General features: G+C 71.0%; 49 protein-coding genes and 1 pseudogene (1 of these 50 cut by a window edge). 26 read left to right on the forward strand and 24 right to left on the reverse strand.

All coding sequences use genetic code 11. The features are described from left to right. On the reverse strand, positions 1–1,000 hold the 5' portion of the coding sequence (locus tag RIN75_RS04100) for a substrate-binding and VWA domain-containing protein (protein WP_309110364.1). Its footprint begins 701 nt before the window's first position; 1,000 of the gene's 1,701 nt are visible here — the first part of the coding sequence; it begins with the start codon at positions 998–1,000; its stop codon lies beyond the left edge, outside the window. Between the two features lie 421 nt (positions 1,001–1,421). Between RIN75_RS04100 and ftsH the strand changes: the two genes are divergently transcribed. The 8 genes from ftsH to RIN75_RS04140 all read left to right on the forward strand — a co-directional run bounded on the left by ftsH (position 1,422) and on the right by RIN75_RS04140 (position 9,195). Continuing rightward, positions 1,422–3,626 (forward strand): ATP-dependent zinc metalloprotease FtsH, encoded by a 2,205-nt coding sequence (gene ftsH / locus RIN75_RS04105; RefSeq protein ID WP_309110365.1) that lies wholly within the window; start codon positions 1,422–1,424, stop codon positions 3,624–3,626. Between the two features lie 5 nt (positions 3,627–3,631). Next, positions 3,632–4,255: a GTP cyclohydrolase I FolE gene (gene folE, locus RIN75_RS04110; protein WP_309110443.1), complete on the forward strand. Its 624-nt coding sequence runs from the start codon at positions 3,632–3,634 to the stop codon at positions 4,253–4,255. Positions 4,256–4,284: 29 nt separating this feature from the next. Continuing rightward, positions 4,285–5,070, forward strand: a complete 786-nt coding sequence (gene folP, locus RIN75_RS04115; protein WP_309110444.1) for a dihydropteroate synthase — start codon at positions 4,285–4,287, stop codon at positions 5,068–5,070. After that, entirely contained in the window at positions 5,063–5,425 is a 363-nt protein-coding gene (folB, locus tag RIN75_RS04120; RefSeq protein ID WP_309110366.1) for a dihydroneopterin aldolase, read from the forward strand. The genes folP and folB overlap by 8 nt, the downstream gene beginning before the upstream one ends. After that, positions 5,418–5,900, forward strand: a complete 483-nt coding sequence (folK, locus tag RIN75_RS04125; RefSeq protein WP_309110367.1) for a 2-amino-4-hydroxy-6-hydroxymethyldihydropteridine diphosphokinase — start codon at positions 5,418–5,420, stop codon at positions 5,898–5,900. The genes folB and folK overlap by 8 nt, the downstream gene beginning before the upstream one ends. A gap of 220 nt (positions 5,901–6,120) precedes the next feature. Then, on the forward strand, positions 6,121–6,777 hold the full coding sequence (locus RIN75_RS04130; RefSeq protein ID WP_309110368.1) for a maleylpyruvate isomerase family mycothiol-dependent enzyme: 657 nt from the start codon (positions 6,121–6,123) through the stop codon (positions 6,775–6,777). Positions 6,778–6,799: 22 nt separating this feature from the next. Then, positions 6,800–7,252, forward strand: a complete 453-nt coding sequence (locus tag RIN75_RS04135) for a DUF3180 domain-containing protein (protein ID WP_309110369.1) — start codon at positions 6,800–6,802, stop codon at positions 7,250–7,252. 50 nt (positions 7,253–7,302) lie between these two features. After that, the gene (locus RIN75_RS04140) at positions 7,303–9,195 is read left to right on the forward strand and encodes a DUF6779 domain-containing protein (RefSeq protein ID WP_309110370.1); all 1,893 of its coding nucleotides are present in this window, start codon (positions 7,303–7,305) and stop codon (positions 9,193–9,195) included. A gap of 11 nt (positions 9,196–9,206) precedes the next feature. Here the strand turns inward: RIN75_RS04140 and RIN75_RS04145 are convergent, their stop codons facing one another. Together RIN75_RS04145 and RIN75_RS04150 are read right to left on the reverse strand one after the other, a co-directional pair. After that, positions 9,207–10,280: an NADH-quinone oxidoreductase subunit D gene (locus RIN75_RS04145; RefSeq protein WP_309110371.1), complete on the reverse strand. Its 1,074-nt coding sequence runs from the start codon at positions 10,278–10,280 to the stop codon at positions 9,207–9,209. 164 nt (positions 10,281–10,444) lie between these two features. Next, the gene (locus RIN75_RS04150; protein ID WP_309110372.1) at positions 10,445–11,353 is read right to left on the reverse strand and encodes an SAM-dependent methyltransferase; all 909 of its coding nucleotides are present in this window, start codon (positions 11,351–11,353) and stop codon (positions 10,445–10,447) included. Positions 11,354–11,383: 30 nt separating this feature from the next. Here RIN75_RS04150 and RIN75_RS04155 point away from each other — a divergent pair, with 30 nt between their 5' ends. The 5 genes from RIN75_RS04155 to RIN75_RS04175 all read left to right on the forward strand — a co-directional run bounded on the left by RIN75_RS04155 (position 11,384) and on the right by RIN75_RS04175 (position 15,751). Further along, a complete protein-coding gene (locus RIN75_RS04155) occupies positions 11,384–12,559 on the forward strand; it encodes a PrsW family intramembrane metalloprotease (protein ID WP_309110373.1) in 1,176 nt (391 codons plus the stop codon). A gap of 89 nt (positions 12,560–12,648) precedes the next feature. After that, the gene (locus RIN75_RS04160) at positions 12,649–13,539 is read left to right on the forward strand and encodes a DUF2520 domain-containing protein (RefSeq protein WP_309110374.1); all 891 of its coding nucleotides are present in this window, start codon (positions 12,649–12,651) and stop codon (positions 13,537–13,539) included. 6 nt (positions 13,540–13,545) lie between these two features. Further along, entirely contained in the window at positions 13,546–14,436 is an 891-nt protein-coding gene (gene panC / locus RIN75_RS04165) for a pantoate--beta-alanine ligase (RefSeq protein WP_309110375.1), read from the forward strand. An 11-nt stretch (positions 14,437–14,447) separates the two neighbouring features. After that, positions 14,448–14,954 (forward strand): aspartate 1-decarboxylase, encoded by a 507-nt coding sequence (panD, locus tag RIN75_RS04170; RefSeq protein WP_309110376.1) that lies wholly within the window; start codon positions 14,448–14,450, stop codon positions 14,952–14,954. 11 nt (positions 14,955–14,965) lie between these two features. Continuing rightward, positions 14,966–15,751, forward strand: coding sequence for a type III pantothenate kinase (locus RIN75_RS04175; protein WP_309110377.1), 786 nt, complete (start codon positions 14,966–14,968; stop codon positions 15,749–15,751). A 6-nt stretch (positions 15,752–15,757) separates the two neighbouring features. On the opposite strand, the gene RIN75_RS04180 is transcribed toward RIN75_RS04175, so the two are convergent. Continuing rightward, positions 15,758–16,510 (reverse strand): class I SAM-dependent methyltransferase, encoded by a 753-nt coding sequence (locus tag RIN75_RS04180; protein ID WP_309110378.1) that lies wholly within the window; start codon positions 16,508–16,510, stop codon positions 15,758–15,760. 62 nt (positions 16,511–16,572) lie between these two features. Here RIN75_RS04180 and lysS point away from each other — a divergent pair, with 62 nt between their 5' ends. Both lysS and RIN75_RS04190 read left to right on the forward strand, forming a co-directional pair. After that, the gene (lysS, locus tag RIN75_RS04185; protein WP_309110379.1) at positions 16,573–18,081 is read left to right on the forward strand and encodes a lysine--tRNA ligase; all 1,509 of its coding nucleotides are present in this window, start codon (positions 16,573–16,575) and stop codon (positions 18,079–18,081) included. A 113-nt stretch (positions 18,082–18,194) separates the two neighbouring features. Next, positions 18,195–18,542, forward strand: coding sequence for an Lsr2 family protein (locus tag RIN75_RS04190; RefSeq protein ID WP_073886911.1), 348 nt, complete (start codon positions 18,195–18,197; stop codon positions 18,540–18,542). Positions 18,543–18,713: 171 nt separating this feature from the next. Here the strand turns inward: RIN75_RS04190 and RIN75_RS04195 are convergent, their stop codons facing one another. Then, complete coding sequence (locus RIN75_RS04195) at positions 18,714–19,523, reverse strand: (2Fe-2S)-binding protein (protein ID WP_309110380.1); 810 nt, start codon at positions 19,521–19,523, stop codon at positions 18,714–18,716. A 325-nt stretch (positions 19,524–19,848) separates the two neighbouring features. Between RIN75_RS04195 and RIN75_RS04200 the strand changes: the two genes are divergently transcribed. Beyond that, positions 19,849–22,407, forward strand: a complete 2,559-nt coding sequence (locus RIN75_RS04200) for an ATP-dependent Clp protease ATP-binding subunit (protein ID WP_309110381.1) — start codon at positions 19,849–19,851, stop codon at positions 22,405–22,407. A gap of 805 nt (positions 22,408–23,212) precedes the next feature. On the opposite strand, the gene pcp is transcribed toward RIN75_RS04200, so the two are convergent. After that, entirely contained in the window at positions 23,213–23,842 is a 630-nt protein-coding gene (pcp, locus tag RIN75_RS04205) for a pyroglutamyl-peptidase I (RefSeq protein ID WP_309110382.1), read from the reverse strand. A gap of 163 nt (positions 23,843–24,005) precedes the next feature. Between pcp and RIN75_RS04210 the strand changes: the two genes are divergently transcribed. Then, complete coding sequence (locus RIN75_RS04210) at positions 24,006–25,013, forward strand: endonuclease/exonuclease/phosphatase family protein (RefSeq protein ID WP_309110383.1); 1,008 nt, start codon at positions 24,006–24,008, stop codon at positions 25,011–25,013. A 3-nt stretch (positions 25,014–25,016) separates the two neighbouring features. On the opposite strand, the gene RIN75_RS04215 is transcribed toward RIN75_RS04210, so the two are convergent. Genes RIN75_RS04215 through RIN75_RS04225 form a run of 3 tightly spaced genes read right to left on the reverse strand, consistent with a single transcriptional unit; the run spans position 25,017 to position 27,615 of the window. Further along, the gene (locus tag RIN75_RS04215) at positions 25,017–25,808 is read right to left on the reverse strand and encodes a Sir2 family NAD-dependent protein deacetylase (protein ID WP_309110384.1); all 792 of its coding nucleotides are present in this window, start codon (positions 25,806–25,808) and stop codon (positions 25,017–25,019) included. Between the two features lie 6 nt (positions 25,809–25,814). Continuing rightward, the gene (locus tag RIN75_RS04220; protein ID WP_309110385.1) at positions 25,815–26,126 is read right to left on the reverse strand and encodes an antibiotic biosynthesis monooxygenase; all 312 of its coding nucleotides are present in this window, start codon (positions 26,124–26,126) and stop codon (positions 25,815–25,817) included. A 16-nt stretch (positions 26,127–26,142) separates the two neighbouring features. Next, on the reverse strand, positions 26,143–27,615 hold the full coding sequence (locus RIN75_RS04225; RefSeq protein ID WP_309110386.1) for a M1 family metallopeptidase: 1,473 nt from the start codon (positions 27,613–27,615) through the stop codon (positions 26,143–26,145). A gap of 17 nt (positions 27,616–27,632) precedes the next feature. On the opposite strand from RIN75_RS04225, the gene RIN75_RS04230 reads away from it, so the two are divergent. After that, a complete protein-coding gene (locus RIN75_RS04230) occupies positions 27,633–28,376 on the forward strand; it encodes an alpha/beta hydrolase (protein ID WP_309110387.1) in 744 nt (247 codons plus the stop codon). Here RIN75_RS04230 and RIN75_RS04235 read toward each other — a convergent pair. Further along, positions 28,325–28,834: a 2'-5' RNA ligase family protein gene (locus RIN75_RS04235; RefSeq protein ID WP_309110388.1), complete on the reverse strand. Its 510-nt coding sequence runs from the start codon at positions 28,832–28,834 to the stop codon at positions 28,325–28,327. The genes RIN75_RS04230 and RIN75_RS04235 overlap by 52 nt on opposite strands. A gap of 1 nt (position 28,835) precedes the next feature. After that, positions 28,836–29,705: an A/G-specific adenine glycosylase gene (locus RIN75_RS04240; protein ID WP_309110389.1), complete on the reverse strand. Its 870-nt coding sequence runs from the start codon at positions 29,703–29,705 to the stop codon at positions 28,836–28,838. Between the two features lie 170 nt (positions 29,706–29,875). On the opposite strand from RIN75_RS04240, the gene RIN75_RS04245 reads away from it, so the two are divergent. Further along, positions 29,876–30,547, forward strand: coding sequence for a hypothetical protein (locus RIN75_RS04245; RefSeq protein ID WP_309110390.1), 672 nt, complete (start codon positions 29,876–29,878; stop codon positions 30,545–30,547). A gap of 19 nt (positions 30,548–30,566) precedes the next feature. Here RIN75_RS04245 and RIN75_RS04250 read toward each other — a convergent pair whose 3' ends face one another. Together RIN75_RS04250 and RIN75_RS04255 are read right to left on the reverse strand one after the other, a co-directional pair. After that, positions 30,567–31,670, reverse strand: a complete 1,104-nt coding sequence (locus RIN75_RS04250) for a LacI family DNA-binding transcriptional regulator (protein ID WP_309110391.1) — start codon at positions 31,668–31,670, stop codon at positions 30,567–30,569. Between the two features lie 107 nt (positions 31,671–31,777). Next, positions 31,778–32,827, reverse strand: a complete 1,050-nt coding sequence (locus RIN75_RS04255; RefSeq protein WP_309110392.1) for a LacI family DNA-binding transcriptional regulator — start codon at positions 32,825–32,827, stop codon at positions 31,778–31,780. Positions 32,828–33,050: 223 nt separating this feature from the next. On the opposite strand from RIN75_RS04255, the gene RIN75_RS04260 reads away from it, so the two are divergent. From RIN75_RS04260 to RIN75_RS04290, 7 genes are all read left to right on the forward strand, one after another. After that, positions 33,051–34,310 carry an extracellular solute-binding protein gene (locus RIN75_RS04260; RefSeq protein WP_309110393.1) on the forward strand — a complete coding sequence of 420 codons (1,260 nt, stop codon included), beginning with the start codon at positions 33,051–33,053 and terminating at the stop codon, positions 34,308–34,310. An 81-nt stretch (positions 34,311–34,391) separates the two neighbouring features. Further along, the gene (locus RIN75_RS04265) at positions 34,392–35,309 is read left to right on the forward strand and encodes a carbohydrate ABC transporter permease (RefSeq protein ID WP_375295901.1); all 918 of its coding nucleotides are present in this window, start codon (positions 34,392–34,394) and stop codon (positions 35,307–35,309) included. Continuing rightward, the gene (locus RIN75_RS04270; RefSeq protein ID WP_309110394.1) at positions 35,309–36,202 is read left to right on the forward strand and encodes a carbohydrate ABC transporter permease; all 894 of its coding nucleotides are present in this window, start codon (positions 35,309–35,311) and stop codon (positions 36,200–36,202) included. Before RIN75_RS04265 ends, RIN75_RS04270 begins: the two co-directional genes overlap by 1 nt. Positions 36,203–36,533: 331 nt before the next feature. Continuing rightward, complete coding sequence (locus tag RIN75_RS04275; protein WP_309110395.1) at positions 36,534–37,634, forward strand: sn-glycerol-3-phosphate ABC transporter ATP-binding protein UgpC; 1,101 nt, start codon at positions 36,534–36,536, stop codon at positions 37,632–37,634. A gap of 169 nt (positions 37,635–37,803) precedes the next feature. After that, the gene (locus RIN75_RS04280) at positions 37,804–38,802 is read left to right on the forward strand and encodes a metal ABC transporter solute-binding protein, Zn/Mn family (protein ID WP_309110396.1); all 999 of its coding nucleotides are present in this window, start codon (positions 37,804–37,806) and stop codon (positions 38,800–38,802) included. Continuing rightward, positions 38,799–39,617, forward strand: coding sequence for a metal ABC transporter ATP-binding protein (locus RIN75_RS04285; RefSeq protein ID WP_309110397.1), 819 nt, complete (start codon positions 38,799–38,801; stop codon positions 39,615–39,617). Before RIN75_RS04280 ends, RIN75_RS04285 begins: the two co-directional genes overlap by 4 nt. Continuing rightward, positions 39,617–40,462 carry a metal ABC transporter permease gene (locus RIN75_RS04290; protein ID WP_309110398.1) on the forward strand — a complete coding sequence of 282 codons (846 nt, stop codon included), beginning with the start codon at positions 39,617–39,619 and terminating at the stop codon, positions 40,460–40,462. Before RIN75_RS04285 ends, RIN75_RS04290 begins: the two co-directional genes overlap by 1 nt. A 746-nt stretch (positions 40,463–41,208) precedes the next feature. Here RIN75_RS04290 and RIN75_RS04295 read toward each other — a convergent pair. The 11 genes and pseudogenes from RIN75_RS04295 to RIN75_RS04345 form a co-directional block, all read right to left on the reverse strand. After that, positions 41,209–42,612: a GGDEF domain-containing protein gene (locus tag RIN75_RS04295; RefSeq protein WP_309110399.1), complete on the reverse strand. Its 1,404-nt coding sequence runs from the start codon at positions 42,610–42,612 to the stop codon at positions 41,209–41,211. A 290-nt stretch (positions 42,613–42,902) separates the two neighbouring features. Then, complete coding sequence (locus tag RIN75_RS04300) at positions 42,903–44,129, reverse strand: MFS transporter (RefSeq protein ID WP_309110400.1); 1,227 nt, start codon at positions 44,127–44,129, stop codon at positions 42,903–42,905. 312 nt (positions 44,130–44,441) lie between these two features. Then, positions 44,442–45,863 (reverse strand): MBOAT family protein, encoded by a 1,422-nt coding sequence (locus RIN75_RS04305; protein WP_309110401.1) that lies wholly within the window; start codon positions 45,861–45,863, stop codon positions 44,442–44,444. Between the two features lie 63 nt (positions 45,864–45,926). Continuing rightward, positions 45,927–46,889 carry a 23S rRNA (guanosine(2251)-2'-O)-methyltransferase RlmB gene (gene rlmB / locus RIN75_RS04310; RefSeq protein ID WP_309110402.1) on the reverse strand — a complete coding sequence of 321 codons (963 nt, stop codon included), beginning with the start codon at positions 46,887–46,889 and terminating at the stop codon, positions 45,927–45,929. A 4-nt stretch (positions 46,890–46,893) separates the two neighbouring features. Continuing rightward, positions 46,894–48,279 (reverse strand): cysteine--tRNA ligase, encoded by a 1,386-nt coding sequence (gene cysS / locus RIN75_RS04315; protein WP_309110403.1) that lies wholly within the window; start codon positions 48,277–48,279, stop codon positions 46,894–46,896. A gap of 69 nt (positions 48,280–48,348) precedes the next feature. Next, positions 48,349–48,963, reverse strand: coding sequence for an HAD family hydrolase (locus RIN75_RS04320; protein ID WP_309110404.1), 615 nt, complete (start codon positions 48,961–48,963; stop codon positions 48,349–48,351). Then, positions 48,960–50,204 (reverse strand): MFS transporter, encoded by a 1,245-nt coding sequence (locus RIN75_RS04325; protein ID WP_309110405.1) that lies wholly within the window; start codon positions 50,202–50,204, stop codon positions 48,960–48,962. Before RIN75_RS04325 ends, RIN75_RS04320 begins: the two co-directional genes overlap by 4 nt. Then, positions 50,201–50,596: a PPOX class F420-dependent oxidoreductase gene (locus tag RIN75_RS04330; RefSeq protein ID WP_309110406.1), complete on the reverse strand. Its 396-nt coding sequence runs from the start codon at positions 50,594–50,596 to the stop codon at positions 50,201–50,203. The genes RIN75_RS04325 and RIN75_RS04330 overlap by 4 nt, the downstream gene beginning before the upstream one ends. Before the next feature lie 5 nt (positions 50,597–50,601). Further along, positions 50,602–51,069 carry a 2-C-methyl-D-erythritol 2,4-cyclodiphosphate synthase gene (gene ispF, locus RIN75_RS04335; protein WP_309110407.1) on the reverse strand — a complete coding sequence of 156 codons (468 nt, stop codon included), beginning with the start codon at positions 51,067–51,069 and terminating at the stop codon, positions 50,602–50,604. Further along, entirely contained in the window at positions 51,066–51,758 is a 693-nt protein-coding gene (gene ispD / locus RIN75_RS04340; RefSeq protein ID WP_309110408.1) for a 2-C-methyl-D-erythritol 4-phosphate cytidylyltransferase, read from the reverse strand. The genes ispF and ispD overlap by 4 nt, the downstream gene beginning before the upstream one ends. Before the next feature lie 28 nt (positions 51,759–51,786). Next, positions 51,787–51,988: pseudogene (locus tag RIN75_RS04345) on the reverse strand (CarD family transcriptional regulator); the annotation flags it as partial.

The raw sequence follows: 51,988 nt of genomic DNA on the forward strand, positions 1-51,988 counted from the left end.
CGTCGCCGCGCACGCCGTCCTTCTCGTTGGTCCAGCCCTGCGGGGCCTTGCCGTCCGGGGTGCGGAACCCGGCCTCGGCGAAGCGCTGGGCGGTCCGGCCGTTGCGCAGGGCCTTCTCGAAGCCCTCGGCGGCCTCGGCGGTGCCCGCCTGCTCGCCCGCGCGGCTCACCCGGACCACCGGGTAGTCGAAGCTGACCGTGCCCTCCTTGGGGTAGGAGGCGACGACCCGGCGCGACCCGGCCGCCCGGTTCGCCGACAGCACGTTCTGCTCGGCGGCGGTGAACACCGGGGCCTTGTCCGCGCCCTGCACGACCTTGCCGAACGCGTCCCGCACGGACGGCAGCGCGTTGCGGCCGACCCGCAGCAGCGCGCCGATCAGCTCGGGCTTGGGCGTGCCGTCCGGGTTGCCCAGCTGGGCGCGGATGACGGCGAGCGTGGCCAGGCCCTCGGTCGAGGTCGTCGGGTCGCTCAGCGACACCGACACCCGCGGGTCGACGACCTTCGCCCAGGTCACGGGCTGGATCGGCCACCCCAGGTCGCCCATGGCCTTCTCGGAGCCCGCGATCACCAGGGGTGACGAGGCGAGCGAGTCCTTGATGTCCAGGCGGGGTGCTTCGGCGCCCTGGTCACCGGCCTGGCGCTGGGTCTCGGCGGCCCACATGGACGAGTCCGGGATCCACAGCGACGGCGGGTTGATCTGGGCCGTGGGCAGCTCGTGGGACACGTCGGCCGCGCCGCGCGCCTCGATCTGCACCTGGACGCACTTGCCCTCGACGACGGGCTGTCCGGCCTGGTAGTCGTCGGCGGCGCCGCGCACGACCTCCTCGGCCGCCGGGGTCACGGCGACCTTCAGCGGGAGGGTGCCCTTGCACTCCGGCCCGCTGGTGGCCTGGATGGCGACGACGGTGACCCCGCCCGCCGCGATGACGCCCAGGAGGGCGCCGAGGGGCAGGGCTATCCGGCGCACCCGGCTGGGGGAACGCTCGTTGCGAGCTGACATACCGTTAGTACCTTCAGTTGGTGTTCACCCTTTCGGGTGGGCGTTGAACACTCAGTAACTGCCGAGGATGACACGGGCCGCTCACGTGACAAACTCTCGTGTTCTATGTCACTCGAATGACCCTCACTTCGTTGCTACCTGCTAGTAACGCAATACCCCCGGTCAGTGTTACGGCCCGGTAGGCGGGAAAGTTCATGATCGTTTACCCGGCCGGGTGAACCGCGCTGACCTGCGCGCCGTGTTCGCGGTCACCACGGGGAACACTTGACGCGTCCCAGCCGTTGGTCCGGCGAGACGTGACTGCCCCACACGCGGAGCACTCCGCCCCTGCTCGGGGCGGTAGGCTGGTCGGACGGGTCGTGCCCGTCCGCGCCCGTCACCAAGTCAGGGAGGGTCGAGGCCGCCCGCCGGCCGTAAGTGAATGGACCGCAAGCGCCTGCTTCGCAACCCGCTGCTCTGGATCGTGGCGGTGTTGCTGCTCTACTACGCCTTCACCGTGCTCTTCGACGACGCCCGGGGTTACCACCCGGTCAAGACGTCCCAGGCACTGCAGCAGATCCGGGACGGCAAGGTCAAGGAAGCCACGATCGAGGACAAGGAGCAGCGTCTCCGCCTGACCATGGTCGACGGGCAGAACTTCGAGGGCCACGACCGGCTGATCACGCAGTTCCCGGCCAGCTCCACGGACGAGGTGTTCACCATCCTCGACCAGGCCGGCAACAAGCCGACCGTCGAGACCAAGGTGAGCCAGGACTCGTTCCTGGTCCAGCTGCTGCTCTACCTGGTGCCGCTCGGCCTGCTGTTGCTGCTGCTGATGTGGATGATGAACAACGCCCAGGGTGGCGGGAACCGCGTCCTCAACTTCGGCAAGTCCAAGGCCAAGCAGCTGTCCAAGGACATGCCCAAGACGACGTTCGCCGACGTCGCGGGCGCCGAGGAGGCCGTCGAGGAGCTCCAGGAGATCAAGGACTTCCTGCAGAACCCCGGCCGCTACCAGGCACTGGGCGCCAAGATCCCCAAGGGCGTGCTGCTCTACGGCCCGCCCGGCACCGGCAAGACGCTGCTCGCGCGCGCCGTCGCCGGTGAGGCAGGCGTGCCGTTCTACTCGATCTCCGGCTCGGACTTCGTCGAGATGTTCGTCGGCGTCGGCGCCTCGCGCGTCCGGGACCTGTTCGAGCAGGCCAAGCAGAACGCGCCGTGCATCATCTTCGTCGACGAGATCGACGCGGTCGGCCGCCACCGCGGCGCCGGCCTCGGCGGTGGCCACGACGAGCGCGAGCAGACGCTGAACCAGCTGCTGGTCGAGATGGACGGCTTCGACTCGCGCGGCGGGATCATCCTGATCGCGGCGACCAACCGGCCCGACATCCTGGACCCGGCGCTGCTGCGCCCCGGCCGGTTCGACCGGCAGATCCCGGTGTCCGCGCCGGACCTGAAGGGGCGCAAGCAGATCCTGCGCGTGCACGCCAAGGGCAAGCCGTTGGGCCAGGACGTGGACCTGGACGGCCTGGCCAAGCGCACCGTGGGCTTCTCCGGCGCCGACCTGGCCAACGTGATCAACGAGGCCGCCCTGCTCACCGCCCGCCAGAACGGCACCGTCATCACCGGCGGCGCGCTGGAGGAGTCGGTGGACCGGGTGATCGGCGGTCCGGCCCGCAAGAGCCGGATCATCTCCGAGAAGGAGAAGAAGATCACCGCCTACCACGAGGCCGGGCACGCCCTGGCCGCGTGGGCGATGCCGGACATCGACCCGGTCTACAAGGTCACCATCCTCGCCCGCGGCCGGACCGGCGGTCACACGCTGTCCGTGCCCGAGGAGGACAAGGACCTGATGACCAGGTCCGAGATGATCGCCCGGCTGGTGTTCGCGCTGGGCGGCCGGTCCGCCGAGGAGCTGGTGTTCCACGAGCCGACCACGGGCGCCTCCAACGACATCGAGCAGGCGACCAAGATCGCCCGCGCGATGGTCACCGAGTACGGCATGTCCGCCCGCCTGGGCGCGGTCAAGTACGGCCAGGAGCAGGGCGAGCCGTTCCTGGGCCGCACGGCTGGCCGGCAGGCCGACTACTCGCTGGAGGTCGCGCACGAGATCGACGAGGAGGTGCGCGAACTCATCGAGGCCGCGCACACCGAGGCGTACGAGGTGCTCAACACCTACCGGGACGTGCTCGACGCGCTCACGCTGGAGCTGATCGAGAAGGAGACCCTGCACCAGAAGGACCTGGAGCGGATCTTCGCCAGCGTCGAGAAGCGCCCGCGGATCACGAAGTTCAACGACTTCGGCAACCGGACGCCGTCGAACATCCCGCCGGTCAAGACCCCGGCCGAGCTGGCCAAGGAGCGCGGCGAGCCGTGGCCCCCGGCCATCGAGGACACCATCGACCAGGAGCTGCCGCCCGTGCAGGACCCGGTGCCGACGCCGCCCGCGCCGGCCCCGAACGGCAGCAACGGCGCCCCGTACCAGCCGCAGCCGGTGCACCCGTCCTCGGGCCCGCCGAACTACGGCGCGCCCCCCGGCTGGACCCCGGCCACCGTGCCGGGCGGGCAGTCCCCCCAGTGGCAGCCCGAGCCGACCGAGGCGTCGGACCAGCGGAACATCGAGACAGACCCGGACAACCGCAAGTGACCGACATCGACCAGGCCGGCCTCTCCGTCGACGGAGGGGCCGGCCTCGCGCGGCGGCCCTTCGACCACAAGCGGGCCGAGGCGGCCGTGCGGGAGCTGCTGCTCGCGTGCGGCGAGGACCCGGACCGCGAGGGGCTCCGGGAGACGCCCGCCCGGGTGGCGCGCGCGTACCGGGAGCTGTTCGCCGGGCTCTACACCGACCCGGACTCGGTGCTGGCCAAGACCTTCGACGAGAGCCACGAGGAACTCGTCCTGGTCACCGACATCCCGATGTTCTCGTTCTGCGAGCACCACCTGCTGCCCTTCCACGGGGTGGCGCACGTCGGGTACATCCCGAACGAGCAGGGGCGGGTCACCGGCCTGTCCAAGCTCGCCCGGCTGGTGGACCTGTACGCCAAGCGGCCCCAGGTGCAGGAGCGGCTGACGTCGCAGGTCGCCGACGCCCTGGTGCGGCGGCTGGAGCCGCGTGGTGTGATCGTGGTCGTGGAAGCCGAGCACCTGTGCATGGGCATGCGCGGCGTCCGCAAGCCCGGGTCGCGGACCACCACGTCCGCCGTGCGCGGGCTGCTGCGGACGTCGGCGTCCTCGCGCGCCGAGGCCATCGAGCTGATCAAGGGACGTACCAGGTGAGCGTGCCTCGACCGGGGCACTGCGTGGTCATGGGCGTCCTGAACGTCACCCCGGACTCGTTCTCCGACGGCGGCCGGTACCTGGACCTGGCCGACGCGGTGGCGCACGGGGTGGCGATGCACGAACGGGGCGCGGACATCGTGGACGTGGGCGGCGAGTCCACCCGTCCGGGTGCTTCGCGCGTCGAGCCGTCGGTGGAGGCGGCGCGGGTGGCCCCGGTGATCCGCGAGCTGGTGGCGGCCGGGGTGCCGGTGTCGGTGGACACCATGCGCGCCGAGGTCGCTTCGGCAGCCCTGGAAGCGGGCGCGTCGATCGTGAACGACGTGTCCGGCGGTTTGGCTGACCCTGCGATGGCATCTGTCGTGGCGTCCGCTCGGGTGCCTTACGTGCTCATGCACTGGCGTGGGCACTCGCGGCAGATGGACCAGCTGGCCGTGTACGACGACGTTGTGCGTGATGTGCGCGACGAGCTGTGCGCGCAGGTGGACGCGGCGCTGGCGGCGGGCGTGTCGTCGGACGACATCGTCCTTGACCCCGGCTTGGGCTTCGCGAAGAACGCCACCCACAACTGGCAGCTGCTGCACCGGTTGGACGAGTTGCTGGCGCTGGGTTTTCCGGTGCTGGTGGGGGCGTCCCGGAAGCGCTTCCTGGGTTCCCTGCTGGGCGACCGGCCGCCGGGCGGTCGCGAGGACGCGACCGCGGCTGTGTCGGCACTTGCTGCTTTCCTCGGCGCCTGGGGCGTGCGCGTGCACGACGTGGACAAGTCCCTGGACGCCGTCGCGGTGGCCAGGGCGTGGAGGCAGGGCCATGGGTGACCGGATTTCGCTGCGCGGCCTGCGGGTGCGCGGGTTCCACGGGGTGTTCGAGCACGAGAAGCGCGACGGCCAGGACTTCCTGGTCGACGTCACGGCGTGGCTGGACCTGTCGCGGGCGGCGGCGACGGACGACCTGAGGGAGACGCTGCACTACGGCGAACTGGCCGAGCGCGCCGCGGCGATCGTGGCGGGGGAGCCGTACGACCTGATCGAGACGGTGGCGGGCAAGATCGCGGACGAGGTGATGACGGATTTGCGGGTGCGGGCCACCGAGGTGACCGTCCACAAACCGTCCGCTCCCATCCCGTTGACCTTCGCGGACGTCGCGGTGACCGTGCGGCGCACCCGTGACTAGGGCGGTTCTTTCGATCGGCTCCAACATGGGCGACCGGTTGGGGTACTTGCGCTCGGCGGTGGCCGGGTTCGCCGCTGAGCTGGTGGCGGTGTCCCCGGTTTACGAGACTGCGCCGTGGGGCGTGACGGACCAGGACGACTTTCTGAACGCCGTGTTGATCGTGTCGGGCTCTTTCGGGCCTTGGGACTTGCTGCGCCGTGGCCAGGCTTTGGAGAACGCTTCGGGGCGCGTGCGGACTTTGCGGTGGGGGCCGCGCACGTTGGACGTGGACGTGGTGACCGTCGACGGCGTGACGTCCGACGACCCTTCCTTGTTGTTGCCGCATCCGGGGGCTCACGAGCGAGCCACCGTTTTGGTGCCGTGGCTGGACATCGACCCGGATGCCGTGCTGCCTGGGCACGGCCGCGTGGCCGACTTGGTTGCGACGCTCGACCTGACCGGCGTCGAACGCCGCGACGACCTCACTTTGCGGTGAACCTCCTCGCCCCGCCCCTGGCCTCGCCGGCAATGTGGAGGTGTGGCGAAGCCGGTTGAACTGCCGTTCTCAGACCTGGTCGACATGCCCGACGAGACGATCGCCAAGCTCGAGCGGGCTCCAGGTGGACGGATCCGCCTCCGTTGCCCGGACGCCACCGGGTAGTTCTGCGCTGCGGGTTGGGCGGTGCGGGGTTAGCGTCGGCCGGAGGAGGTCGGCGATGAGCAACGCGGTCACGTACGACGCCGCGCGGCGGCGGATCATCAGTCTGGTCACCAACGGTGACCCGTCGGCCGAAGTGGCCGCGTGTCCCGGCTGGACGGTCAAGGACGTCGTCGCGCACCTCGCCGGCGGCCTCGGGGACTTCGTCAACCGGCGGTTCGAGGGGCACGAGAGCGGTGAGTGGGGGGAGAAGCAGGTCGAGGAGCGGCGGGACAAGGCGCTGGGTGAGCTGCTGGTCGAGTGGGAGCGGAACTTCGAGATCTCCGAGGGGTTGTTCGACTCTCCGGTCGGCGCGGTGCTGGTGGCGGAGATCGTGCAGCACGAGCACGACATCCGGGCCGCCCTCGACCAGCCGGGGGAGCGGGACAACGTCGCCGTCCGGGCCGCGCTCACCCGGCCCATGCAGGAGCTGGACAAGCGTTTGCGCGAACAGCACCTGCCCGCCCTGCGGATCACGCTGGAGCACGGCGACCGCATCCTCGGCGAGGGCGAGCCGTCGGCGACCCTGCGGACCTCGTCGTTCGAGCTGATGCGGGTCATCGGCGGGCGGCGCAGCGAGAGCCAGATCCGCTCGATGGACTGGGACGCCGACCCGACCCGCTGGCTGCCCGCCCTGCGGCTGTTCGGCGGCCGGGAGACCGCGCTCGTCGAATGAGCGTTGATGACACGATGGAACGGTGAGGTTCACCAAGCCCCGTGACCTGCTCGCCGTCGGCCTGATCGCGGGCCTGCTCGTCCACCTGCTGCTCCGCCTGTCCTACGACACGCTGCCGGAGCTGCCGACGTTCGCCGGGTTCACCCTGCTGGTGATCGCGGCCGTGGACCTCGTGCTCGCCTTCTCGCTCCGGGCCCGCATCCAGCGCAAGCCCGGGGCCGCGCCGGTGCAGCCGTTGACCGCCGCACGCGCCGTGGCGCTGGCGAAGGCGTCGTCACTCCTTGGGGCGATCATGGCGGGCGCCTGGGCGGGTGTGTTGATCTACGTAATGCCTGTTCAGGACGAATTCGACGCCGCGCGGCACGACCTGGTCAGCGCGGTCGTCGGCCTCATCAGCGCGGCCGTTTTGATCTCTGCGGGGCTCTGGTTGGAGCACTGCTGCAAGACTCCGAAAGATCCGAACTCCGATGAGTGAATACGGACGTGGAGATCTCAATCGGGTAACTGACCGGTACGGTAGGAGCCATGACCGGGCGAGGCGCGTCGCAGGACGGCGAGCAGCAAGATCACGGTCGTGGCATCGGGCGACTACTGCTGGTAGCAGCGTTGGCGCTCGCACTCGGTGCCGCGGCGGTGCTGGTCCTCAGCGACAACGCCCGTTGGTTGAGACTGGCCGTGGTCGCCGCCCTGTGGGCTGCGCTGACCGGGGCGTTCCTCGCCGCCCGCTACCGCCGGCAGGTAGCGGACCGTGACGACGAGGTGGCCGACCTCCAGTCCGTGTACGAGCTGGAACTGGAGCGCGAGGTCGCCGCCCGGCGCGAGTACGAGCTGGAGCTGGAGGCGGAGACCCGGCGTCGGGTGCGCGAGGAGTCCCGCGAGGACCTGGAGGCGCTGCGCAACGAGCTGCGCGTGCTGCGGGAGAACCTGGAGGCGCTGCTCGGCGGCGAGGTGCTGGTCGAACGGGTGGCGCTGCGCGCGGAGTCGACCCGGATGCGCGCGCTGTCCGACCAGTCCCGGCTGATGGCCGTCGGCGACCAGCGGATCATCTCGGCGGCGCCCGCGAAGGCCGTTGCGGCTGCGAAAGCCGTGGAGAAGCCCGCGCCGGACCGCACCGAGCTGATCGAACGGGTCGCGCACGACGGTTCCCGCAAGGACCAGGTGCGGCGTCCCGAACCCACCCGCCCGGATCCGGGACGCCCAGACCCCGCCCGTCGCGACCAGCCCCAGCCGGCCCGCCGCGAACCCCTCCGCACCACCCCGCAACGCCCCGCCGCGGCCCGTGCGGAGTCGACGGAACGCGTGAACCGCGCCGACCTCGCCGGCCGCCTGACTCCCGGCACCCCCGCCCAACCGACCCGCCGCCCGGAACCGGCCCGCCCGGCTCGTCCGGCCGCGGAGCACGGTGAGGGGGTGCGGTCCGCGGAGGTGCGCCGGCAGGGCGAGGGCGTCGCGCTGGACGCCGGCCGCCTGGGCATCGGACTCGACGCCGAGCCCGCCCAGGGTGAGCGGCGCAGCCGGGTCGCCGAGCGGACCGAGATGATCAGCCGCGACGCGGTGGCAGCCGACCAGGCCGCCCGCCGCGCCTCGGCCGACCTCCGCTCCACCGAGTCCCGCTCCGCCGATGCCCGCCCGGCCGTCTCCCGCTCCGCCGACTCCCGAATTTCCGACTCCCGTTCCGCCGAGTCCCGCCTGTCCGAGTCGCGAGTCACCGAGTCCCGTCCTCCGATCGAGTCTCGTCAGGTCGAGTCGCGCCCGGCCGAGTCCGCGGGCCGGCGTGTGGAGCAGACCGGCGGTTTCCGCACCGTGGCAGCGAGTTCGGTCCGCCAGACCGGCGGCTTCCCGGCCGTGACGCCGTCCCGCACCGAGTCCGGTCGTCGTGCCGAACAAACCGGCGGCTTCCCGGCCGTGACCCCGTCCCGCACCGAGTCCGGTCGTCGCGCGGAGCAGACCGGTGGCTTCCCCGCGGTGACGCCGTCGCACAGCGCCGAGTCCGGTGGGCGTCGAGCGGCCGCCGAGACCGCTGGTTTCGGTGCGCACGAGTCCACTGTGGACGCCGGGCTGGCCAGGCCGACCGCCGTGCGCCGCGCCGCCGAGATGACCGGCGGGTTCCGTCCCGTCGAGAACGCCGGCCAAGCCGAGTCCAAGGGGCGGCGGGCTGCGGCGACCGGGGCCGGCTTCCGTCCCGTCACCCCCGCCACCACGCGTCGGGCCGCCGAGCACACCGGGTCGTACGAGCCGGTGTCCGCGGAACCCGCCGCGCGGTCGTCCACCGAGGTCTCCGGGCGCAGGCGCGCCCCCGAGCACACCGCGCCCGAAGCGGCCGGCGCGCACGCGGACGGCAAGTCGGTCAGCGAGTTGCTCGCCGCGTTCGGCGGGACGGACTCCCCGCGGCGCAGGCGTCGGCGCGGCGAGGACTGAGCCGGTCGACCCTACTTGTCGATGTCCCCGACCACGACCGCGAACGACCCGAGCACGGCCGGCAGGTCGTCCACCCGGGTGCCCGGCAGCAGCGCGGACAGGGCCTGGACGTTGTTGAACGACGGCGTCCGCAGCTTGAGCCGCCACGGCGTCTTCTCGCCCCGCGACGCCAGCAGCACGCCGGACGTCCCCAGCGGCGCTTCGACCCGCGTGTAGACCGCGCCCTCGGGTGCCTTGATCGCTTTGGGCAGGCGTAGGTTGACCGGTCCGCTCGGCAGCCGGTCCAGGCACCGGTGCACCAGTCGAACGGACTGCCGGACCTCGTCCACCAGGCACTGGACGCGGGCGAGGGCGTCCCCTTCGGTCCGCACGACCGGCTGGACGTCCAGGTCGCGGTAGCCCGGCGAGGGGTCGTCGCGGCGCAGGTCGAGGTCCACCCCGGACGCCCGTCCGATCGGCCCGGTGACGCCGTGCGCCAGGGCCGCCTCCCGGCTCAGCACGCCTTTTCCTCGCAGCCCTTCGGGAATCCCGCCAGTGTCCACTGCGGACACCGCTGCCCGGGCCCGCTCGACCCACCCGGCCGGGACGTCCTCGCGCAACCCGCCGATCCGGTTGAACATGAAGTGGATCCGCCCGCCGGACGCCTCCTCCAGCACGGTCTGGACCGCTTCCCGTCCGTCCGCGGCGACCTGGCCGGTGAGCGGGGTGAGGAAGACCAGGTGCGCCATGATCCGGTTCAGCTCGCACAGCAGTGCGCGGAGGACCTGGGCGCGGGGCGGGACGTCCATGCCGGTCATGCGCTCGACGGCGAGGGCGACGGCGAGTTCGTTGCAGAAGGCGGCGAGCCAGTCGTGGCGGTTGGCGAGGGTGAGGACCTGCCGGTAGTCGCGGACCTCGAACAGCTTCTCGGCGCCCCGGTGGAGGTGGCCGACGAGGGGTTCGGCGGCGGTGATGGTCTCGTCGTCGCGGACGGTCAGGCGGAGGCGGTACGCGCCGTGCGCGGACGGGTGCAACGGACCGAGGTCGACCACCCGGTCCACGCCCAGGTGACGCGCCCCGGCCCCGACGCCAACGGTGATCTCCACCGCTCCATGCTCGCACGCCGCCCGCTCGCGCTCCGGCTGTGGCCTCCGGCCCCCGACTCCATGATCCCACGAGCCACCGACAATCCCGCTCGACCCGGGCCGCGAGTCGGTCGGTTGCCGCGGGCTACGAGGCGGTCGGCTCGGCTCGGGCTGGAGGAGTCGGCTCAGGGCCGCCACGGAGGCAGCGGCGGCAGGAGATCACCGACCGGCACGCCGACCCCGTGCAAAAGCCACCCGAACGCCCCCAACCCCGCCGGGTCCCGCAGCTCCGCCACCCGCCCCGACCGCGCCAACGACTCCAGCCACGCCATCCCCGACCCGCCGGCCACAGCAGTCAGCCCCAAAGCCGCCAGAGCATCGCGCTGGGACACCAAAACCCGGTCGCCCCCGGCCGCGGCACCGCAAGCGTCCAAAGCCACGTGCGCGGTCAAGTCGCAAGAACCGTCGAACGCGGGCTCGACCTGCCGCCCCCCGCGATAAGCGGCGAAAGTCCCCGACGGGTACCGGCCGGCAGCACGGTCCGCACGAACGTGCCCGTAGTCGATGGCCAGCGCCGCCCCCCGCACCCGGGACACCGCGTCCGCCCACGCCGCATCCCGCGGCGCGCCGATCTCCGCCCGCCACCCCGGCCGCAACGGCCACCACCGCGCCAGCCAAGGGTCGTCGCACGGCCACTCCACCACCGGGCACGGGATCGCGTCCAGCCACTCGTGACCCACCAGCAACCCGACGACAGAACCCGGCAGCGACCGCTCCCACGCCACCCCGGGCAGGTCCCGCACCGGCCCGACGTCCACCGCCGTCACGCGCAACCGCCGCCCCAACGACCCGCTCGCCAACCCCCGCACCGCCGCCGACAGCTCGCCGCCACCCGCCCCGACGTCGACGAAATCCACCCGCGCCGGCCGGCCCAACGCGAAATCCACCCGATCGAGGAGCACCAACAACGCTTCGGCCAGCTCAGAGCCGATCAAGGGCGCGGTCCGGAAGTGGTCGGCGGGCACCGAACCGCGGGTGAAGAAGCCGTCCGGCCCGTACAGCGCCGCGCGCCACGCCCCTTCCGAATCCCGCATCGGTCAAGTGTCCCTTTAAGGTTGCGCACTGTGTCCGCCTCCCCTGCCCGCAAGCGCGCGAACCAGCGCCGCTGGACCGTCCTGCTGCCGGTGGTCGGCCTGATCGCCCTGGGTGTGTGCGGCCTGGTGCTGCTCGGCCTGGGCACCAGCAAGATCGGCCTCACCCCGATCCTGGTCGGCGCGGTCGCCGCGCTGCTGCCCGTGGTCGCGGTGCTCGGCGCGTTCCTGTGGGTCGACCGGTGGGAGCCGGAGCCGGCGAAGATCCTGCTGCTGGCCTTCGCGTGGGGCGCGTGCGGCGCGACGATCACCTCGCTGGTGTTCAACCAGACCGCGCACGTGCTCGGCGACCTGCTCAACGATGGTGACGGGTCGACGTTCGCCGCCGTGATCGGGGCGCCGATCGTCGAGGAGGCGACCAAGGCCGCGTTCGTGATCGCCTTGTTCCTGCGCCGCCGCGAGGAGTTCGACGGCGTGGTGGACGGCATCGTCTACGCGGGCGTCACCGCCGCCGGGTTCGCCTACACCGAGAACATCTACTACTTCGCCCGCGTCTTCGTGGACTCCGGGTTCGGCGACCTGTCCAGCGGTGTGATCGCCCTGTTCATCCTGCGCGGGGTGCTCTCGCCGTTCGCGCACCCGCTGTTCACGTCCATGACCGGCATCGGCATCGGCATCGCGGCCATGACGACGAACAAGCGGGTCCGGGTGATCGTCCCGATCCTCGGTTACGTCGGCGCGGCGGGCCTGCACTCGCTGTGGAACTTCTCCACCACGGTCGGCACCGGCTCGACGTTCATCAACCTGTACTTCCTGATCATGGTCCCCGTCTTCGCCGCGATGGTGTGGCTGGTGGTCTGGCAGCGCCGCCGCGAGCAGCGCATCGTCGCCGGCCAGCTGCCGGAGATGGCCGCCAACCGGTGGATCGCCTCCAGCGAGGTCACCCTGCTGGCCAGCCTCCAGGGCCGTCGGCGGTGGCGGCGGACCGTGCGGCGCAAGGTCGGCGAGCAGGCCGCGCGGGCCGTGGCCGGGTACCAGGTGGCCGCGACGGAACTCGCTTTCCTGCGCCACCGGATCGCCTCGGGCACCGCCGGGGCGGGCTCGGAAGAACGTCACGCGGCCCTCCTCGAAGCGCTCATCGCCGCACGTCAGACGGCGATCGACGCGCCGGGGGCGCTCAAGGCCGCGGGTGGTGTTCGTCGCAGTTGACGCCCGGTCCGGCGGACGCGGATTACGCTCGCGGCCGTCGTCCGGTACCCGACCACGGGACTGGAACGCCTCGAACGGAGTGACGTCGCATGGACGCGACCCCCCGCCCCGCGCGGCTGGCTGTCGGAGTGATCTCCGCCGGCCGGGTGGGCTCGGTGCTGGGCGCCGCCCTGACCCGGGCGGGCCACGTCGTCGGCTCGGTGTCCGCGGTGTCGCGCGCCTCGCTGGCCCGCGCCGAGGAACTCCTCCCCGAAGTCCCCGTCCTGCCCCCGCCCGAGGTCGCCGCGTCCGCGGACCTGGTGCTGCTGGCCGTCCCCGACGACGAGCTGGCCGGGCTGGTGCGCGGGCTCGTCGCCACCGGGTCGCTGCGCGCCGGGCAGATCGTGGTGCACACCAGCGGCGCGCAGGGCATCGGCGTGCTGGCGCCGGCGGCGGAGGTCGGCGCGCTGTGCGTGGCGCTGCACCCCGTGATGACCTTCACCGGCCGCGCCGAGGACGTCGAGCGGATGACCGCGTGCTCGGTCGGCGTGACCGCGGCGGACGGCGACGAGGCCGCCTGGAACGTCGGCGAGGCCCTGGTCGTGGAGATGGCCGCCGAACCCGTGCGCATCCCCGAGGCCGCCCGCCCGCTCTACCACGCGGCCCTCGCGCACGGCGCGAACCACCTGATCACGCTGGTCGCCGACTGCGCCGACGTGCTGCGCTCGGCGGGCATCGCGGACGCCGAGCGGATGCTGGGCCCGCTGCTGTCCGCCGCCCTGGACAACGTCCTGCGCCACGGCGACCGCGCCCTCACCGGACCGGTCGCGCGCGGCGACGCGGGCACCGTCGCCAAGCACCTGCGCGTCCTGGGCGAGCGGGCGCCTGGGACCCTTGCCGCGTACCGAACCCTCGCGCGCCGCACCGCCGACCGCGCCGAGGCGGCCGGGCTGCTCAAACCCGAGGCCGCCACCGACGTCCGCACCACCCTCGAGGACTGAACCAGCATGACCAAGCCGCTCACCAAGGACGACTACTCGCCCAACGACGTCACCGTGCACCGCGACCCCGACCGGCTGCGGCGCGTGGTGCGCGCGCTGCGCGGCGCCGGGCGCAACATCGCGCTGGTGCCGACCATGGGCGCGCTGCACGCGGGTCACCGCAAGCTGATCCGCGAGGCCAAGGTCATGCAGAACACCGTGGTCGTGGTGTCGATCTTCGTGAACCCGACCCAGTTCGGCGCGGGCGAGGACCTCGACCGCTACCCGCGCACGTTCGACGCCGACCTGGAGATGTGCCGCGAAGAGGGCGTGGGCCTGGTGTTCGCGCCCGGCGCCGAGGACATGTACCTGCCCGGGTCGACGGTCACCGTGTCGCCCGGTCCGCTGGGCGACGAGCTGGAGGGCGCGGTCCGGCCCGGTCACTTCGCGGGCGTGCTGACCGTGGTGTCCAAGCTGTTCAACATCGTCGAGCCGACCTACGCGGTGTTCGGCGAGAAGGACTACCAGCAGCTGACGCTGATCCACCGGATGGCCCGCGACCTGAACTTCCCGGTCGCGGTGGTGGGCGTGCCGACCGTGCGCGAGGCCGACGGGCTCGCCCTGTCCTCCCGCAACCGGTACCTGTCCGAGGACGAGCGGCTCGCCGCGACCACGCTGTCCGCCGCCCTGACGGCCGGCGCGCACGTCAGCGGGCAGGGCGCGGACGCGGTGCTCAAGGCCGCCTCGGACGTGCTGGCCGCCGAACCCGCGGTGTCGGTGGACTACCTGGAGCTGCGGGCGCCGGACCTCGGCCCGGCCCCGGAGAACGGCGACGCCCGCCTGCTCGTCGCCGCCCGCGTGGGCACGACCCGCCTGATCGACAATGCCCCCGTGCTGCTCGGCACCGGCGACGAGTGAGAGGGACCGCGATGCTGCGCACGATGCTCAAGTCGAAGATCCACCGCGCCACGGTCACCCAGGCCGACCTGCACTACGTGGGCTCGGTGACGGTCGACCTCGACCTCATGGAGGCCGCCGATTTGCTGCCCGGCGAGATGGTCGCGATCGTCGACGTCACCAACGGCGCCCGCCTGGAGACCTACGTCATCCCGGGCGAGCGCGGCACCGGCGTCATCGGCATCAACGGCGCCGCCGCGCACCTGGTGAAGCCGGGTGACCTGGTGATCCTGATCGCGTACGGGCAGATGGACGACGCCGAGGCGCGCGCGTACCAGCCCAAGGTCGTCTTCGTGGACGCGGACAACAAGGTCGTGGACCTGGGCGCGGACCCGGCGCACGCGCCCGAGGGGTCGGGGCTGGTGTCGGGTGCGGTGGCGGCGGGCGCGGTCGCGCCGGGTGCGGAGCCGGCGGTGGAGACGGTGTCCGAGACCGAGGACGCGACGGCGCTGGACGCCCTGATCCAGGCCGAGAACTAGGAGTTCGGAAAGTGCTGCTCGCCATCGACGTCGGCAACACCAACATCGTCCTCGGCCTGTACGACGGCACCGGCGACAAGGCCGAACTGGTCCGCGACTGGCGGATGCGCACCGACGCGCGCATGACCGCGGACGAGCTGGCCCTGACCATGCGCGGCCTGCTCGGCGAGTACGCGGACAAGATCACCGGCATCTCGGCGCTGTCGACGGTGCCGGCGGTGCTGCGCGAACTGCGCGTGATGCTCGGCCGGTACTACTCGTCGGTGCCGAAGGTGCTGGTCGAGCCCGGCGTGCGGACCGGCGTGCCGCTGCTGGTGGACAACCCCAAGGAGGTGGGCTCGGACCGGGTGATCAACACCCTGGCGGCCCACCACCTGCACAGCACGGCGTGCGTGGTCGTGGACTTCGGCACGTCCACCAACCTCGACGTCATCTCCGCCAAGGGCGAGTTCCTGGGCGGTGCGCTGGCCCCGGGCATCGAGATCTCGGTGGACGCGCTGGCCGCCCGCGCCGCCCAGCTGCGCAAGGTCGAGCTGGTCCGGCCGCGGTCGGTGATCGGCAAGAACACCGTGGAGTGCTTGCAGTCCGGGATCGTGTACGGGTTCGTCGGTCAGGTGGACGGGCTGGTCCGGCGGATCATCGACGAGTTGCAGGCCAGTGAGCCGGGGCCGGTCGCGGTGATCGCGACCGGTGGGTTGGCGCCCCTGGTGGTGACGGAGTCGGCCACCATCCAGAGCCACGTGCCGGACCTGACGCTGTTGGGCCTGCGCTTGGTCTTCGAGCGCAACATGCGCTGAACGGGGTCAGACGCGGATCAGGCGCTTCACGTAGGTGATCAGCGGCACGTCGAACTCGCCCTGTGCGGTCTCCGGGCGGGAGCGGAGGTAGGTCAGCATCTTTTCGAGGAGGGCCTCGCGTTCCTCGGGGGTGATGACCAGGGTGTGCGAGTGGGTGCCGGCCGTGGCTACCAGGCTTTCCGCGGTTCGGCGCTGGGTGTGTCGGAAGGTGGCGTCGGTCGCGTCGCGGAACGACTCGTGGTCCGGGACCGAACGGCCGGCCGTGCCCACGGAGGCCGAGACCGCGCCGGAGACCGCGCCGAACTCCGCCACCCACGGGACCGAGGTGTCGTCGCTGTTCCACATGGCCGCCAGGACACCGCCGCGGCGCAGCACGCGGGCGATCTCGGGCATGGCCCGCGCCGGGTCGAACCAGTGGAACGCCTGTCCCACCAGCACCGCGTCCATCGTCGCGTCCGGCACCGGGATGCGTTCGGCCGAACCCGGCAGGGCGCGCACCCCGCCGCAGTGGCGGACCAGCTCCGACAGCATCGCCTCGTCCGGCTCGACCGCCGTCACGTGGTGGCCCTCGGCGACGATGCCGGCGGTCAGCTTGCCGGTGCCGGCGGCCAGGTCCAGCACGTCGTGGGCGCCGGGGCCCAGCGGCGCCAGCGACCAGCGGATCGCGGCGGCCGGGTAGTCGGGCCGGTGCTGTGCGTAGGCGGAGGCTTGCGGGCCGAAGGAGTTGGCCCGGCGAGCAGTCAAGTCGTCACCCGTCACCGCACCCACCCTAGTGAGAACCCGTTCGAATCCCCGAGAGACCTTTCCGTACCCTTCTTGCCGTGAGTGAGCAGCCTGCGAACCCAGCCGTGACCAGTGACGACCTGCCCGAGCAGTTGCGCGTGCGCCGGGAGAAGCGGGCGCGGCTGCTGGAGCGCGGGGTCGATCCCTATCCCGTCGAACTCCCGCGCACGCACACGTTGCGCGAGGTCCGGGAAGCGCACCCGGACCTGGAACCGGACACCGCCACCGGAGAGGTGGTCGGCGTCACCGGCCGGGTGATGTTCCTGCGCAACACCGGGAAGTTGTGCTTCGCGACGCTGCGCGAAGGCGACGGCACCGAACTGCAGGCCATGCTGAGCCTGAACAACGTCGGCGAGGAGTCCCTCGGCGAATGGAAGACCGACGTCGACTTGGGCGACCACGTATTCGTGCGCGGCGAGGTCATCACGTCCCGTCGCGGTGAACTGTCGGTGATGGCGCACGAGTGGCGGATGGCGGCCAAGGCCCTTCGTCCGCTACCGGTCGCGCACAAGGAACTGGCCGAGGAAACCCGCATTCGGCAGCGGTACGTCGATCTCATCGTCCGGGAGCAGGCCCGCAACACGGTGCGCAACCGGGCCGCCGTCGTGCGGTCGCTGCGGGACTCGTTCCACCGGCGCGGATTCGTCGAAGTCGAGACCCCGATGTTGCAGACGTTGCAGGGCGGCGCGGCGGCCCGGCCGTTCGTCACCCGCTCGAACGCGCTGGACATGGACCTGTTCCTGCGCATCGCGCCGGAGCTGTACCTCAAGCGGTGCGTGGTCGGCGGTATCGAGAAGGTCTTCGAGATCAACCGCAACTTCCGCAACGAAGGCATGGACTCGTCCCATTCGCCCGAGTTCTCCATGCTGGAGTACTACGAGGCGTACGCCACCTACGACACCAACGCGGTGCTGACCCGCGAGCTGGTGCAGGAGGCGGCGATGGCCGTCGCCGGCTCGCACGTGGTGACGCTCGCCGACGGCACGGAGTACGACCTGGGCGGCGAGTGGACCACGCTCACCATGTACGGGTCGCTGTCGGAGGCGGTGGGCGAGGACGTCACGCCCGAGACGCCCGCCGAGCACCTCCGCAAGCTCGCCGACCGGCACGGCCTGGAGACCGACCCCGAGCTGGGGCACGGCAAGCTGGTCGAGGAGTTGTGGGAGCACCTGGTGGGCGACCACCTGCACGCCCCCACCTTTGTGCGGGATTTCCCGGTGGAGACCTCGCCGCTGACCCGGCAGCACCGGACGGAACCGGGCGTCGCCGAAAAGTGGGACCTGTACGTGCGGGGATTCGAGTTGGCCACGGGTTACTCGGAACTGGTCGACCCGGTCGTGGAGCGGGAGCGGCTGGAAGCCCAGGCCCGGTTGAGCGCCGCCGGGGACGTCGAGGCCATGCCGGTGGACGAAGACTTTCTGCGATCGCTGGAGTACGGAATGCCACCGAGCGGTGGCGTGGGAATGGGCATCGACCGACTGCTGATGGCCATCACCGGCCTCGGTATCCGGGAGACGATCCTGTTCCCCCTCGTGCGCCCGGAATGAGTAACTTCTTCGACTCCGGTCTGCGCATTGCGGTACTTGTGCGCTAACCTGCACTCCGTAAAGCTTTGGGTCGCGGTCGGGGAAACCGCGCATTCGAGTCCAGGAGGATACGCATGGCGCAGAAGGTCACCGTGACCCTGGTCGATGACCTGGACGGTGGGAAGGCGGAGGAGACGGTCGGCTTCGGTTTGGACGGTGTGTCCTACGAGATCGACCTTTCCGCGGATAATGCGAGCAGGCTCCGCGACGCTCTCGCCGACTTCGTCGCCAGTGCTCGCAAGGCGGGCGGTCGCAAGCGCGGTCCGGGTCGTCCGGCCGGGGTCAAGGCGGCGCGTCCCGCGTCCGCCGACCGGGAGCAGAACCAGGCCATTCGGGAGTGGGCGCGCAAGCAGGGGATGAAGGTGTCCGATCGCGGGCGCATCCCCGCCGAGGTGCTGGAGGCGTACCACCAGCAGGGCTGAGGCGTGATTGGCGTGGCGCACGCCACGGCAATTACGTCAATCGACGAAGGGGCGCCGGTTTCGACCGGCGCCCCTCGGTTGTTTTGGGAGATCTTGTCGGACGTCGGATGGTGAAGTTCATAACGATGTCACGCGAAGCGCGGCGCATGTGAACGGATACCGCCGAACGGATCAACGGCCGGCGACGCGCGGGCAGGTGTCGCACACCTGCGCGCCCGGCAGCACGTAGTGGAAGCAGCAGCTCTGCCGGCGGCGGGTCCAGCCCGACTCGGTGGCGTGCAGGGTCGAAGCCGATGTGAACGGCTCGATCTTGTCCGGGAGCAACAGGGCGGCGTCCGCGACGCCCGCCTGCTCGTCCCCGCAGAGCTGACCCGCCCGCCAGGCCGCGCCGTCCAGGGCGTCGGTGGCCGCGGCCCACAGCATCCGCCGGCCCAGCCGCACGGTCGGCCCGAAGGCCCGCACGAACTCGGCGGCGTGCGCGGCGAACCGGGCGCGCAGGAGGGCGGCCAGGGCGTGTTCGTCGGCGACGACGGTGGCCGCCGGGTGGTTGCCCCCGGGGTCGTCGGGCAGGCACGCGAAGTCCTCGGCCAGCAGCGCCACGGCCACGATGTGCGGGCGGCCCTCGTCGGCGATGCGCACCGCCACGTCGGCGGGCCGCAGCGACGGCACCCGGCGGGCCTGGTGGAACAGGGTGCCGCCGACCATGCCCACGACGCTGAGGTACCAGCTCATGACGTACCCGGCGGTGGTGCGCTCCGGGGCCTCGCCGTAGTTCTCGGTGAGCCAGGCGCCCAGGTCGGCGCGCCAGGCGTCGAAGCGGGCGGGCTCGTCCAGGAGGGTCCTGGTGGCGGTCCAGCCGCGGGCGTCCTCCGGGAGGCCGAAGCGGACCTCGCACCACTCGGCGAGGGCGTTCGCCCGGCCCACGGACCCGGCGATGGGCGTGCGCGCTTCGCGTGCTCGTGTCCTCGCCGGTACGGTCATGGTGGAAGGCCCTCGCGGTCGGTTCTTAAGGCTTGCCTAACCTTACCGAGGTTTGCTCGTCTCGGTGGCCGACGGTGACACCGGTCACGTCGCCGGGGTTGCCGCGCGGCGGGTGTTCGCGTTGAGCGGACATCGCCCGATCCGTGGAATCTGCCTGGCAGATCCCGCGTTGGTACCGATGTCAGAGATCCCCGAAGGTGACTGCACGCGAACGGGAACTGAGAGTGTCGGGGCTGACGACTACAGTGGTCCCACGGTGCCGCGCTCTCCACGGCCAGTCTGTGGTGAGCCCGAGGACCGCCGGCGCAGCAGTCAGGGAGTGCGAATGTTCGAGAGGTTCACCGACCGCGCGAGGCGGGTGGTTGTCCTGGCCCAGGAAGAGGCCCGGATGCTCAACCACAACTACATCGGCACCGAGCACATCCTCCTGGGCTTGATCCACGAGGGTGAAGGTGTCGCCGCCAAGGCGCTGGAGTCGTTGGGGATCGCGCTGGAGGGCGTCCGCCAGCAGGTCGAGGAGATCATCGGCCAGGGCCAGCAGGCCCCGTCCGGCCACATCCCCTTCACCCCGCGCGCCAAGAAGGTGCTGGAGCTGTCCCTGCGCGAAGCGCTGCAGCTCGGGCACAACTACATCGGCACTGAGCACATCCTGCTCGGCCTGATCCGCGAGGGCGAGGGCGTCGCCGCGCAGGTCCTGGTCAAGCTGGGCGCGGACCTCAACCGCGTCCGCCAGCAGGTGCTCCAGCTGCTCTCCGGCTACTCGACCAAGGAAGGCGCCGCCGAGTCCAGCGGCCGCGGCGAGGGCACCCCGTCCTCCTCCCTGGTGCTCGACCAGTTCGGGCGCAACCTGACCGCGTCCGCGCGCGAGGGCAAGCTCGACCCGGTGATCGGGCGCACCAAGGAGATCGAGCGGGTCATGCAGGTGCTGTCCCGCCGCACCAAGAACAACCCGGTCCTGATCGGCGAGCCCGGCGTGGGCAAGACCGCCGTCGTCGAGGGCCTGGCGCAGATGGTCGTCAAGGGCGAGGTGCCCGAGACGCTCAAGGACAAGCAGCTCTACACGCTCGACCTGGGCTCCCTGGTGGCCGGCTCGCGCTACCGCGGTGACTTCGAGGAGCGCCTGAAGAAGGTGCTCAAGGAGATCCGCACGCGCGGCGACATCATCCTGTTCATCGACGAGATCCACACGCTGGTGGGCGCCGGCGCGGCCGAGGGCGCGATCGACGCGGCCTCGATCCTCAAGCCGATGCTGGCCCGCGGCGAGCTCCAGACCATCGGCGCGACCACCCTCGACGAGTACCGCAAGTACGTCGAGAAGGACCCCGCCCTGGAGCGCCGGTTCCAGCCGATCCAGGTCGGCGAGCCGTCGCTGGAGCACACCATCGAGATCCTCAAGGGCCTGCGCGACCGGTACGAGGCGCACCACCGCGTCTCCATCACCGACTCGGCGCTGGTCGCCGCCGCGACCCTGGCGGACCGGTACATCAACGACCGGTTCCTCCCGGACAAGGCGATCGACCTGATCGACGAGGCCGGCGCCCGGATGCGCATCCGCCGCATGACCGCGCCGCCGGACCTGCGCGAGTTCGACGAGAAGATCGCCGACGTGCGCCGCGACAAGGAGTCCGCGATCGACGCGCAGGACTTCGAGCGGGCCGCCAAGCTGCGCGACCAGGAGAAGCAGCTGCTCGGCCAGAAGGCCGAGCGGGAGAAGCAGTGGAAGGACGGCGACCTCGACGTCGTCGCCGAGGTGGACGACGAGCAGATCGCCGAGGTCCTGGCGAACTGGACCGGCATCCCCGTGTTCAAGCTCACCGAGGAGGAGACCACCCGTCTGCTCCGCATGGAGGACGAGCTGCACAAGCGGATCATCGGCCAGGTCGACGCGGTCAAGGCCGTGTCGCAGGCCATCCGCCGCACGCGGGCCGGCCTGAAGGACCCGAAGCGCCCGTCCGGCTCGTTCATCTTCGCCGGCCCGTCCGGCGTGGGTAAGACCGAGCTGTCCAAGGCGCTGGCGAACTTCCTGTTCGGCGAGGACGACGCCCTGATCCAGATCGACATGGGCGAGTTCCACGACCGGTACACCGCGTCGCGCCTGTTCGGTGCCCCTCCCGGTTACGTCGGCTACGAAGAGGGCGGCCAGCTCACCGAGAAGGTGCGCCGGAAGCCGTTCTCCGTGGTGCTGTTCGACGAGATCGAGAAGGCGCACCAGGAGGTGTACAACACGCTGCTCCAGGTGCTGGAGGACGGCCGCCTGACCGACGGTCAGGGCCGGACGGTGGACTTCAAGAACACCGTCATCATCTTCACCTCGAACCTGGGCACGTCGGACATCTCCAAGGCCGTCGGCCTGGGCTTCACCTCGGGTCAGGACACCGCGTCCAACTACGAGCGCATGAAGAACAAGGTCAACGACGAGCTGAAGAAGCACTTCCGGCCCGAGTTCCTCAACCGCATCGACGACATCATCGTCTTCCACCAGCTCACGCAGGACGAGATCATCAAGATGGTGGACCTGATGATCGCCCGCGTCGAGCAGCAGTTGAAGAACAAGGACATGGCGATCGAGCTGACCGAGAGGGCGAAGAAGCTGCTCGCCAAGCGCGGCTTCGACCCGGTCCTCGGCGCCCGGCCGCTGCGCCGGACGATCCAGCGCGAGATCGAGGACCAGCTGTCGGAGAAGATCCTGTTCGGCGAGATCCAGCCGGGCCAGATCATCATCACCGACGTCGAAGGCTGGGACGGCGGCGACAACGACCCGGACGACAAGGCCCACTTCGTCTTCCGCGGCGAGTCGAAGCCCCTCCGGGTGCCCGACGCCCCGCCGGTCGACCTGGCGGCCTCCGGTGGCGACACCGGCGACTCGGACTCCGAGTCCGCCTGACGGCATTGTGTGGTGAGAACGCCCTCCGGGTTTCCCGGGGGGCGTTCTGCCGCTTCGGGGGGTTTCAGTCGATCGAGTGACATGCGGGTTTGGGAACCGATCCGCCGGTCCCGCGTCCCGTGATTGGAGAGGTCGCGCGGCCGGCGGGGCGAGCGGCCGGGACGTGGCGGTGTCGAGCCTGCGGTGGGGCTGGCCGGGAGGCCGGTCGGTGGACGGGCCGGCCGGTGTTCGGGCTGGCCGGCGCGTGGGCCGGTCGGTGGCGGGCTAGCCGGTGGCGGGCTAGCCGGTGGCGGGCTAGCCGGTGGACGGGCCGTGCTGCTGGCCGCTGCGGCTGGCTGGGCGGCGCTGTGGTCGCCTGGGCGAGCGGTGTGGCTGGGCGGCGCTGTGGGTCGCCCCGGCGGGCGGGCTGCGGTCGCTGGGTGGGCTGCTGCGAGGGCGCTGTGGCGTGCGTAGAGCGGTGGGGCGCAAGGCGGTGGGGCGGGCACAGGGCGGTGGGCGGCACAGGGCGTTGGGAGCGCGCATAGGGCGGCGGGGCGGCACAGGGCGGTGGGGGCGCGCATAGGGCGGCGACATGCGTGGCGGGCGTGCGCGTGGGCGGCGGCGTGTGCAGGGCTGTGGGGCGCGGAGGGCGGTGGGGCGCCACATGGCGGTGAGGTGCGCAGGGCGGTGAAGTGCGCAGGGCGGTGAAGTGCGCAGGGCGGTGAAGTGCGCAGGGCGGTGAAGTGCGCAGGGCGGTGAAGTGCGCAGGGCGGGCCGAGTGGGCTGGTGCTGGGGTGGTGGGGTCTGCGGGCGGGGGAGGGGTGGGTTAGTGGAGGGTGCCGGCCGTCGTGTGGAGGTCGGTGGGGGTGGTGAGGGTTGTGCTGATGATCAGGGATAGGGCCTTGGCGACCGTGCTCGTGGCCAGGCTTGGGGACTCTGGGTGGCCCTGTTCGGGGGCGTAGGGCACGTGGACGAAGCCGGCGCGCAAGTCGGGGTGTTCGGTCGCCACCAAGTGCATCAAGCCGTAGAAGACGTGATTGCAGACGAAGGTGCCCGCGGTGTGGGAAACGGCTGCTGGGATTCCCGCCGCCCGCAAAGCGGCGACGCAGGCTTTTACGGGCAGGGTGGTGAAGTACGCGGCGGGGGCGTGGGGGATTACCGGCTCGTCGATCGGTTGCGCGCCGGAGTTGTCCGGAATCCTTGCGTCGTTGAGGTTGATCGCCACGCGCTCGGGGGTGATCGCGGCGCGGCCGCCGGCCTGGCCCACGCAGATGACGACGTCGGGTGAGTGTTCGGCGACCAGGGCTCGCAGCGCCACCAGGGACTCCGTGAAGGAGCACGGCAGTTCGGCGGTCACCAGTTCGTAGCCGGTGGGGATGACCTGGCGGACGGCGTCCCAGGACGGGTTGGTCCGGTCGCCGCCGAACGGTTCGAAGCCCGTCAGCACAACTCTCACCGGAGCAGCCTAAATGCCCGGCACACCGGATCTCCGGGCACGGGATCGCCGGGCAACACCGGATCCCCGGGCACGGATCGCCGGGCAGCACCGGATCCCGGGCGCTGGATCGCCGAGCACACTGGATCGCCGAGCACACTGGATCTCCGGGCACACTGGATGCGTGGTCGACATCCGGGAACGTGCCAGCGACGAAGTCAGACCCGACCGAAAGGACCGTCCCCGGCGCAAGTCGGTCACGTTCCTGCTGGTGGTGGCGACGGCCGCCTTCCTCGCCGCCGCCGGGCTCCGGCTCCTCGGCATCGACGGCACCCGCTACACGATCGCCACCACCGCCCTGATCCCCTACATCACCGCGGCCGGCGTGCTGCTCGGCGTGCTCGCCCTCCTGCTCCGGCGGTGGGCGATCGGGACCGTCGTCCTGCTGGTCGCCGCGGTGCTGGTGGCGGCGGTCGCGCCGCGGGTGTTCCCGGACTCGCGGCCCAACGGGGTCGGGTTCACCGTCCGGGTCATGGCGGCGAACGTGCTGTTCGGCACCGCCGACGCGGAGGCGCTCGTCCGGATCGCCCGGGAGCACCGGGTCGACGTCCTCACCCTCCAGGAACTCACCCCGGAGATGGTCGCCGACCTCGACCGCGCCGGCCTCGGCGAACTCCTCCCGCACCGCGTCTTCGCCCCCGAGCCGGGTGCCTCTGGAGCGGGCATCGCGTCGCGCTTCCCGCTCACCGCCCGAACCCTCGCCGCGCCGATCAGCCTCGGCCAGGCGGGCGCCCTCGTGGACCTGCCGGGCGAGGACATGGAGGTCCTGTCCGTGCACCCCATGCCGCCGGTCGTCACCGAAGGCCCCGACCAGTGGAAGCGGGACATGGCGGGCCTGCCCGAACCCGACCACGACGGCCTCGTGCGGGTGCTCGCGGGCGACTTCAACGCGACCCTCGACCACGTCGCCCTGCGCCGCCTGCTCAACCAGGGCTACGTCGACGCCGCGGACCAGGTCGGCGCGGGACTCGAACCCACGTGGCCGTCCGGCGGCGGGGTGTGGCCGCCCCCGGTCGCGATCGACCACGTCCTGGTCGACGGGCGGTGTCCGGTGGACGACTTCGACGTGGTCGACATCCCGGGCTCGGACCACCGGGCGGTCATCGCGCGCTTCGTGGTCCCGCAACCGTAGGACTCAGGTCAGCGCGGCCAGCGCCCGCAAAGCCTCCAGCGCGCCCATGCGCAGGGACACCCCGCGCCCGTGCCGCACCTCCGGCTCACGCGGGTTGATCCTGATCAACGCCCCGGACGCGGCACTGGCCAGCTCCGCCTGCCGCCGCACGGTCGGCACCGCCAACCCCGCCCCCAGCTCCAGCACGACCAGGTTCCGCTTCCCCCGCCGCCACTCGGCCAACGCGTCCGACTGCCGCCGGCTCCGCTCCGGCACCCACGCCCAATCGCCGAACATGAGGATGTTCGGCCGCGCCAACCCACCGCAGTTGCGGCACGACGGCAGTGGCGACACCGCGCGCATGGTCTCCGGGTCGACCTCGACCACCACGTCGTCGGCCGCCCACACCTCGTCGGTGCACGGCTCGACGCATTGCAAGTGGTGGATCGACCCGTGCACCTCGGCCACGTCGGTGAACCCGGCCCGCTGGAACTGCCCGTCCACGTTCGACGTGAACACCCGCGCGCCCCAGCCCCGCAGCACGGCGAACCCGGCGTGCGGCGCGGTCCGCCGGTACAGGTCGAGCCGGTGCCCGTAGAAGCCCCACGCGAGCGTCGGGTCCTCCGCGAAGTGCACCGGATCGGCCAGCTCGACGAACTTCAACCCCAGCCGCTCGTACGGCGGGTACGCCTGCCAGAACCCGTGGTCGCCGCGGAAGTCGGGCAGGCCGGAGTCGACCCCCATGCCCGCCCCCGCGCACACCAGCACGGCGTCCGCCGAGGCGATCAGCTCCGCGGCCCGCTCAAGATCACTCAAAGGCGATCAGGACTTCTTCGGTTCCGACGACAGGACCACCTCGAACTCCAGCAGGTCCGAGCCGGTGCCGACGGGCTTCGCGCGCTCACCCGAGTGCGCCTCGCGCGCGGACCCGCCCAGCCAGTTCTTGAAGTCCTCGTCGGTCTCCCAGTGGGTGACCACGAAGTACCGGGTGTCACCGGCCACCGGGCGCAGCAGTTGGAAGCCGAGGAAGCCGGGCGACGAGTCGACCGCCCCGAGTCGCGCGGCGAACCGCTTCTCCAGCTCCGGGCCGGAACCGTCGGGCACGTGGATCGCGTTGATCTTCACAACCGCCATGCCTCGACGGTAGCAGTCAGCGGCGCAGCGAGCCGGGGTACAGCAGGTCGTCGGACGGCGGCAGTTCGGCGCCCCGGAACCAGGCCGCGAAGAACGCGTCCAGGTCCTGCCCGGACACCTTCTCCACGTGCTCCTCGAACTCCGGCCACGACGCGTTGCCGTCGCGGTGCGTCGCCGTCCACCCCTTGAGGACCTTGTCGAACGACTCGTCGCCGATCTGCCGGCGCAGGGCGTGCACGGCGAGCTGCCCCTTGTCGTACACGCCGCGGAACTCGTTGCCGCGGCCCATGTCGTAGAGCTTGCGGGCCCAGTAGTTCTCCGAGTCGCGGGTGCGGGCGACCTCCGAGCGGAACCGGTCGTCGAGGTCGACGCCGTCCTTGCCCTCCTCCCACATCCACTGCGCGTAGCTGGCGAAGCACTCGTTGAGGCAGATGTCGGACCACGACCGCAGCGACACCGAGTCGCCGAACCACATGTGCGCGTTCTCGTGGACCATCGTGTCGAGGTTGGCCCACTGCGCGTAGATCGGCCGGGTCTGGGTCTCCAGCGAGAACCCGATGTTGTCGACCAGGAAGATCCCGCCCGCCGCCTGGAACGGGTACGGCCCGAACTTCCCGGACAGGAACTCGATCACCTCGGGCAGCCGTCGGTGGTCGTCGCGGGCGTCCAGCGCGCCGGGCGCGTAGGCGCTCACCACGGGTGTCCCATCAGGCAAAACCGACCGGTCGAACGTCCACTTGTCGATCGCCACGGTCGCCAGGTAGGTCGCCATGGGCTGCGGGGCGTTCCAGCGGAACGTGGTCCACCCGGCCTCGCGGGTCGTGCCTTCCTCGACGCCGTTGGACACCGCCGACCACCCGTCCGGCACGCGCGCCGCCAGCTTGAACGTGGCCTTGTCGCGCGGGGTGTCGTTGGCGGGGAACCAGGTGGTCGCCGAGTGCGGCTGGCCGGCCGCGAACGCGCCGCCGGACGCGGAGATCTGCCACCCGCTGCGGCCCAGCGCCCGGTCCTGGACCACGGTCGGCTCGCCCCCGTAGGTCACGGTCACCACGAACTGCTGGTCCCGGCGCAAGGGCTGGGCGGGCGTGATGACCAGTTCGTGCTCGCCCTCGCGCGTGAACTGCGCCTTCTCCTCGCCGACCACCACCTCGGACACCTCCAACTGGTAGAGGTCGAGGTTGAACCGGCTGAGGTCGGCCGTGGCGACCGCCGTGATCCGCGTCTTCCCGTCGAGGTGCCGGGTCGCGGGGTCGTAGCTGATGGACACGTCGTAGCCGCTGACGTCGTAACCGGAGTTGCCGTCCTGCGGGTAGTACGGGTCGCCCGCGCCGTCCCCGCCGACCTCGTTCACCACCGGCGGGGTGCTGGTGGGCGGGACCGCGACCGGGCGGCCGGTCTCCCCGGGCGTCTTGGCGACCAGCACCCCGACGACCGCCAGCACGACCGCGGCGACGAGCAGGTAAGGGCGGGCCTTGGGGCTCAGTGCCATGCCGACATGATGCACGCATGAGCGTTGCGGAGTTCGGCGGATCGGGACGCGGGTTGCTGCTGCTGCACGGTCTGATGAGCCGGGCGTCGACCTGGTGGACGGTCGCCCAGTGGCTCAAGCCCTACGGCCGGGTGGTCGCCACGGACGCCCGCGGCCACGGCCGCAACCCGCAGAAGGGTCCTTACCGGACCGAGGACTTCGTCGCCGATGCCGCCGAGGTGATCGAACGCCTCGACCTCGCGCCGGCCGTCGTCATCGGCCACTCGATGGGCGGCCTGCACGCGTGGGCGCTCGCGGCGACCCGCCCGGACCTGGTCGCGGGCGTGGTCGCGGAGGACGTGGTGCCGGACAACACCGGCCGCACGGTCGACGAGTGGCGCTGGTACTTCGACTCGTGGCCGGTGTTCCAGTCCTTGGCGCACGTGAAGTCGGTCGTCCGGGTGCCGCGGGTGGAGGAGATGTTCGAGGAGCGCGCCGACGGCTGGCACCTGATCGCCGACATCGACGACCTCTACGAGATCGCGGCCGAGTGGGGTGTCCGGTCGTACTGGGACTTCGTGGACGCCATCCGCTGTCCCACCTTGACCATCGAGGCCGGTCGCGGCGGGCTGCGCGCCGGGCAGATGGCGGAGGTGGCGCGGCGGACCGGCGGGCACCACCTGCTGGTGCCCGAGTCGGGGCACGTGGTGCACGACGAGGCCCCGGACGTCTACCGGGGCGCGGTGGAGGCCTTCCTGAGCGGGTCGATCTCGCCGGTCTGAGTGTCCACGATGGACACTTCGCGGACCTTGGCGCGGATGGTGCCCACCGGGTGCACCGCGGCGAACGCCTTGACCAGGGACTCGTCGTCCATGCCGTGCGCGAGCGTGCAGTGCGGGACCCAGTTGCCCGGCAGGTAGTAGGCCTGCGGGTCCTTGACCCGGCCCGCCAGCACGTCGTGGATCGCCGAGTGCACGGCCAGCAGCTCACCGTCGACCACCGCGCCCAGCTGGAGCACGTTCTCGGTGGTGGCGAAGACGCCCAGGGTGTGCAGGTACAGGTCGGGCAGCCACAGCCGGGACAGGTCCTCGCGCAGCTCGGCCCGCACCTTCGGCCCGATCGTGCCCGCGATGGCGAAGGTCAGGTGCGGCGGGTGCTCGAACGTCGACCCGATCCGCCGCCACAGGTCGCGGACCTTCGCGTCCGCCTCGTCGTCGAAGAACACCACCAGGGCGTGCACGTCAGTGCTCCCCGGGCAGCGCGAACCGGCCGTCCGCGGTCTGCTCGACCAGGCCGTCCACCAGCAGCGAGTGCAGGCACCGGTCCCGCTGGCCCGCGTCGGACCACACCCGGTCCAGCCGGTCCTTGCCGACCGGCTCGGCGGTGCCGCGCAGGACGTCCAGCAGCAGCCCGCGCACCTGCCGGTCGGTGCCCGCGAACTTCTGCACCGCCTTGGCCGGCCCGTCGTAGGCCGGTCGGCCGTTGAGCTGCCACGCGCACGTCTCGAACACCGGGCAGTCCGCGCACCGCGGCGACCGGGCCGTGCAGACGATCGCGCCCAACTCCATCAGCGCCGCCGAGAACACCGCCGCCCCGTCCTCGGGCAGCAGGACTTCGACGTCCTTCATGTCCTTGGTGGTCGACGGCGGCCCCGCGTCCCCGGCCCCGTGCACGGCCCGCGCGACGACCCGCCGGACGTTCGTGTCGACCACGGGAACCCGTTGCCCGTAGGCGAAAGCCGCCACCGCGCGGGCCGTGTACGCGCCGATGCCGGGCAGGGCGAGGAGGGTGTCCACGTCATCCGGGACGACGTCGTTGTGGTCGGTCGCGATGGCCTGCGCGGCGGCGTGCAACCGCAGCGCCCGCCGCGGGTACCCGAGCTTCCCCCACGCCCGCAGCACCTCGCCCTGCGTGGCTTCGGCCATCGCGGACGGCTTCGGCCACCGCGCCAGCCACTCGTGCCAGATCGGCTCGACGCGGGCGACCGGCGTCTGCTGCAACATGATCTCGCTGACCAGCACGCCCCAGGCGGTGCAGTCGGGGCGCCGCCAGGGCAGGTCGCGGGCGGTGTCGGCGAACCAGTCGATGAGGGTCTGCGCGTCCAGGCTCATAGCGGGCGCCAGTGTTCCAGAGTCCCTTGTCGTGAGTCGATGAACGCCGCCCGACGATTGGAACCCGCGTCCCGCATGCCGCCAAGGGAACCGGTCGTGAATCACGTTCACCGCATCGGGCTACCCCGGCTTCCGCCGATATCCGCAGGTCCCCGGCTACGTTCGAGCCCGTGATCGACCCGACCGGCCCGTTGCCGCCCACGGTGTACTGGCGGCGCCGCGCGCTGGCCGCCGGTGGTGCGGTGGCCGCGTTGGTGCTGGTCGTCTGGCTGGTCGGGGCGCTCACCGGGCGCGGTGAGCAGGTGCCGGACGCCACGCCGGTCGCCGCGGGGTCCTCCAGCCCGCCGCCGCAGGCGGAAACACCGGCGCCGCCTTCCTCCTCGTCGACGACCCCGCCACCACCGCCGCCGGCCGTCGAACCGCCCGAGCCGACCCCGCCGCCGGGGCCGCCGCAGCCGTGCGACGACGCGAACATCAGCGTCAAGGCCGAGGTGGAGAAGGCGTCCTACCCGGCGGGCGAGCAGGTCGGGTTCAAGATCCTGGTGTCCAACACCGGTCCGCTGCCGTGCGCGAAGGAGATCGGCCGGGCGGTGCGCGAGCTGGTCGTCACGTCGGTGGACGGGGCGACGCGCCTGTGGTCGAGCAACGACTGCTTCAACACCGGCGGGTCCGAGGTGCGGGTCATGCAGCCGGGCGAGGTCTTCGACTTCGGCATCAAGTGGCGCGGCAGCACGTCGGAGCCGGGCTGCGCGAAGCACACCCGGCTGGGGCCGGGGGACTACCTGCTCACCGCGCGGGTGGCCGGGAAGGCCAGTGATCCGGTCGTCTTCCGGATGACCTGAGACCCTCCCGGCCGAACGATCACGGGCCGAACCAGCGCTCCTCCACCACACCGCGCGGCGAGGCGGCCGTGGCGCCGACGACCAGTTCCGTGGTCAGCGTGACCGAACGCGGCCGGGTGCGCTCCGCGGAGTCGAGCAGCAGCTTGCCCGCCGCGCGGCCCTTCTCCAGCACCGGCTGGCGGACCGTGGTCAACCCGGCCTGCTCGGCCTCGCGGATGCCGTCGAACCCGGTGATCGTGAGGTCGTGCGGCACGTTCAGGCCGCGCTTGCGGGCCTCGCCCAACGCGCCCAGCGCGAGGATGTCGGACGTGCAGATGAGCGCGGTGATCTGGGGGTCGCGGTCGAGGACCTGGGCCGCGGCCGACGCGCCGGAGGTGATGGTGTGGTCGAACCGCTCCACCACCGGCACGCCCGCCCAGTCCACGCCGACCTCGCCGAAGGCCTCGGCGAGCCCGGCCAACCGCGCCCGCTGGACGTGGAAGTGCGCGGACCGCTGGCGCTCCTGGGTCACGTAGCCGTCGTTGCGGTCGCGGGCCAGGCGCATGCACACCACGCCGATCCGGCGGTGCCCCAACGCGATCAGGTGCCTGGCGAGGCTGTTCATGGCGGCCTGGTCGTCGATGCCGACGCGGTCGACGTTGCCCAGGTCGGGCTGGTCGCACACCACGGTCGGCACCGGGCGCTCCAGCACCGCGGCCAGGTGCGGGTCGTCGTCGGGCACGGAGTAGACGACGAAGCCGTCCACGCCGGCGCGGTGCACGGCCGCCACGTCCTCGCGCTCGGGGTTCGCCGGGACCAGCAGCAGCCCGGTGCCGGCGTCCTCGCACGCGAGCGCCAGGCCTTCCAGGAACCCGATCGCAGCCGGGTCGCGGAACGCGTAGGACAGGTTCTCGGTGAGCAGCAGGCCCACCGCCCCCGCCTTGCGCGTCCGCAGGGAACGGGCCACCGGGTCGGGCCCCGGGTACCCGAGTCGTCTCGCTGTCTCCAACACCCGGCGTCGCAGCTCCGGCGAGAGCTGGTCGGGACGGTTGTACGCGTTGGACACCGTTGTCCGGGAAACACCCAGCTCAGCCGCCAGTGAGGCGAGCGTCGCGGGGCGTCGCACATGCATCGACCGCGCCATGAAGTGACCGTAACGGTTCAGAACCAATTACAGAAGTGGGGGTGACCACCGTCCCTGCAAAAAGTCATCAGCGCAGGTAGGACTATGTCAACTTGGGAAACATTGGTCTAAACCAATGCGGGCGGCGCGGTGGTCTCCCGGACCACCAACCGGGGGCGGAACACGCGCGTGTAGTTGCCCGGCGGGCGCCTGCGCCGATCGGGGTCCAGCCGGTGCACCAACTCGTCCACGGCCGCCGCCGCCATCTCCTCGATGGGCTGCGCCAACGTGGTCAACGACGGCAGGCAGTACGCGGCCAGCGGGATGTCGTCGAACCCCACCACCGACAGGTCCTCCGGCACCCGCAACCCGCGCCGGTGCGCCTCCCGCAACACGCCGATCGCCATGTGGTCCGACGAGCAGATCACCGCCGTGGGCCGCACGGTGTCCAACAACGCCGCCACAGCCTCCGCGCCGCCCTCGGGCCCGAACGGCCCGTGCGCCACGAATTCCGCGCCGGCCGGCAGCCCGTCCTCCTCCAGCGCCGCCGCCCACCCGGCCCGCTTCAACCGCGACGGCAACGACCGCGCCGGCCCCGACACGAACCCGACCCTGCGGTGCCCCAACTCCACCAGGTGCCGGGTCGCCGCGTACCCGGCGTGCTGCTCGTCCACGGTCACGTCCGGCACGTCCAACGACGGCGTGGCCCCGTTCAGGAACACCATCTGGACGCCGTCGGCCAGCAGCTTCGCGTAGTAGCTCGGCCGCGGCGCCTGCCCCAGCGGCACCTCGACGTTGGTGATCTCCGGGGACACGAACACCATGCCCTCGACGCCGCGGGCGAGCAGCATCCGGACGTACTCCTCCTCGCCCATCGCCGCCGCCCCCGTCGCCCGCGTGTTGCACAGCAGCGACGAGTACCCCAGCCGGGCCGCCCGCACCTCCAGCGCCTCGGCGAACGCCGGGAACACCGGGTTGGACAGCTCCGGCACGAGCAGCCCGATGACCCCGGTGCGCTGCAACGCGCCCAGCCCGCGGGGCGTGTAGGGCATCTCCGCCAGGACGGCCAGCACCCGCTGGCGCGTCTCGTCGTTCACCCCGGGTCGCCGGTTGAGCACCCGACTCACCGTCGAAGCGCTCACACCGGCCGCCCGGGCGATCTCGGACAGACCGGACACCGCGCCTCCTCAAGACGATCCACTTCGGCAGCAGCCTGCACGGCTCAGCAAAAGTTTGCAACGTCTACCCGCGTTTCGCCCGCTCGGCCGCCTCCGTTACGGCTCGGTTACGCGCAGACCCTTGACCGAGCCGTGCTCAGGGGTATGAAATCCACGGCAACAATTTCGCAAGTTCTTGCAAACCCTCGTCGCGACGAGGCCAGCAGGAGGGACGACAGCAACGATGCGACGTACCACCCTCGTGACCGCCGTGGCAGCAGGCATCGCCGGCGCCCTCACCCTCACCGCGTGCGGCGGGGGTGGCGGGACCTCGTCGGCCGACAGCGGCGAGGTGACCTTCTGGGACACCAGCGGCCCCAACGAGAGCCCGGTGTTCGCCAAGATCGCGCAGGACTGCGCGGCCAAGGGCGGCTACAAGGTCAAGACCGAGACGGTCGCCTTCGACCAGGCCCTCAACAACTACAAGACCGCCGCGCAGGGCGGCCAGGGCCCCGACGTGTTCCGCGCCGAGGTCGCCTGGGTGCCGCAGCTGGCGAAGCTCGGCTACGTCATGGACCTGACCGGCACCGACCTGGCCAAGGACAGCTCCGACTTCCTGGAGACCCCGCTGGGCTCCACCAAGTACGAGGGCAAGACCTACGGCGTCCCGCAGGTGACCGACAGCCTCGCCCTGTTCTACAACAAGAAGAAGCTGGCCGACGCCGGCGTCGAGCCCCCGAAGACGTGGGACGAGGTCAAGGCCGCCGCCGCGAAGCTCGGCGGTGAGAAGACCATTTTCATCAACAACGACGCCTACTACGCGCTGCCGTTCATCTACGGCGCCGGCGGCGACCTGGTGGACGCCGATGCGAAGAAGATCGTCGTCAACTCCGCGGAGAACGTGAAGGCCCTGGAGACCGCCAAGGGCCTGCTGGACGCGAAGGCCGCCTCCACGGCCCTCGACCCGGCCAACTCGTACAACAACATGCAGGCCGCCTTCAGCGGCGGCGAGGTCGCCATGGTGATCAACGGCCCGTGGTCGGTCGCCGACTACCTCAAGGGCACCGCGTTCACCGACAAGACCAACCTCGGCATCGCCCCGGTCCCGGGTGAGACGGCCGGCAAGGGCTCCGCTCCGGTGGGCGGCCACGACTACGTCATCCGCCAGGGCACCAAGGCCAAGGACAGCTCGCAGAAGCTCATCGCGTGCATGAGCAGCACCGAGTCCCAGGTGCAGGTGGCCAAGGAACTGGGCCTGCTGCCGACCCGCAAGAGCGCCTACGACAACGCGGACGTCAAGTCCAACCCGATCGTGTCCGCCTTCCAGCCGGTGGCCACCGCCGCGCACGCCCGCCCGTGGATCCCGGAGGGCGGCCAGCTGTTCGACCCGCTGAAGATCGCCTACGCCGACGTGCTGGCCGGCAAGAAGGCCCCGAAGGCCGCGCTGGACGAGGTCGCCAAGGCCTACAAGGACCAGGTCGTCACCGAGTACTCCATCGGCTGATCAGGTAGGGGTGCCGGGCGTTCCGACGCCCGGCACCTTGTCACCCGGCGTCCCCCACCCCACCCACACAAGGAGGCGACAGTGCGCAGGTTCCTGGACCGGCACTGGTACGCGTACGCGATGGTGCTGCCGGTGGTGGTGGTCATCGCCGTGCTGGTGCTGCTCCCGCTGGCCCAAGGCGTGTTCTTCACCTTCACGAACATCAACGAAGGCAACATCGCCAACCCGGTCCTGGACCGCCCCGCCACGTACACCGCCGTGGGGCTGGACAACTACCTGAACGTCCTGTCCGGCGACGCGAGCTACGGCTCGTTCTGGTCCACCCTGGTCCGGACGCTGATCTGGACCTTCGGCTGCGTGTTCTTCCACTACACGATCGGCCTGGTCCTCGCCCTCCTGCTCAACCGCCAGGTCCGGGGCCGCACGGTCTACCGGGTGCTGCTCATCCTGCCGTGGGCGGTGCCGGCGTTCATCAGCGCGTTCGCGTGGAAGTACATGTTCAACGCGCAGTACGGGATTATCAACCAGTTCCTGCGCGCGATCGGCCTGCCCGACCCGGTGTGGCTGGGTCAGTCGGACTGGGCGCTGGTCGCGGTCATGATCGTGAACATCTGGCTGGGCGTGCCGTTCATGATGGTGGCGCTGCTCGGTGGCTTGCAGTCGATCCCCGGCGACCTCTACGAAGCCGCGGAGATGGACGGCGCTTCCGCGTGGCAGCGGTTCCGGAACGTCACGCTGCCCGGCCTGCAGTCCGTGTCGAGCACCGTGGTCCTGCTGGGCATCATCTGGACGTTCAACATGTTCGCCGTGATCTACCTGATCACCGGACCGAACCCGAACACCCGCATCCTGGTGACCTACGCGTTCGAGCGGTTCTTCTCGGGTGCTTCCCGCGACTACGCGGTGGCCTCGACGTACGGCGTGCTGATCCTGTCCGTCCTGCTCGTGTTCGCGGGCGTCTACCGGCGCGCTCTGCGCAAGCAAGGCGAGGTGTGGTGATGACGGTCGAAGCCGCTTCCCTCAAGACGGTTGCCCAGCGCCGGCCGCTCAAGCGCACCGAACGCTCTGCGCGGGCCAGCATCGGCCTGCACGCGGCGTTGATCATCGCGTCGCTGATCGCGGTGTTCCCGGTGTTCTGGGTGTTGGTCACGTCCTTCAAGCCGGACGCGCGTGCGGTCGAGACCACGCCGAAGCTGGTCAACGAGTCCAGTGTGGACAACTACGTGCGGATCCTGTCCGGGGAGAAGGGCAACTTCCTGGCGTGGTTCGGCAACTCGATCCTGATCGCGTTGATGACGACGGTGATCGCGGTCTTCCTGTCCGCGACCACCGGGTACGCGGCGTCCCGGTTCCGGTTCCCGGGGAAGCGGTCGCTGATGCTGTCGTTCCTGGTCGTGCAGATGTTCCCGTTCGCGGTCCTGATCGTGCCGCTGTACAACATCCTGCTGACGCTGGGGATCCAGGGCACGAGCATCGGGTTGGTGCTGGTCTACTGCACGACCGCGGTGCCGTTCTGCACGTACATGCTGAAGGGGTACTTCGACACCATCCCGACCGACATCGACGAGGCGGGTCGGGTGGACGGCCTGTCGCCGTTCGGGGTGTTCTGGCGCTTGGTGCTGCCGTTGGCGCGGCCGGGGCTGGCGGTGACGGCGTTCTACGCGTTCTTGACGGCGTGGGGTGAGGTGGCGTTCGCGTCGGCGTTCCTGTCGGCGGCGGACGAGTCGAAGACGTTGGCGGTGGGGTTGCAGGTGTTCGTCCAGCAGAACCGGACGGAGTGGGGGCACCTGGCGGCGGCGTCGATCCTGGTGGCGATTCCGGCGATCGCGGTGTTCTACCTGGTCCAGCGCTTCCTGGTGACCGGCTTGTCGTCGGGCGCCGTCAAGGGCTGAGCTGCTTCTCCACGGGCCGCACCACACTCCATCCGGTGCGGCCCGTTGCGCTGCCTGCCGCAACTCCGCCCGCCGCAACTCCGCCCGCCGCCGCCCTGCCGCGTTCCGCCATAGCCACGCCCGTCTACCCCGGCCCGCCGCACTTCAGACGCGGTGCGTCCGGCCGGCGGTTCGGCCGGGCGAGTGGCGGGGCCGGCGGCGGGGGTGTGAAGTGGCGGTGTGGCGGAAGGGTCGGTGGCGGGGCGTAGAACTAGACCAATTGTGGTGTTCCCGTAAGCGCTTGCAATCCCTAGCGTTGCGGCAAAGCTTGCGGTGGAAAGGTGCGTCACACATGGCTGAGGTCGCGTACGTCAAGGCTTCGCGGGTCTTCTCCGGCAACCCGCCGGTCCGCGCGGTGGACGAGCTGTCGCTCGACGTCGCCGACGGTGAGTTCCTCGTGCTCGTCGGCCCCTCCGGCTCGGGCAAGTCGACGGCGCTGCGCATGCTCGCCGGCCTGGAGGACGTCGACGAGGGCTCCATCAAGATCGGCGGCAAGGACGTCACCAACGTCCCGCCGAAGGGGCGCGACATCGCGATGGTCTTCCAGTCCTACGCGCTCTACCCGCACATGACGGTCGCCGAGAACATGGGCTTCGCGCTCAAGCTGCGCGGCGTGAACAAGGCCGAGATCAAGGAGAAGGTCGCCGAGGCGGCCAAGATGCTCGACCTGACCAAGTACCTCGACCGCAAGCCGAAGGCGCTCTCCGGCGGTCAGCGGCAGCGCGTGGCGATGGGCCGCGCGATCGTCCGCGAGCCCTCCGTGTTCCTCATGGACGAGCCGCTGTCCAACCTGGACGCGAAGCTGCGCGTGGAGACCCGTGCCAACATCGCCGCCCTCCAGCAGCGCCTGGGCACCACCACCATCTACGTCACGCACGACCAGGTCGAGGCCATGACCATGGGCCACCGGGTCGCCGTGCTCAAGGACGGCCTGCTCCAGCAGTGCGACACCCCGCGCGCCCTGTACGACAAGCCGGCCAACGCGTTCGTCGCCGGGTTCATCGGCTCGCCCGCGATGAACCTCAAGACGGTCCCGCTGACCGCCGAGGGCGCGAAGCTCGACGGCGTGGTCGTCCCGCTGGACCGCCGCGCGCTGGACAAGGCCGCCGGCGAGGGCCTGTCCGAGGTGACCTTCGGCATCCGGCCCGAGTCGCTGGCGCTGGTGTCCTCGCAGGACGACGGCATGGACATGGTCGTCGAGCTGGTCGAGGAGCTGGGCGCGGACGCGCTGGTGCACGGCGCGGTGCGCATCGGTGACTCCTCGGAGCGCTTCGTGGTCCGCGTCGACGGCCGCACCCCGCCGACCCTGGGCCAGACCGTGAAGGTCGCGGTCCGGGACGCCGGCGAGATCCACCTGTTCCACCCGGAGTCGGGTTCGCGCCTCACGGACTGACCCGCCCGGTGCGACGAGGGCCACCTCCTGCGGCGGAGGTGGCCCTCCGTTTTTCGAGACCCCTGCCACGAACAGGGCACGCCGCTGGACAGCGCGGTGGCGGAGCGTTCTAAACTGAACTCGACAACGGTTTCCATTGCCTCTAAATCAGCCTGTCGAGGAGTCCGCCATGACTGTCCGTAACGCGCTGCTCGGCGCGGTGGCCGCCGTGACGGCCGTCGCCCTCACCGCCTGCGGCTCCAGTGGTGGCGACGGCGCCGGCACCGCCGACGGCAAGATCAAGGTCGTCGCGTCCACGAACGTGTGGGGCAGCGTGGTCAAGGCCGTCGGCGGCGACGCCGTCGAGGTCACCTCGATCATCAACGACCCGTCCGGCGACCCGCACTCCTACGAGAGCAAGCCCGCCGACGTGGCCGCGGTCCGCGACGCCAAGCTCGTCATCTTCAACGGCGGCGGCTACGACAACTTCTTCGCCACCCTCCTGGGCCCGGAGACCGAGAAGGCGAAGAAGATCGAGACGTTCCCGCTGTCCGGCAAGGCCTCCGGCCACGACGACCACGGCGACGAGCCCAGCGGCACCCCGAGCAGCGCCCCGACCACCGCCGAGAGCACCAAGCCCAGCACCGAACCGGCGGACGGCCACGACCACGAGGCCAACGAGCACGTCTGGTACGACCTGGACACCGTCCGCAAGGTCGCCGACCAGGCCGCCGCCGACCTGTCCGCCATCGCGCCGGACAAGAAGGCGACCTTCGAGGCCAACGCCACCGAGTTCGGCCAGAAGCTGGAGGAGCTGCACACCCGCCTCGACGGGGTCGGCAAGGGCAAGAAGGTGCTGGAGACCGAGCCGGTCGCGCACTACCTCCTCGACGCCGCCGACGTCGAGGACGTGACGCCCGAGTCGTTCAGCGACGCCGTCGAGGCCGAGACCGACATCCCGGCCGCCGCGATCGCCGAGGTCACCGGCCTGGTCGAGGGCAAGCAGGTCACCGCCCTGGTCAACAACACCCAGACCGAGAACACCGCGGTGCGCGGGTTGGTCGAGAAGGCCAAGCAGGCCGGTGTGCCGGTCGTCGACGTCACCGAGACGCTGCCCGAGGGCGTCACGGGTTACCTTGAGTGGATGACGAAGCAGGTCGACGCGCTGGAGAAGGCGCTGCGCGGATGATCACTCCGGTCACCGACAGGTCCGTGCGCAGCGCGGTCGCCCTGCGCGGCGCGCGGCTGTCCTACGGCGATCGCGTGCTGTGGGACGGCCTGGACCTGGAGGTCGGCGCCGGCGAGTTCGTGGCCGTGCTCGGCCCCAACGGGTCGGGCAAGACCAGCCTGATGCGGGTGCTGCTGGGCCTCCAGCCGCTGTCCGCGGGCACGGTCGAGGTCGCCGGCGGCAACCGGCGGATCGGCTACATCCCGCAGCAGCGGGCGCTGGACCCGAGCCTGAGCCTGCGCGGCCGGGACCTCGTCGGGTTCGGCCTCGACGGGCACGAGTGGGGCACCGGCCTGCGGGGCCGCAAGGCGCGGCGGGCCCGGGTCGACGCGGCCCTGGAGTCCGTGGGCGCCACCCGGTACGCCGACGAGCCGGTGGGCCTGCTCTCCGGCGGCGAGCAGCAGCGGCTGCGGGTCGCGCAGGCCCTCGTCGGCGACCCCGAGGTGCTGCTGTGCGACGAGCCGCTGCTCTCGCTCGACCTCGCCCACCAGCGGGTGGTCAGCGACCTGATCGACGCCCGCCGCCGCACCGCCGGCACCGCCGTCCTGTTCGTCACGCACGAGATCAACCCGATCCTGCCGCTGGTCGACCGGGTCCTGTACCTGGTCGAGGGCCGGTTCCGGATCGGGACTCCCGCCGAGGTGATGACTTCGGCGACGCTGTCGCAGCTGTACCGCACGAACGTCGAGGTGGTCCGCGTGCGCGACCAGATCCACGTGGTCGGCGCGCAGCACGTGTGCGAGGACGAGCCGCACCACGTGGCGGATGAGGGCTGATGGAACACTTCTTCGACTGGTCGCTGACGTTCGACCTGCTCGGGTACGACTTCGTCCAGCAGATGCTGATCGCGGGCGTCGTGCTGGGCCTGACCGCCGGCCTCCTCGGGCCGCTGGTCGTGACCCGCAAGATGGCCTTCGCCGTGCACGGTACCGCCGAACTCGCGTTCACCGGTGGTGCGGCGGCGCTCCTGTTGGGAATCGGCGTCGGCTACGGGGCGCTGGCCGGGTCCGTCGTGGCGGCGCTGCTGCTGGGCCTGCTGTCCCGCCGGGACGCCGACCGCGACTCGGTGATCGGCGCGATCCTCGCGTTCGGACTCGGCCTGGGCGTGCTGTTCCTGGCCCTCTACAAAGGACGCGCGGCCAACAAGTTCGGGCTGCTGACCGGGCAGATCGTGGCCGTCGGGTCGACCGACATGTGGCTGCTGATCGGCACCGCGGCGGCCGTCATCGCGGTCTTGGCGTTCATCTACCGGCCGCTGCACTTCTCCTCTGTGGACGCCGCCGTGGCTACCGCGCGGGGTGTGCCGGTGCGGACCTTGTCCGTGGTGTTCTTCGTCCTGGTCGGCGTGGCGACTGCGTTGAGCGTGCAGATCGTGGGTGCGCTTTTGGTGCTGTCGTTGATGATCACGCCTGCTGCTGCGGCTTCCAGGGTTACCGCGTCGCCGGTCAAAGCGACGATCTTGGCCATTGTGTTCGCGGAAACGGCCGTGGTGCTGGGCATCTTGCTGTCGCTCGCGCCCGGTATGCCGGTGAGCGCGTTCGTGACGGCGGTTTCTTTCCTGATTTACCTGGTGTGCCGCGCGTTTGGGCGGTCCCGGAGCCACGCGGCGCGTGTTCATTAGCTGAGAAGCCAGTGCCGTGGGACTGGCCGCTTCGCGATGTGTCCACTGTGGAGCACCGGTCCTTTTAGGACAATTTGCTTCGCGAACTGCCCGGTCGCACGCTGCCGCGGCTGGCGTGGACGTTGCGGCGCTGCTGTGGTCACTCCAGACACTGAAGCGGATTCGCTGCGCCCACCCGTCCTGTTCGGCGGCTGATCAACTGGTGCCGGTTCCGGTTGTTCGGGTTCGTGGTTGTTCGGGTTCGGCCGGGTCATTCGGCGCCGTGGACGGTTCGTCGGGCGTGGCCTCCGGCCCCCGTCTCCATTGTCCCAGAGGGGACCGACAATCCGGCCAATGCGCCCCCTGGGGCTCATTCTCCCACCCGACACCGACAAAGATCGGCACCGGACACTGCGGCGATGAGGCCGGGGGCGGGCCGGAGGGGCGCGGGTGGGGCTGGGCGCTGCGGGACAGGTGCGGGTGGGGCTGGTGCTGCGGGACGGGCGGGGCTGGTCGGTGCGGGCTGGAGGTCTGGTCGTGCTGGGCTCGCGGCTGGGTTGGAGCGGGCCGGGCGGTCGGGTTGGTTCGGCGGGTGGGTGCGGCCGGTGCGGGCGGCTGGGGCTGGCGGGTGCGGCCGACGGGGCGATTGGGTGGCTGTGGCCGGTGTGGGTTGCTGTGTGGCCGGTGTGGGTGGCTGTGGCCGGTGTGGGTTGTCGTGGTTTGCCGGCGGGTGGGTTGAGTTTGGCCGGCCGCACCCACGAATGGGCTCAGGCTGAACGGCTCACTTCCGGTTCGTCCATCCTCGGCCCGGGTAGGTGGCGGGCGTGGATGTCGATGCCGGCTACGCGGACCTGGTTCCGGCCGTTCTCCTTGGCCGTGTACAGGGCCGCGTCGGCGCTGTGCTGGGCCACCGCCAGGGAGTCGCCGTTGTCCGGCACCACGGCCACGCCGATGGACGCGGAGATCGCCCTCACCTCGGGACCGTCCTCGGTCACCGGCAGGTTCCGGCCGCGCAACGTCACCGTGTTGCGGTGCTTGTCCGTGGTCACCACGGACATCTCGCCGATGGCCTCGCGGACGCGTTCGGCGATCGCCGTGCCCTGGGCCAGGCCCGTGTCGGCCAGCACGACCACGAACTCCTCGCCGCCGTCCCGCCCGGCCACGTCGCCGGGGCGCAGCTTCTCCCGCAGGATGCGGCCGACCTCGGCCAGGACCGCATTGCCCGCCGGGTGGCCCCACGTGTCGTTGATGCGCTTGAAGTGGTCCAAGTCGATCGCCAGCACGGTCACCGGGCGGCCGGAGCGGCGGCAGTCGTCGGTCAGCTTGGCGGCGTGTTCGTTCAGGCCCGTCGTGTTGAACAAGCCGGTCCGGTAGTCGGTGTGGGCGTCCTTGGTCAGCTGGAGGTGGGCCTTGTGCTGCTCGGCGACCAGGCGCTCCAGGTGGGCCTGGCGCTCCGACGCCCGGTGCAGCAGTGCGTTCACCAGGATCACCGGCACGACCAGCAGCAGCGGCGCGACCCAGTGGGTGGCGATGAGCATGCCGAGCATCGCGCCCACGCCCAGCGTGGTCATCTCCAGCATGTTGTCGTTGCGCGAACCCAGCGCGTCGGCGAACCGGGTCTGCGGGTTCACGATCCGCAGCGCGACGGACATCAGCGCCACCTGCACGAACCAGTACAGCGCCGCGACCAGCACCAGCACGCCCATCAGCCCGAGGTCGAGCAGGACCTGGCCGGACGAGGACCCCAGGGACAGTCCCGACATGTGGACGGCCGCGTTGGCCAGCAGCGTGCTCGCCACGATGTGGGCGGAGGTGAACACGAAGCGGTAGGGCTGGCGGCGCGCGATCGGCCACAGCACGATGCGCAGCCACACGGCGACCAGCACGGCCATCCCGCCGGGCAGCACGATGGCCGCCGCGAACGTCCAAACCGAGGTCAGGTCGAAGTACGGACCCGCGGATTCGTCACGTCGGGATTCCTCGGCCCGCCGCACGATCGTGAGGTGGATCGTGATGGCGAGCACTAGTGCGGCGAACCGCACCCAATCCGTGGTCGGCGCTGAACCGAGAGTAGTCAGCAGCCAAATGGCGGCAATTGCCACCGCCAGTTCGACGGAAAGGATGTAGGCGATCGCGGTACGGCGCAGCGCCCAAAGGTCCCAGTTGCGCACCAGACGCCGTCTGGCTGTCGCGGACGGCTCGTGGTCAGGCAAACTGTTCTTCACCACGTCCCCCCTACACTCATGCCGCCGCCGCGCGGCTACTCGCCGGCCCGGCGGCCTGAAGGCCCCCATCGGTACCCAAGTCGTGCGTAGAGGAGCGTCTGCCATGCGTAACCGCGAGTGGTGACCCCATCGCTCTCCTTGAGCCCGGTCCGGAAACTTCACCGTCTGTGCGTGCGTTCTCGCGGACGGCACACGAACGCCTCGTCATGAGAATCGCCATTCATGATGAGTACGTTTCATGTGATCACCGCGTTCGGGTCGGTCCTGGCACGTGCGCGGTTCCAGGCTACGGTCGCGTGCCCCGCGAGGAGCACACCGATCGCCCCGGCGCCCGCCAGTGTCGCCGTCACCGAGCCGATCGCGTGCGCGACCACACCGGCCAAAGCCATGCCACCGCCCTGGCTGGACCGAAGCGCCGTCCGCGCGATGCCGTAGGCACGGCCGCGGTAGGCGTCGGGCAGGATGCGCATCCACGCCGACCGCGCGGGCGTGTGGTACGCCCCGGCCATGCCCGCGATCACCAGCAACGCGATCGTCCAGGTCAGGTTGGGGTCGAGCGCGAACATGACCAGCGGCGCCAGCGACAGCACGGCCAGCGGCCCGATCAGCCGCTCCCGCTTCGCCGGGTCCCGCACCAGCCGGAACAGCACGGCCACGCCCAGCACGTTCGCGGCCGGTTCGATGGCCAGGATGAGGCCCACGGCCCACACCGCGTCGAGGCTCGCGGCCAGCGGCACGGCGAGCCCTTCGGGCACCATCGCGATGCCGGCCAAAAGGCGCATACCCATGAGACTGCGCAGACGCGGTTCTGTGACGAGCAGCGTGAAAGCTCCCTTGCGGTCTTCGGCGTCCCGAAGCTCCGCGCCGCGCGGGGCGGCGGCCGGCCGGTGCCGGACGGAGACCTGCACCAGCACCGCGACCAGCACGAACGTCACCGCGTCGATCGCCAGCGCCACGTGCGCGCCGAGCCCGGTCACCAGGAAGCCCGCGGCGGCGAGGCCGGCCATCTGGGCCACGTCCGTGGACGTCCCGAACAGGGCCACGCCGTCGTCGTAGCGCTTGTCCGGCAGCACGGCGGGCAGGCTGGCCTCCTGGGCCGCCAGGAACGGCGAGGCGACCATCAGCACGAGCACCAGCAGCACGATCATCAGCCACAGCGGCACGCCCGGCACGGCCATCAGGCCGATCAGCGCGGCCTGCAGCCACGCGCAGCACACCATCACCGTGCGTCGGGGGAAGCGGTCGGCGATCCAGCCCAGCAGCGGCCCGGACACCAGCGACGGCAGCAGGGTCAGCGACCAGGTGAGGGCGGTCCAGGCGGGGGACCCCGTCCGCTCGTACACCAGGAGTGACAGGGCGACGGCCGCGAGCTGGTCGCCGAACGTCGACGCCGTCGAGCCGATCCACATGCCGCGGAACTCGCGGTTGCCCACGAGCGCGCGGATGGTCCCCCCGGAAGTCACCACTCCTCCAGGTTCGTCGGCCCCGTTGAGCGAGTCACGTTACCCCCACCCGAGTAACAATTTCCTCGGTTAGCACGGTAGAAGCTGCTGGTTGTGCAATCCCTGTCCTACCACAGTGTGTACCCGAACGGACCAGGTCGGTTACATAAAGTAGTTACAAAGGGGAAAAGTCCGGCACCTATTCTTGACAGTTGACCGTAGCGGACCCGCCGTGAGCAAACCTCGCCTACCCTGCGTCAAGTCGACCTCCATTGGTCGTCGCAGTCGCTGGTCCGACCGGTCCAGTGCGTTCGTGCGGCCCGTCGCTTTTGATCAGAACTGGTAGTACAAGAACGGGCTGAACGTGCCACTCGCGACCAGGATCGCGGCGTAGGCGACGCCCACCGTCATCAAGGACACCCTAGCGGCCACGGCGATCTTGTCGCGCGAGGACTCCAGGTAGGGCCCCGTCACGGGGTGGCTGGGCATTACCACAATCACCAGCGCGACCAGCAGCAGCACAATCCGCTGATTGGTCGCGGCGGCCGACACCGCGTCCGTGAACGCCCCGAAATCGGGCGCGACCAGATGGCCGATGATTGTGAACGCGGTACCCAGGTCGGGCGCCCGGAAGAACACCCAGCCGATCACCACGAGGAGCATGGTGAGCGCCCGCCGGCCAATTCGGGCGGGCCTCCCGGCCGGTGCGGAATCCCATCCGAAACGGCGTTCTAGAACGAGCAGCGCGCCGTGGAACAAACCCCACACGAGGAACGTCCAGTTCGCGCCGTGCCAGAAACCGGTGAGCACGAAAACGATCCCGAGGTTCCGGTAGGTGCGCAGCACGCCGGTCCGGTTCCCGCCGAGTGGGATGTAGACGTAGTCGCGGAACCAGCGGGACAGCGACATGTGCCAGCGGCGCCAGAACTCGGTGATGGTCACCGAGGAGTACGGGCGGGCGAAGTTCTCCGGCAGCCGGAACCCGAGCATCCGGCCCAGGCCGATCGCCATGTCCGAGTACCCGGAGAAGTCGAAGTACAGTTGCAGCGTGTAACCGATCGCGCCCAGCCACGCGATGCCCGTGGTCATCTGGTCGGACGGCGTGGCGAAGCACGCGTCCACCAGCGGGGCCAGCGAGTCGGCGATGATGACCTTCTTGCACAGGCCCAGCGCGAACCGCGGGAAGCCCGCCGCGATGTCGTCCCACCGGTGCATCCGCGGCTGCGGCAGCTGGTCGGCGATCTCCCGGAACCGGACGATCGGCCCGGCGACCAGCTGCGGGAACATCGCGATGTAGGTGACGAACGAGACCGGGTCCCGCAGCGCCGGCCGCTCGCCCCGGTACACGTCCACCACGTACGAGATGTGGTGGAACGTGTAGAACGAGATGCCGATCGGCAGCGCCAGGTGCACCACCGGCAGGTCCGCGCCGATCACCGAGGCGATGTTGTGCAGCTGCTCGGTGGCGAACCCGGCGTACTTCCAGACCAGCAGCACGCCCAGGTTCAGGCAGATCGTGCCGACCAGCACCAGCCGCCGGTCGCCCGGCGCGTCCGGCTCCAGCCGGCGGCCCGCGAAGTAGTTCGCGACCATGCAGATCAGCAGCAGGATCGTCGTGCCGCCCGCGCCGCTGGCGTAGAACAGCAGGCTGGCGACGGCGACTACCGCGTTGCGCCGGTTCCTGGGTGCGACGAGGACGGCCGCGAGCACGACCGGCATGAAGAACCACAGGAAGAGCGGGGTGGCGAAGGACATCGGCGCAGACCTTATCCCCCGGACGGCGTCAAGGAAGCCGATCGGGTGACAAACAGCCCTTCGTCACACCGCGAGGCGCCGTCTGCGGGCCACCTCGGCCAGCACGACCCCCGCCGCGACCGACGCGTTCAGCGACTCCACGCCCGCCGCCATCGGGATGGACACGGTCTGGTCGCAGGTCTCCTTCACCAGCCGCGACAGGCCCCGACCCTCCGAGCCGACCACGACCACCAGCGGCCCGGTGGCCAGGTCGAGGTGGTCGACGTCCACGTCGCCGTCCGCGTCCAGGCCCACGACCATCAGGCCCTCGTCGGCCCACTCGCGGAGCTGGCGGGTGAGGTTCGTGGCGATCGCGATGGGCATCCGCGCCGCGGTGCCCGCGCTGGTCCGCCAGGCCACCGCCGTGACGCCGGCCGACCGCCGCTGCGGCAGCAGGACGCCGTGCGCGCCGAACGCCGCCGCCGAGCGCACGACCGCGCCCAGGTTGCGCGGGTCGGTCACCCCGTCCAGCGCCACCAGCAGCGGGTGGGTGCCCGACCCGCGGGCCGTGGCCAGCAGTTCGCGCGGGTCGGCGTACTCGTAGGGCGGCACCTGGAGGCCGAGGCCCTGGTGCATCGCGCCGCCGGTGATCCGGTCCAGCTCGCCGCGCTGCACCTCCAGCACCGAGATGCCCCGGTCCGCGGCCAGCTTGACCGCCTCGGCGACCCGGTCGTCCGCGTCGATGCCCAGCGCCACGTACAGCGCGGTGGCCGGGATGCCCGCGCGCAGGCACTCCACCACGGGGTTGCGGCCGGCGACGGTCTCCGGCGCGTTCTCGGCGGCCTTGCGGCGCTGCCCGCGGGCCTGCTCGACCTTCGCCTTGGCCTGCGCCCGCTTGTACGCCGGGTGGTTGGGCCGGTCGGCCGCCTTCGGCGTCGGCCCCTTGCCCTGCAAGCCCTTGGACTTCTGCCCGCCGGAACCGACGACCGCGCCCTTCTTGGAACCGGGGTTGCGCATCGCGCCCCGGCGCTTGGAGTTGCCTGCCACGGTGTCAGTCGTCCTTCAGCGTCCACAGCGGACCGTCGGGGGTGTCCTCGACGGCGATCCCGGCCAGGAGCAGGTGGTCGCGCAGGGCGTCGGCCCTCGCGAAATCCCTGTCCTTGCGGGCTTTCGTGCGCTCTTCCAGCACACGTTCGACCAAAGTGGCCAGTGCCTGCTTCGTGCCCGAGTCCCGGGTGGACACGTCCGCCCACGCCAGCGGGTCCAGCCCGAGCACCGCGGTCATCGCGCGCACCGACTCCGCCGCCGCGCGGGCGGCCAGGTCGTCACCGGACTCCAAGGCGGTGTTGCCCTCGCGGACCCGTTTGTGGATCGCGGCCAGCGCGCCCGGCGTGCCCATGTCGTCGTCCATGGCGTCGATGAACGCCTGCGACAGCTCGCCCTCGCCCACGGCCCCGGTCCGCTCCACCACGCGGCGCACGAACGACTCGATCCGCCGGTAGGCGGCCACCGACTCGTCCAGCGCCTCCTCGGAGTACTCGATCGTCGACCGGTAGTGCGGCCCGACCAGGTAGTAGCGCAGCTCGGGGGCGCGCACCTTCTCCAGCATCACCGGGATGGTGACCGTGTTGCCCAGCGACTTCGACATCTTCTCGCCGCTGAGCGTGACCCAGGCGTTGTGCATCCAGTAGTTGGCGAACCCGTCGCCGGCCGCCCGGGACTGCGCCTGCTCGTTCTCGTGGTGCGGGAAGACCAGGTCGATGCCGCCGCCGTGGATGTCGAACGTGCCGCCGAGGTAGGTGGTCGCCATCGCCGAGCACTCCAGGTGCCAGCCCGGCCGGCCCGCGCCCCACGGCGTCGGCCACGACGGCTCTCCGGGCTTGGCGGCCTTCCACAGCGTGAAGTCGCGCGGGTCGCGCTTGCCCTGCGCCGCAGACTCGCCCTGGTGCACCTCGTCCAGCTTCTGCCCGGACAGCGCGCCGTACTCGGGGAACGACGTGACGGAGAAGTAGACGTCACCCTCGGCCGCGTAGGCGTGGCCCGCGTCGATCAGGCGCTGCATCAGCTCGACCATCTGCGTGACGTGGCCGGTGGCGCGCGGCGCGTACGAGGCGGGCAGGCAGCCCAGGGCCGCGTACGCGTCCTCGAAGGCGCGCTCGTGCGTGTACGCCCACTCCCACCACGGGCGGCCGTGGTCGGCGGCCTTGGCCAGGATCTTGTCGTCGATGTCGGTGACGTTGCGCACCAGCAGGACGTTGTCGTGCGTGCGCTGGAGCCAGCGCCGCAGCACGTCGAAGTTCAGCCCGCTGCGCACGTGCCCGATGTGCGGCACGCCCTGCACCGTCGCCCCACACACGTAGATCGACGCCGTTCCGGAGACGTGCGGGACGAACTCCCGCATCTGCCGGCTCGCGGTGTCATAGAGGTGGAGGCTCACGTGAAGATGGTACGGGCGTGCGCCGGCCGGGGTTGAATCGACCGTGCTTTTGTGCTTGCGCTTGGCCGGCTAGTCCAAGTGCGCTTTGAGGACGTCGAGCAGCGCGCCGGGCCGCTGCGCGGTCTCCAGCGGCGGGACGATCGCGACCCGGCAGCCGATCGCGGCGGCGCCGCCGTCGGCCTCCTCGCTGTCGCCGATCATCAGCGCCTCGCTCGGGTGCACGCCGAGGCGCTCGCAGGCGATCTGGAAGATCTTGGGGTCCGGCTTGGCCACGCCGACCTCGAAGGACAGCACGTACTCGTCCACCCGGTGCTCCACGCCGTGCCGGGCGAACACGGTCCGGATGTCCCAGGCGATGTTGCTGACCACGGCGGTCGGCAGCTCGGTGCCCAGGGCCTGCGCGGTGTCCGGGTAGGGCTGCCAGTACGGCGGGCTGACCAGCCGGTCGTAGAACTCGGCCGGGTCCGGCGCGCCGGCCTTCGCCAGCACCTTGAGGTGCAGCTCGCGGTGCACGTCGCCGTCGAGGTCGCGGCGCTCCCACTCGTCGGGGTCGACGTCGAGGCTCTCGTCCAGGCCGACCGGCGCGGTGAGCGCGCGCATCAGGTCCGCGTGCGCGGCGAGGGATTCGTGTTCGAGGCGGAAGAGCGTGCCGGAGAAGTCGAAGAGGACCGCGCGGATCGTCACAACCGCACGCTAGTTGGTCTGGACCTGGCTTTGTAGGTTTCCGGCAGGAGCAGGACGCACGCCACACTCACCGCCGCCGCGGCCGCCACGTACCACCCGATGGCCCGCGGCCCGTGCGCGGCGACCAGGTAGGTGGCGATCGTCGGGGCGAGCGCGCCGCCGAGCACCCCGCCCAGGTTGTAGGCGAAGGAGGAGGCGGAGTAGCGGAACCGGGCGGGGAACAGCTCGGGCAGGAACGCGCCCAGCGGCCCGTACACCCAGCCCATCGCGGCCAGCGCGAAAACCGGGTGCCCGTCGGGCAGCGTGAACCCGGCGGCCAGTGCGGCCAGGCACCCGGTGACCAGCACGGGTTTGCGCCCGAACCGGTCGGCGGCGCGGCAGGCGATGACCGTGGCGAGGGCCATCGCGGCGACGGCGGCGATCTGGTCGAGGAGGACGTCGTCGCGCTGCTCGTGGAGGGTCTTGGTGGCGTAGGCGAGGCCGAAGGTCGTGGAGACGTAGAACAGGACGTAGCAGACGACGATCGCCCCGCCCGCGCTCATCAGTCGGGTCGGAGTCTCGCGCAGCATGTCCACCAACGGCTTCGAGCTGCGCTCCCGGTCTTGGACCAGCCTGGCGAACTCGGGCGTCTCCGCGATGGTGAGCCGGACTTTGAGCCCGAACAGGACCAGGACGGCCGAGGCCAGGAACGGCACCCGCCAACCCCACTCCCGGAACGCCTCGTCGCCGAGGGTCGTGGAGAGGACGAGGAACGACCCGCTGGCCAGCGCGAACCCGACGGCCGGGCCGACCTGCGGGAACGTCGAGTACCAGCCCTTGCGGTTGGCCGGCGCGCACTCGTTGGCCAGCAGCGTCGCGCCGCCCCACTCGCCGCCGAGCCCGAGGCCTTGGAGGAAGCGGAGGAGGGTGAGGAGGACCGGGGCGGCCACGCCGATCTGGGCGTAGCCGGGGAGCAGGCCGATGGCGACCGTGGACAGGCCCATGACCAGCAGCGACGCCACCAGCGTGGACTTGCGGCCCCTGCGGTCGCCGAGGTGCCCGAAGAGGAGCGCGCCGAGGGGGCGGGCGATGAAGGCGACGGCGAACGTGGAGAACGCGGCCAGGCTGCCCGCGACCGGGGACAGGGTGGGGAAGAAGGCGGAGTTCAGGACCAGGGCGGCGGCGGTCCCGTAGAGGTAGAAGTCGTAGAACTCGATCGCCGTGCCGACGAAGCTCGCCACGGCCACCCGGCGGGTGTTCACGCCGCGTTGCCGGCGACCTTGGTCGGGGTCACGCGCAGCACCACGCGGACCTTGTCCGGGGTCTCCTCGGGGAAGTCCTCGCCGGTGTACTTGTGCGCCAGGGTGTTGGCGAGCGCCCGGCCGGTGTCCTCGGTGATCGTCACGGTGCCGCGGATCTCGGCGTAGACCTCGGGGTCCTTGTGGTCCCAGACGCTGATGCTCACCCGCGGGTCGCGGCGGACGTTGCGCTCCTTCACCCGGTCGCGCAGCGTGGAGAACAGCAGGTCGTCGCCGTCCCGGGTGATCCACATGACGGAGCTGTGCGGGCTGCCGTCGGCGTTGATGGTGGAGATCGTGGCGTAGTTGCGGCCGTCGACCAGGGCGCGCGTCGAGGCGCTGAGGGAGATCGCCATGACCCTCAGGCTAGCGGGACGATCAACGCGGTGGCGATCGCCGCGATCCCCTCGCCGCGCCCGGTGAGACCCAGGCCGTCCGTGGTGGTGCCGCTCACCGACACCGGGCCGCCGACGGCCTCGGACAGCACCTTCTGCGCCTCGTCGCGGCGCTTGCCGACCTTGGGCGCGTTGCCGATCACCTGGACCGACGCGTTGCCGACCCGCCAGCCCTCCTCGTGCAGGAGTCTGCGCACCTCGGCGAGGAACTCGACGCCGTGTCGACCGGACCAGCGCGGGTCGCTGGTGCCGAACACCGCACCGAGGTCACCCAGTCCGGCGGCGGACAGCAGCGCGTCGCACAGCGCGTGCGCGGCGACGTCCCCGTCCGAGTGACCCGCGCAACCGTCGACGCCCTCCCAGCGGAGGCCGGCGATCCAGCACTCCCGGCCCCGTTCCACTTGGTGGACGTCGGAGCCGATGCCGACCCTCACGCCTGGCCTCCCGCGAGCAGTGCCTCCGCGACCGCCAGGTCGAACGGGGTGGTGATCTTCATGGCGTCCGGGTGCCCCGGGACCGTGGTGACCGGCACACCGAGCCGTTCCACCAGGCCCGCGTCGTCGGTGGCGTGCAGACCGGCCTCGTGCGCGCGCAGCAGCGTGCGGGCGTCGAAGCCCTGCGGGGTCTGGACCACGCGCAGGGACGACCGGTCCGGCGTGGCGACCACCACACCGTTCGCGTCGACCTGCTTGACCGTGTCGGCCACCGGCAGCACCGGGATGACCGCCGGGTGACCTGCGCGAACCGCGTCCACCACGGCTTTCACGACGTGCGGGGGCGTGAAGGCGCGGGCGGCGTCGTGCACCAGGACGACGTCGGTGTCCGGGAACTCGCGCAACGCGTGCTCCAGCGCCAGCCGGACCGAGTCCGACCGCTCCGCGCCACCCGCGAGCACGCGCACCGCCCCGCCGGCGGGCGCCAACGGGGCGGTGACGGTTCTCACGGTGTCCACATCGGACGGTGGCGCGGCGATGACGACGTGCCGCACGCAACCCGCCTCGAACAGGCCGCGCACCGCCCTCACCAGCAGCGGGACGCCGGCGACCGGCACGAGCGCCTTGGGCGCGCCGTAGCCGAGCCGCTCACCCCGGCCCGCCGCAGGCACGAGCGCGACCACACCCATGTTGTTCTTGTTCTTCGGATGTCGAGGGTCAGGACGCGGTGGCGAGAACCTCGTCGAGGAGGACCTCCGCCTTGTCCTCGTCGGTGCCCTCGGCGAGCGCCAATTCGCTAACCAGTATCTGTCGAGCCTTCGCCAGCATCCGCTTCTCACCAGCGGACAGTCCGCGATCCTTCTCGCGCCGCCAGAGGTCGCGCACCACTTCGGCCACCTTGTTCACGTCACCGGACGCG

The sequence above is a fragment of the Saccharothrix sp. genome (genome assembly GCF_031180885.1).
GTDB lineage: Bacteria > Actinomycetota > Actinomycetes > Mycobacteriales > Pseudonocardiaceae > Actinosynnema.

What these genes read in the sequence shown, in the direction of transcription:
- panC (WP_309110375.1), top strand. Translation starts at nt 13,546, where the DNA reads ATGACCAAGCCGCTCACCAAGGACGACTACTCGCCCAACGACGTCACC.
- RIN75_RS04150 (WP_309110372.1), bottom strand. Translation starts at nt 11,353, where the DNA reads ATGCGGGATTCGGAAGGGGCGTGGCGCGCGGCGCTGTACGGGCCGGAC.
- ispD (WP_309110408.1), bottom strand. Translation starts at nt 51,758, where the DNA reads ATGGGTGTGGTCGCGCTCGTGCCTGCGGCGGGCCGGGGTGAGCGGCTC.
- RIN75_RS04280 (WP_309110396.1), top strand. Translation starts at nt 37,804, where the DNA reads ATGACTGTCCGTAACGCGCTGCTCGGCGCGGTGGCCGCCGTGACGGCC.
- panD (WP_309110376.1), top strand. Translation starts at nt 14,448, where the DNA reads ATGCTGCGCACGATGCTCAAGTCGAAGATCCACCGCGCCACGGTCACC.
- RIN75_RS04260 (WP_309110393.1), top strand. Translation starts at nt 33,051, where the DNA reads ATGCGACGTACCACCCTCGTGACCGCCGTGGCAGCAGGCATCGCCGGC.
- RIN75_RS04275 (WP_309110395.1), top strand. Translation starts at nt 36,534, where the DNA reads ATGGCTGAGGTCGCGTACGTCAAGGCTTCGCGGGTCTTCTCCGGCAAC.
- RIN75_RS04225 (WP_309110386.1), bottom strand. Translation starts at nt 27,615, where the DNA reads ATGGCACTGAGCCCCAAGGCCCGCCCTTACCTGCTCGTCGCCGCGGTC.
- RIN75_RS04190 (WP_073886911.1), top strand. Translation starts at nt 18,195, where the DNA reads ATGGCGCAGAAGGTCACCGTGACCCTGGTCGATGACCTGGACGGTGGG.
- RIN75_RS04250 (WP_309110391.1), bottom strand. Translation starts at nt 31,670, where the DNA reads ATGGCGCGGTCGATGCATGTGCGACGCCCCGCGACGCTCGCCTCACTG.
- ftsH (WP_309110365.1), top strand. Translation starts at nt 1,422, where the DNA reads ATGGACCGCAAGCGCCTGCTTCGCAACCCGCTGCTCTGGATCGTGGCG.
- RIN75_RS04220 (WP_309110385.1), bottom strand. Translation starts at nt 26,126, where the DNA reads ATGGCGGTTGTGAAGATCAACGCGATCCACGTGCCCGACGGTTCCGGC.
- folB (WP_309110366.1), top strand. Translation starts at nt 5,063, where the DNA reads ATGGGTGACCGGATTTCGCTGCGCGGCCTGCGGGTGCGCGGGTTCCAC.
- RIN75_RS04330 (WP_309110406.1), bottom strand. Translation starts at nt 50,596, where the DNA reads ATGGCGATCTCCCTCAGCGCCTCGACGCGCGCCCTGGTCGACGGCCGC.
- RIN75_RS04240 (WP_309110389.1), bottom strand. Translation starts at nt 29,705, where the DNA reads ATGAGCCTGGACGCGCAGACCCTCATCGACTGGTTCGCCGACACCGCC.
- RIN75_RS04130 (WP_309110368.1), top strand. Translation starts at nt 6,121, where the DNA reads ATGAGCAACGCGGTCACGTACGACGCCGCGCGGCGGCGGATCATCAGT.
- RIN75_RS04285 (WP_309110397.1), top strand. Translation starts at nt 38,799, where the DNA reads ATGATCACTCCGGTCACCGACAGGTCCGTGCGCAGCGCGGTCGCCCTG.
- RIN75_RS04140 (WP_309110370.1), top strand. Translation starts at nt 7,303, where the DNA reads ATGACCGGGCGAGGCGCGTCGCAGGACGGCGAGCAGCAAGATCACGGT.
- RIN75_RS04270 (WP_309110394.1), top strand. Translation starts at nt 35,309, where the DNA reads ATGACGGTCGAAGCCGCTTCCCTCAAGACGGTTGCCCAGCGCCGGCCG.
- RIN75_RS04200 (WP_309110381.1), top strand. Translation starts at nt 19,849, where the DNA reads ATGTTCGAGAGGTTCACCGACCGCGCGAGGCGGGTGGTTGTCCTGGCC.
- RIN75_RS04160 (WP_309110374.1), top strand. Translation starts at nt 12,649, where the DNA reads ATGGACGCGACCCCCCGCCCCGCGCGGCTGGCTGTCGGAGTGATCTCC.
- RIN75_RS04290 (WP_309110398.1), top strand. Translation starts at nt 39,617, where the DNA reads ATGGAACACTTCTTCGACTGGTCGCTGACGTTCGACCTGCTCGGGTAC.
- RIN75_RS04305 (WP_309110401.1), bottom strand. Translation starts at nt 45,863, where the DNA reads ATGTCCTTCGCCACCCCGCTCTTCCTGTGGTTCTTCATGCCGGTCGTG.
- folP (WP_309110444.1), top strand. Translation starts at nt 4,285, where the DNA reads ATGGGCGTCCTGAACGTCACCCCGGACTCGTTCTCCGACGGCGGCCGG.
- RIN75_RS04230 (WP_309110387.1), top strand. Translation starts at nt 27,633, where the DNA reads ATGAGCGTTGCGGAGTTCGGCGGATCGGGACGCGGGTTGCTGCTGCTG.
- RIN75_RS04195 (WP_309110380.1), bottom strand. Translation starts at nt 19,523, where the DNA reads ATGACCGTACCGGCGAGGACACGAGCACGCGAAGCGCGCACGCCCATC.